The 56,808-nt window shown below is 60.0% G+C and carries 53 protein-coding genes (1 of these 53 cut by a window edge); 31 read left to right on the top strand and 22 right to left on the bottom strand.

Translation table 11 applies throughout. The features are described from left to right. The first annotated feature begins 99 nt into the window (after nt 1-99). From rph to hemW, 3 genes are read left to right on the top strand one after another with little or no spacing between them, the layout of a single operon-like run. The gene (gene rph / locus ACMA5I_RS09350; protein WP_525885995.1) at nt 100-813 is read left to right on the top strand and encodes a ribonuclease PH; all 714 of its coding nucleotides are present in this window, start codon (nt 100-102) and stop codon (nt 811-813) included. After that, nucleotides 810-1,421 carry an RdgB/HAM1 family non-canonical purine NTP pyrophosphatase gene (gene rdgB / locus ACMA5I_RS09345; protein WP_525885994.1) on the top strand — a complete coding sequence of 204 codons (612 nt, stop codon included), beginning with the start codon at nt 810-812 and terminating at the stop codon, nt 1,419-1,421. Before rph ends, rdgB begins: the two co-directional genes overlap by 4 nt. After that, nucleotides 1,414-2,541 carry a radical SAM family heme chaperone HemW gene (hemW, locus tag ACMA5I_RS09340; RefSeq protein ID WP_525885993.1) on the top strand — a complete coding sequence of 376 codons (1,128 nt, stop codon included), beginning with the start codon at nt 1,414-1,416 and terminating at the stop codon, nt 2,539-2,541. Before rdgB ends, hemW begins: the two co-directional genes overlap by 8 nt. On the opposite strand, the gene ACMA5I_RS09335 is transcribed toward hemW, so the two are convergent. The 7 genes from ACMA5I_RS09335 to hemJ form a co-directional block, all read right to left on the bottom strand. Then, nucleotides 2,538-3,410: a ParB/RepB/Spo0J family partition protein gene (locus ACMA5I_RS09335; protein WP_525885992.1), complete on the bottom strand. Its 873-nt coding sequence runs from the start codon at nt 3,408-3,410 to the stop codon at nt 2,538-2,540. The genes hemW and ACMA5I_RS09335 overlap by 4 nt on opposite strands. Next, on the bottom strand, nt 3,407-4,216 hold the full coding sequence (locus ACMA5I_RS09330; RefSeq protein ID WP_525885991.1) for a ParA family protein: 810 nt from the start codon (nt 4,214-4,216) through the stop codon (nt 3,407-3,409). The genes ACMA5I_RS09335 and ACMA5I_RS09330 overlap by 4 nt, the downstream gene beginning before the upstream one ends. Then, on the bottom strand, nt 4,206-4,823 hold the full coding sequence (rsmG, locus tag ACMA5I_RS09325; protein ID WP_525885990.1) for a 16S rRNA (guanine(527)-N(7))-methyltransferase RsmG: 618 nt from the start codon (nt 4,821-4,823) through the stop codon (nt 4,206-4,208). Before rsmG ends, ACMA5I_RS09330 begins: the two co-directional genes overlap by 11 nt. Beyond that, a complete protein-coding gene (gene mnmG / locus ACMA5I_RS09320; protein ID WP_525885989.1) occupies nt 4,820-6,694 on the bottom strand; it encodes a tRNA uridine-5-carboxymethylaminomethyl(34) synthesis enzyme MnmG in 1,875 nt (624 codons plus the stop codon). Before mnmG ends, rsmG begins: the two co-directional genes overlap by 4 nt. Then, the gene (mnmE, locus tag ACMA5I_RS09315; protein WP_525885988.1) at nt 6,695-7,984 is read right to left on the bottom strand and encodes a tRNA uridine-5-carboxymethylaminomethyl(34) synthesis GTPase MnmE; all 1,290 of its coding nucleotides are present in this window, start codon (nt 7,982-7,984) and stop codon (nt 6,695-6,697) included. A gap of 64 nt (nt 7,985-8,048) precedes the next feature. Beyond that, the gene (gene rho, locus ACMA5I_RS09310; RefSeq protein WP_525885987.1) at nt 8,049-9,320 is read right to left on the bottom strand and encodes a transcription termination factor Rho; all 1,272 of its coding nucleotides are present in this window, start codon (nt 9,318-9,320) and stop codon (nt 8,049-8,051) included. Nucleotides 9,321-9,414: 94 nt separating this feature from the next. Further along, nucleotides 9,415-9,837 (bottom strand): protoporphyrinogen oxidase HemJ, encoded by a 423-nt coding sequence (gene hemJ / locus ACMA5I_RS09305; protein ID WP_525885986.1) that lies wholly within the window; start codon nt 9,835-9,837, stop codon nt 9,415-9,417. Between the two features lie 475 nt (nt 9,838-10,312). Between hemJ and ACMA5I_RS09300 the strand changes: the two genes are divergently transcribed. From ACMA5I_RS09300 to dnaQ, 4 genes are read left to right on the top strand one after another with little or no spacing between them, the layout of a single operon-like run. Then, nucleotides 10,313-10,906 (top strand): Maf family protein, encoded by a 594-nt coding sequence (locus ACMA5I_RS09300; RefSeq protein WP_525885985.1) that lies wholly within the window; start codon nt 10,313-10,315, stop codon nt 10,904-10,906. Further along, the gene (locus tag ACMA5I_RS09295) at nt 10,903-11,715 is read left to right on the top strand and encodes a shikimate dehydrogenase (RefSeq protein WP_525885984.1); all 813 of its coding nucleotides are present in this window, start codon (nt 10,903-10,905) and stop codon (nt 11,713-11,715) included. Before ACMA5I_RS09300 ends, ACMA5I_RS09295 begins: the two co-directional genes overlap by 4 nt. Then, entirely contained in the window at nt 11,712-12,308 is a 597-nt protein-coding gene (gene coaE / locus ACMA5I_RS09290; RefSeq protein ID WP_525885983.1) for a dephospho-CoA kinase, read from the top strand. The genes ACMA5I_RS09295 and coaE overlap by 4 nt, the downstream gene beginning before the upstream one ends. Next, nucleotides 12,301-12,984, top strand: coding sequence for a DNA polymerase III subunit epsilon (gene dnaQ, locus ACMA5I_RS09285; protein ID WP_525885982.1), 684 nt, complete (start codon nt 12,301-12,303; stop codon nt 12,982-12,984). Before coaE ends, dnaQ begins: the two co-directional genes overlap by 8 nt. Here dnaQ and secB read toward each other — a convergent pair. Next, nucleotides 12,981-13,478: a protein-export chaperone SecB gene (secB, locus tag ACMA5I_RS09280; protein WP_525885981.1), complete on the bottom strand. Its 498-nt coding sequence runs from the start codon at nt 13,476-13,478 to the stop codon at nt 12,981-12,983. The two genes, dnaQ and secB, sit on opposite strands and share 4 nt — an antisense overlap. A gap of 54 nt (nt 13,479-13,532) precedes the next feature. Next, nucleotides 13,533-15,569, bottom strand: coding sequence for a putative bifunctional diguanylate cyclase/phosphodiesterase (locus ACMA5I_RS09275; RefSeq protein WP_525885980.1), 2,037 nt, complete (start codon nt 15,567-15,569; stop codon nt 13,533-13,535). A gap of 274 nt (nt 15,570-15,843) precedes the next feature. On the opposite strand from ACMA5I_RS09275, the gene rimP reads away from it, so the two are divergent. The 8 genes from rimP to ACMA5I_RS09235 all read left to right on the top strand — a co-directional run bounded on the left by rimP (nt 15,844) and on the right by ACMA5I_RS09235 (nt 25,709). Beyond that, nucleotides 15,844-16,410: a ribosome maturation factor RimP gene (gene rimP / locus ACMA5I_RS09270; protein WP_525885979.1), complete on the top strand. Its 567-nt coding sequence runs from the start codon at nt 15,844-15,846 to the stop codon at nt 16,408-16,410. Continuing rightward, nucleotides 16,407-18,041, top strand: coding sequence for a transcription termination factor NusA (gene nusA / locus ACMA5I_RS09265; protein ID WP_525885978.1), 1,635 nt, complete (start codon nt 16,407-16,409; stop codon nt 18,039-18,041). The genes rimP and nusA overlap by 4 nt, the downstream gene beginning before the upstream one ends. Further along, the gene (locus tag ACMA5I_RS09260; RefSeq protein ID WP_525885977.1) at nt 18,038-18,655 is read left to right on the top strand and encodes an RNA-binding protein; all 618 of its coding nucleotides are present in this window, start codon (nt 18,038-18,040) and stop codon (nt 18,653-18,655) included. Before nusA ends, ACMA5I_RS09260 begins: the two co-directional genes overlap by 4 nt. Continuing rightward, nucleotides 18,652-21,171, top strand: a complete 2,520-nt coding sequence (infB, locus tag ACMA5I_RS09255) for a translation initiation factor IF-2 (protein WP_525885976.1) — start codon at nt 18,652-18,654, stop codon at nt 21,169-21,171. Before ACMA5I_RS09260 ends, infB begins: the two co-directional genes overlap by 4 nt. Before the next feature lie 129 nt (nt 21,172-21,300). Beyond that, on the top strand, nt 21,301-22,482 hold the full coding sequence (locus ACMA5I_RS09250) for a PQQ-dependent sugar dehydrogenase (protein ID WP_525885975.1): 1,182 nt from the start codon (nt 21,301-21,303) through the stop codon (nt 22,480-22,482). An 82-nt stretch (nt 22,483-22,564) separates the two neighbouring features. After that, nucleotides 22,565-23,956: an adenosylhomocysteinase gene (ahcY, locus tag ACMA5I_RS09245; protein WP_525885974.1), complete on the top strand. Its 1,392-nt coding sequence runs from the start codon at nt 22,565-22,567 to the stop codon at nt 23,954-23,956. Between the two features lie 7 nt (nt 23,957-23,963). Further along, on the top strand, nt 23,964-25,148 hold the full coding sequence (metK, locus tag ACMA5I_RS09240; protein WP_525885973.1) for a methionine adenosyltransferase: 1,185 nt from the start codon (nt 23,964-23,966) through the stop codon (nt 25,146-25,148). 15 nt (nt 25,149-25,163) lie between these two features. Then, nucleotides 25,164-25,709, top strand: coding sequence for an AAA family ATPase (locus tag ACMA5I_RS09235; RefSeq protein WP_525885972.1), 546 nt, complete (start codon nt 25,164-25,166; stop codon nt 25,707-25,709). Between the two features lie 136 nt (nt 25,710-25,845). Here the strand turns inward: ACMA5I_RS09235 and ACMA5I_RS09230 are convergent, their stop codons facing one another. Further along, nucleotides 25,846-27,477 carry an alpha-D-glucose phosphate-specific phosphoglucomutase gene (locus tag ACMA5I_RS09230; RefSeq protein WP_525885971.1) on the bottom strand — a complete coding sequence of 544 codons (1,632 nt, stop codon included), beginning with the start codon at nt 27,475-27,477 and terminating at the stop codon, nt 25,846-25,848. Between the two features lie 186 nt (nt 27,478-27,663). Between ACMA5I_RS09230 and ACMA5I_RS09225 the strand changes: the two genes are divergently transcribed. The 3 genes from ACMA5I_RS09225 (at nt 27,664) to ACMA5I_RS09215 (ending at nt 31,624) form a co-directional block, all read left to right on the top strand. Further along, nucleotides 27,664-28,959, top strand: a complete 1,296-nt coding sequence (locus ACMA5I_RS09225; protein ID WP_525885970.1) for a DUF3422 family protein — start codon at nt 27,664-27,666, stop codon at nt 28,957-28,959. Nucleotides 28,960-29,024: 65 nt separating this feature from the next. After that, on the top strand, nt 29,025-30,329 hold the full coding sequence (locus tag ACMA5I_RS09220; RefSeq protein WP_525885969.1) for a glutamine synthetase family protein: 1,305 nt from the start codon (nt 29,025-29,027) through the stop codon (nt 30,327-30,329). After that, nucleotides 30,329-31,624 carry an NAD(P)/FAD-dependent oxidoreductase gene (locus ACMA5I_RS09215; protein ID WP_525885968.1) on the top strand — a complete coding sequence of 432 codons (1,296 nt, stop codon included), beginning with the start codon at nt 30,329-30,331 and terminating at the stop codon, nt 31,622-31,624. Before ACMA5I_RS09220 ends, ACMA5I_RS09215 begins: the two co-directional genes overlap by 1 nt. A 57-nt stretch (nt 31,625-31,681) precedes the next feature. Here ACMA5I_RS09215 and ACMA5I_RS09210 read toward each other — a convergent pair whose 3' ends face one another. From ACMA5I_RS09210 to ACMA5I_RS09195, 4 genes are all read right to left on the bottom strand, one after another. Beyond that, nucleotides 31,682-32,755 carry an FAD-binding oxidoreductase gene (locus ACMA5I_RS09210; RefSeq protein WP_525885967.1) on the bottom strand — a complete coding sequence of 358 codons (1,074 nt, stop codon included), beginning with the start codon at nt 32,753-32,755 and terminating at the stop codon, nt 31,682-31,684. 4 nt (nt 32,756-32,759) lie between these two features. Further along, the gene (locus tag ACMA5I_RS09205; RefSeq protein WP_525885966.1) at nt 32,760-33,998 is read right to left on the bottom strand and encodes an aromatic ring-hydroxylating oxygenase subunit alpha; all 1,239 of its coding nucleotides are present in this window, start codon (nt 33,996-33,998) and stop codon (nt 32,760-32,762) included. 48 nt (nt 33,999-34,046) lie between these two features. Beyond that, nucleotides 34,047-36,077, bottom strand: a complete 2,031-nt coding sequence (locus ACMA5I_RS09200; RefSeq protein ID WP_525885965.1) for an FAD-dependent oxidoreductase — start codon at nt 36,075-36,077, stop codon at nt 34,047-34,049. Nucleotides 36,078-36,206: 129 nt separating this feature from the next. Next, the gene (locus ACMA5I_RS09195) at nt 36,207-37,181 is read right to left on the bottom strand and encodes a GlxA family transcriptional regulator (protein WP_525885964.1); all 975 of its coding nucleotides are present in this window, start codon (nt 37,179-37,181) and stop codon (nt 36,207-36,209) included. A gap of 184 nt (nt 37,182-37,365) precedes the next feature. On the opposite strand from ACMA5I_RS09195, the gene ACMA5I_RS09190 reads away from it, so the two are divergent. The 8 genes from ACMA5I_RS09190 to ACMA5I_RS09155 are packed head-to-tail and all read left to right on the top strand — an operon-like array spanning nt 37,366 to nt 46,835. After that, nucleotides 37,366-38,631: a sarcosine oxidase subunit beta family protein gene (locus ACMA5I_RS09190; protein WP_525885963.1), complete on the top strand. Its 1,266-nt coding sequence runs from the start codon at nt 37,366-37,368 to the stop codon at nt 38,629-38,631. 9 nt (nt 38,632-38,640) lie between these two features. Beyond that, the gene (locus tag ACMA5I_RS09185; RefSeq protein WP_525885962.1) at nt 38,641-38,922 is read left to right on the top strand and encodes a sarcosine oxidase subunit delta; all 282 of its coding nucleotides are present in this window, start codon (nt 38,641-38,643) and stop codon (nt 38,920-38,922) included. After that, on the top strand, nt 38,922-41,954 hold the full coding sequence (locus tag ACMA5I_RS09180; protein WP_525885961.1) for a sarcosine oxidase subunit alpha family protein: 3,033 nt from the start codon (nt 38,922-38,924) through the stop codon (nt 41,952-41,954). The genes ACMA5I_RS09185 and ACMA5I_RS09180 overlap by 1 nt, the downstream gene beginning before the upstream one ends. Beyond that, complete coding sequence (locus ACMA5I_RS09175) at nt 41,951-42,433, top strand: sarcosine oxidase subunit gamma (protein WP_525885960.1); 483 nt, start codon at nt 41,951-41,953, stop codon at nt 42,431-42,433. The genes ACMA5I_RS09180 and ACMA5I_RS09175 overlap by 4 nt, the downstream gene beginning before the upstream one ends. Before the next feature lie 58 nt (nt 42,434-42,491). Then, nucleotides 42,492-44,165, top strand: coding sequence for a D-lactate dehydrogenase (gene dld / locus ACMA5I_RS09170; protein ID WP_525885959.1), 1,674 nt, complete (start codon nt 42,492-42,494; stop codon nt 44,163-44,165). A 55-nt stretch (nt 44,166-44,220) separates the two neighbouring features. Next, nucleotides 44,221-44,886 (top strand): potassium channel family protein, encoded by a 666-nt coding sequence (locus tag ACMA5I_RS09165; protein WP_525885958.1) that lies wholly within the window; start codon nt 44,221-44,223, stop codon nt 44,884-44,886. Then, complete coding sequence (locus tag ACMA5I_RS09160) at nt 44,887-46,233, top strand: TrkH family potassium uptake protein (protein WP_525885957.1); 1,347 nt, start codon at nt 44,887-44,889, stop codon at nt 46,231-46,233. Continuing rightward, nucleotides 46,230-46,835: a hypothetical protein gene (locus ACMA5I_RS09155; protein ID WP_525885956.1), complete on the top strand. Its 606-nt coding sequence runs from the start codon at nt 46,230-46,232 to the stop codon at nt 46,833-46,835. The genes ACMA5I_RS09160 and ACMA5I_RS09155 overlap by 4 nt, the downstream gene beginning before the upstream one ends. A gap of 15 nt (nt 46,836-46,850) precedes the next feature. Here the strand turns inward: ACMA5I_RS09155 and ACMA5I_RS09150 are convergent, their stop codons facing one another. Continuing rightward, entirely contained in the window at nt 46,851-48,302 is a 1,452-nt protein-coding gene (locus ACMA5I_RS09150) for an alanine/glycine:cation symporter family protein (RefSeq protein ID WP_525885955.1), read from the bottom strand. A gap of 144 nt (nt 48,303-48,446) precedes the next feature. Between ACMA5I_RS09150 and trxA the strand changes: the two genes are divergently transcribed. The 5 genes from trxA (at nt 48,447) to ACMA5I_RS09125 (ending at nt 51,253) form a co-directional block, all read left to right on the top strand. Further along, nucleotides 48,447-49,358, top strand: a complete 912-nt coding sequence (trxA, locus tag ACMA5I_RS09145) for a thioredoxin (protein ID WP_525885954.1) — start codon at nt 48,447-48,449, stop codon at nt 49,356-49,358. A 2-nt stretch (nt 49,359-49,360) separates the two neighbouring features. Next, a complete protein-coding gene (locus ACMA5I_RS09140) occupies nt 49,361-49,993 on the top strand; it encodes an LON peptidase substrate-binding domain-containing protein (RefSeq protein WP_525885953.1) in 633 nt (210 codons plus the stop codon). Further along, a complete protein-coding gene (locus ACMA5I_RS09135; protein ID WP_525885952.1) occupies nt 49,990-50,175 on the top strand; it encodes a Trm112 family protein in 186 nt (61 codons plus the stop codon). The genes ACMA5I_RS09140 and ACMA5I_RS09135 overlap by 4 nt, the downstream gene beginning before the upstream one ends. A gap of 395 nt (nt 50,176-50,570) precedes the next feature. Beyond that, nucleotides 50,571-50,795, top strand: a complete 225-nt coding sequence (locus tag ACMA5I_RS09130) for a hypothetical protein (RefSeq protein ID WP_525885951.1) — start codon at nt 50,571-50,573, stop codon at nt 50,793-50,795. A 206-nt stretch (nt 50,796-51,001) separates the two neighbouring features. Next, nucleotides 51,002-51,253 (top strand): hypothetical protein, encoded by a 252-nt coding sequence (locus tag ACMA5I_RS09125; RefSeq protein WP_525885950.1) that lies wholly within the window; start codon nt 51,002-51,004, stop codon nt 51,251-51,253. A 51-nt stretch (nt 51,254-51,304) separates the two neighbouring features. Here the strand turns inward: ACMA5I_RS09125 and ACMA5I_RS09120 are convergent, their stop codons facing one another. The 7 genes from ACMA5I_RS09120 to ACMA5I_RS09090 form a co-directional block, all read right to left on the bottom strand. Continuing rightward, nucleotides 51,305-52,147, bottom strand: coding sequence for an NAD-dependent epimerase/dehydratase family protein (locus ACMA5I_RS09120; protein ID WP_525885949.1), 843 nt, complete (start codon nt 52,145-52,147; stop codon nt 51,305-51,307). Then, complete coding sequence (locus tag ACMA5I_RS09115) at nt 52,144-52,932, bottom strand: glycosyltransferase (RefSeq protein WP_525885948.1); 789 nt, start codon at nt 52,930-52,932, stop codon at nt 52,144-52,146. The genes ACMA5I_RS09120 and ACMA5I_RS09115 overlap by 4 nt, the downstream gene beginning before the upstream one ends. A gap of 3 nt (nt 52,933-52,935) precedes the next feature. Further along, a complete protein-coding gene (locus ACMA5I_RS09110; protein WP_525885947.1) occupies nt 52,936-54,156 on the bottom strand; it encodes an NAD-dependent epimerase/dehydratase family protein in 1,221 nt (406 codons plus the stop codon). A gap of 98 nt (nt 54,157-54,254) precedes the next feature. Further along, nucleotides 54,255-54,989 carry an amino acid ABC transporter ATP-binding protein gene (locus tag ACMA5I_RS09105; RefSeq protein WP_525885946.1) on the bottom strand — a complete coding sequence of 245 codons (735 nt, stop codon included), beginning with the start codon at nt 54,987-54,989 and terminating at the stop codon, nt 54,255-54,257. Beyond that, nucleotides 54,986-55,657, bottom strand: coding sequence for an amino acid ABC transporter permease (locus ACMA5I_RS09100; RefSeq protein ID WP_525885945.1), 672 nt, complete (start codon nt 55,655-55,657; stop codon nt 54,986-54,988). Before ACMA5I_RS09100 ends, ACMA5I_RS09105 begins: the two co-directional genes overlap by 4 nt. A gap of 3 nt (nt 55,658-55,660) precedes the next feature. After that, nucleotides 55,661-56,470 carry an amino acid ABC transporter substrate-binding protein gene (locus ACMA5I_RS09095; RefSeq protein WP_525885944.1) on the bottom strand — a complete coding sequence of 270 codons (810 nt, stop codon included), beginning with the start codon at nt 56,468-56,470 and terminating at the stop codon, nt 55,661-55,663. Nucleotides 56,471-56,716: 246 nt separating this feature from the next. Continuing rightward, nucleotides 56,717-56,808, bottom strand: the final stretch of a protein-coding gene (locus tag ACMA5I_RS09090; protein ID WP_525885943.1) for an ABC transporter substrate-binding protein. 1,633 nt of this gene lie beyond the right edge of the window; the window shows 92 of its 1,725 coding nt (coding positions 1,634-1,725); its start codon lies off the right edge, out of view — the gene reads right to left on this strand; its stop codon occupies nt 56,717-56,719.

Genomic DNA, 56,808 nt, shown 5'->3' with positions numbered 1-56,808 from the left:
TCGAAATGTAAGCCTGCACCCTCGCAGCGTCAATCAAGCCCGGTGGACCTGTGGATAATCTCGCTCTATGGAGGGGCAGATGTGAAAAGGAGCTAGCTCATGCGCCCATCCGGACGGACCCCCGACCAAATGCGAAATGTCGTCATCGAGACGAATGTGACAAAACATGCCGAAGGCTCCTGCCTCATTAAGATGGGCGACACGCATGTCCTCTGCACGGCGTCGGTCGAAGAGAATGTGCCGCCCTGGATGCGCAAATCCGGCCTTGGCTGGGTGACGGCGGAATACGGGATGCTGCCCCGCTCCACCGGCTCGCGGATGCGCCGCGAAGCGACAGCGGGCAAGCAGTCGGGCCGCACGCAGGAAATTCAGCGCCTCATAGGCCGAAGCCTGCGCGCAGGAGTGGACCGCCTGTCCCTCGGCGAGCGCCAGATCACCGTCGATTGCGACGTCATTCAGGCCGATGGCGGCACACGCTGCGCGTCGATCACCGGCGGTTGGGTCGCCCTGCGCCTCGCGGTTAACAAACTGATCGAGAGCGGCGCGCTGAAGGAAGACCCGATCAAATCCCATGTCGCGGCGATTTCCTGCGGCGTCTATGGCGGCCTGCCCGTCCTCGATCTCGACTATCTGGAGGACAGCGAAGCCGGGACCGACGCCAATATCGTCATGACCGATGGCGGCGGAATTATCGAATTGCAAGGCTCCGCCGAGGGCGCAACCTTCACTCGCGCCGAGTTCAACCAGATGATGGATCTCGCCGAAAAAGGCATGGCCGAGTTGATCGCCGCCCAGAAAGCCGCCACCGCATGAGCCGTAAATTCGAAGAGACCAAGCTGGTCATCGCGACCCATAATAGCGGCAAACTCGAAGAGTTTCGCGCCCTCTTCAGCCCGCGCGGCGTCGAGGTGGTCTCCGCGGGCGAGTTGGGCCTGCCCGAGCCAGACGAGACCGAAACCACCTTCCTCGGCAACGCCCGGATCAAGGCGCGCGCAGCGATGGAGGCCACCGGCCTTCCCGCGCTCGCCGACGACAGCGGCCTTTGCGTGGACGGGCTAAACGGCGCACCCGGCGTCTACACCGCTGACTGGGCCGAAACCCCTGAGGGCCGCGACTTCCCCATGGCCATGGAAAAGGTCAACGCCGCGCTGGAAGAGGCGGAGATCCCGGCCCCCTGGACCGCGCATTTCAACTGCACCCTCGTGATGATCTGGCCCGACGGCGAAGAGGTCCGCGCGGTCGGTGAAGTCAACGGCACCCTCGCCTGGCCCTATCGCGGCCAGACTGGCCACGGCTTCGACCCGATGTTTCAGCCCGACGGCGAGACCCGCACTTTCGCCGAAATGGCGCCGGAGGAGAAAAACCGCATCAGCCACCGCGCCCGCGCGATCCACAAACTGATGGAGCAGATCTTTGGCTGACGGCCTCGGCGTCTACATCCACTGGCCCTTCTGCGCCGCTAAATGCCCCTATTGCGACTTCAACAGCCATGTGGTGTCGCAAGTGGACCAAACCCGCTGGCTCCGCGCGTTTCAGTCGGAAATCCAGCGCATGGGGCGTGAACTGCGCGAAAAACGCGTCGAAACCGTGTTTTTTGGCGGCGGAACGCCGAGCCTGATGGCCCCAGAGACAGTTCACGGTATCCTCGACGAAATCCGCAAAACCTGGGCAACCGCACCAAATATAGAGATCACACTCGAAGCAAACCCCACATCTGTAGAAGCCAACCGCTTCCGTGGGTACGCAGACGCAGGGGTCAACCGCATCTCCATGGGCATCCAAGCGATGAACGACGCGGATCTAAAACGTCTCGGCCGACTCCACAGCGTCGCCGAAGCCCGCACCGCCTTCGATACGGCCCGCAAGATTTTCGACCGTGTCAGCTTCGATCTAATCTACGCGCGCCAAGATCAAACGCTGGACGACTGGCGAAAAGAACTCCGCGAAGCCACCGCCATGGCCGTCGATCACTTCTCCCTCTACCAACTCACCATCGAGCCCGGCACCCGCTTCGGCGATCTCTACAAACGCGGCAAGCTGCGCGGCCTGCCCTCGCCCGACCTCGGCGCCGATTTTTACGAGTTAACCCAAGAAGAGACCGAGCGCGCTGGACTGCCAGCCTATGAAATTTCCAACCATGCCAGACCGGGCGCAGAAAGCCGCCACAACCTGATTTATTGGAATTATGGCGACTACATTGGGCTTGGTCCGGGCGCGCATGGCCGGTTTGTTTCACGTGAAACGAAATGGGCGACAGAGACACAGCTTGCGCCGGCAGTTTGGTTAAAGGACGCCGAGCGCGACAATGGAGAATCTCTCCGTCAGGCTGTGACCGCAGAAGAACAATTTGAGGAAACCGTCATGATGGGCCTCCGCCTCACCGATGGCCTCCCCCTCGAAAAGCTCGACGATGGCCTGAACCAATCCAATCTTCGCGACCTCATCGACAGCGGCTATCTCGCCCGCACCAACACAAAATTAAAGGCGACCTCGAAGGGCCGCCCTGTCCTCAATCGCTTGATTGAAATGCTGCTCACTTAACGGCTCAGCAACTGGCAAAGCGCTTCCAGTTCCTCCAAATTCTTGTAGCTGATCCGAAGTTCGCCCGTCTCCTTCGCCTGATTATGGCGGATATCGACCTTCATCCGCAGATGCGCCGCCAAATCCCCCTCAAGCGCCTTGGTGTCGCTGTCTTTGCCGGTGAGCTTCTCTTTGCTATCCGCCTTCGGCTCTTTCTCGGCGCGAACAAGCTTCTCCGTCTCACGGACCGACAGATCACCCTTCACAACCTTCTGCGCCAACTCAGCCGCATTCTCCGACGTAATCAACGCACGAGCATGACCCGCGCTCAACCCCCCGGACACAACGAGCGCCTGCACCGGCTCCGGCAACGTCAACAGCCGCAAACTATTGGCAATATGACTACGGCTCTTCCCGATCACCTCAGCGAGTCGCTCCTGCGTATGACTGAACTTTTCTAGCAGTTGCCGATAGCCAAGCGCCTCCTCAATGGGGTTCAAATCCGAACGCTGCACATTCTCGATAATCGCAATCTCGAGAACTTCGGCCTCGCTCAGATTGCGAATGACAACCGGCACCTCATGAAGCCGCGCCATCTGCGCCGCTCGCCAGCGCCGCTCCCCTGCGACGATCTGGTAAACACGTGGACTCTCCGGATCCTTCCGCACGATCAGCGGCTGAATAACCCCTTTACGTCGGATAGAAGAGGCAAGGTTTTCAAGATCTTCCTGCCGAAACGACTTCCGCGGCTGGTCTGGATTCGGACGGATCAAATCAATCGCAATATGGCTGTCCGCAGAGGTCGTCGGTTCGCTTTCTTCATACTCCGCATCCGCAAGAAGTGCGCTCAATCCGCGCCCAAGACCCCGTTTTTCGTTCGATCCGCTCATGATCCTGTCCTTTCCTCAAGCTCCTCAGCATCGCCTACACGGTTCAAAAGTTCCGCCGCAAGCTTCTGATACGCAATACTCCCCGTGCTTTTATGGTCGTAAATGAGCGCCGGAAGCGCATGCGACGGCGCTTCACTCAACCGCACGTTCCGCGGAATGATCGTCTCAAAAACCAAACGGCCAAGATTGCTCCGCACATCTTTCTCGACCATCTCCGACAGATTGTTCCGGCGGTCATACATCGTCAGCACAATCCCCTGAATCCGCAAACCGGGGTTCAATCCGTCGCGAATTTCCTTGATCGTCTGCATAAGTTGAGACAACCCTTCGAGCGCGAAGAATTCGCACTGGAGCGGCACAATCACATCGCTCGCCGCTACAAGTGAGTTCAAAGTCAACAGGTTAAGCGACGGCGGACAATCGATCAGCACATAGTCGAATTTCTCGCCATCATAGAGGTCGAGCGCTGTCTTTAGCCGAAACAGCCGCCCCTTCTCCGAAACGAGCGCCATATCGGCCGAGCTCAAATCCGAGTTCGACGGCGCAATCGAGAGGCCAGGAACACTCGACTCGCGGATAATCTCTTTCAGCGGCACGCTATCCACGATCAAATCGTAACTCGTCGCGGTCCGATCATCATAAGACACCCCGAGACCCGTAGACGCATTCCCCTGCGGATCCAAGTCGATCAGCAACACGCGTCGCCCGAAGACCGCAAGCGCCGTGCCGAGGTTAATCGCTGTCGTCGTCTTGCCAACGCCGCCCTTCTGGTTGGCAATCGCGAAAATCTTGGTTTCATGCCCCATGATAAACGTCTCCAATCTCCAAAAGCGCGGCTCCTCGCTCCGTTATACTGGGATGCACGGTGTAGCTAAAGCGGTGATCTTGCGCCGCCTGATCAATTTCAGCGCGATATTGCTTCCCCTTGAGAAAAAAGCAGCGTGTTTCGAGGGTTGCGTGGATCGCGGCATAATCCAAAAGCTGTGACAGAGGCGCGAGCGCGCGGGCCGTTATGATATCCGCACCTTGATTTGGCACATTCTCGACCCGATCAGCGATGACATGAGCGTTGGTTAAGCCCAACTCCAAGGCAACCGTACGCAAAAAGGCCGATTTACGTTTATCGGACTCGATCATGGTTGTTTTGAGAGCCCTGCTCTCGCCATCGGCCAAAATCGCCAAGACCAGTGCCGGCAGGCCCCCACCCGACCCAAAATCCACCAAATGCTGTGCATCTTCAGGCAAAACCTCGAAAACCTGCGCGCTGTCCCGAAGATGGCGATCTTCAATTTGATCCAAGGTTTTTGGAGAAACCAAGTTAATCGCAGGATTCCACTTCCGCAGAAGTGCCGCATAGGCGGTGAGCCCGGCCTGACTTTTCGCGCTATATTTTTCCGTCCAGAGAGACGTCACGCCGACAAACGCTTCTCATGCAAACGGATCCGCGCGATCAGCAACGTCAAAGCTGCGGGGGTCATCCCCTCGATGCGCGATGCCTGCCCAATCGTTTCCGGACGAATTTTCTTCAACTTGCCACGAAGTTCGTTCGAAAGACCGGAGATCTCCGCGAAGGCTAGGTCCGCGGGAATAGCCAACGCCTCATCGCGGCGCATCGCATCAATATCGCTCGTCTGACGCTTCAAATACTGCGCATAAAGCGCATCCCGTTCGATTTGGGCCGCAATCTCCGGCTCCGCATCTTCAAGCTCCGGCCAGATATTCTGAAGATCAGCAAAATGGATATCCGCGTAAGAAAGCAGTGTCACAGCGTCGCGGCGCACGCCGTCCTGATTCAGCTTCAGCCCATGTATCGCAGCCTCCTGCGGTGTAAGCTCCAAGCCCTCCAAAGTAGACGTCAAAGCCTCAATCTTCTCCGCTTTCTCCGAATAATGCTGCCAATGTTCATCATCAATGAGCCCGTATTCGCGTGCAATCGGCGTCAGACGCTGATCCGCATTGTCAACCCGAAGGCTCAGACGGTATTCGGCGCGCGAGGTGAACATTCGATACGGCTCGGAAACACCGCGCGTAACCAAATCGTCGATCATCACGCCGATATAGGCGGTTGCCCGGTCGAAAACCAAAGGCGCTTTGTCGAGCACACGAAGGGCCGCGTTGGCTCCTGCGAGCAGGCCTTGAGCGCCCGCCTCCTCATACCCCGTGGTCCCGTTGATCTGCCCGGCGAGCCAAAGGTTTTCGAGCGATTGGAGCTCCAACTCACGCGACAAAGCACGCGGATCGACGTAGTCATACTCGATCGCATAACCCGGCTGCAAAATCTCGACCTGCTCCAACCCCTTCATTGAGCGGACATAATCCTGTTGCACATCAACGGGGAGCGACGTCGAAATGCCATTCGGATAGACAACATCCCAGTCCAAACCCTCAGGCTCGAGGAAAACCTGATGGGAGTCCTTATCCGCGAAACGCGTAATTTTGTCCTCAATCGACGGACAATAGCGCGGGCCCACGCCTTCTATCGTCCCGCCATACATGGCCGACTTATCGAGATTGGCGCGAATAATGTCGTGCGTTTGGCTGTTCGTATGCGTGATAGCGCATGAAATCTGCGGGAGATGCGTTTCCTTCGTGCGGAAGGATAGATAGGTCGGCGAATCATCGCCGGGTTGCTCCTCCAGGCTTTCCCAGTCAATCGACGATGCACGCAGACGCGGCGGTGTCCCTGTTTTCAACCGCCCGAGCGGTAATTCCAAACCACGAAGACGCTGCCCGAGCGCTGTCGCCGCAGGATCGCCCATGCGACCAGCAGGAATTTGCTCCGTGCCCATATGGATGACGCCACTCAAAAACGTCCCGGTCGTTAGAACGACTGCCCGTGCATGGATTTCACTTCCATCTTCCAGAACAACGCCAGTCACTCGGCTGCCGACGGTCAGCAGATCATCTACGCCTGCGGAAATAACTCGGATGCTGGTGTCCGCGACCGCCCGTTGGATCGCCTCGCGATATTTCACACGATCCATTTGAGCACGCGGGCCCTGAACGGCGGGACCTTTCCGGCGGTTCAGAAGACGATACTGGATAGCGCCCTGATCTGCGCAAACGCCCATCAACCCGCCAAGCGCGTCAATTTCACGGACAAGATGGCCCTTTCCGAGGCCACCAATCGCCGGATTGCAGGACATCTCGCCAATACGATCCGCGCGATGCGTTACTAGTGCCACGCGGACACCAAGGCGCGCGGCCGCAGCGGCAGCTTCGGTGCCAGCATGGCCGCCGCCGATCACAACAACATCAAAATTCGCCTGTTTCACGTGAAACACCTATTTTCCGATGCAGAAACTCGAAAATATCTCGCCAAGGATATCTTCAACACCCACACGTCCTATCAAATTGTCGAGCGCATATAAAGCGTCTCTGATCTCTAGCGCGATCAACTCCGAGTTCTCGTCATTGTCTAACGCGACAGATGCTCGATCAATAGACGCCAGTGCTTGTTCAACCGCCCTCCGCTGGCGCTCACGAATGGCGGTGGCACCGATCTGAAGTTTGGGCTCAAGTCGCGACTTAATCTCGTCAAGAAGCTCGCTAAGGCCCTCACCCGACTTTCCCGAAACACCAGTGCTGCGGCCCGGGATATCCGCCTTTCCAAAGCGGACAATATCCTGCGGCTTCACGGTGACAGCCATGTCTTCTATTTCGCTGACATCTTCCTCAAGAAGAATGACGCGAAGATCCGCCTCCGCCGCGCGCTTCCGTGCCCAATCCACACCGACCGATTCGACAACATCCTCGGTTTCACGCAACCCTGCAGTATCGAGGAACGTCACCGGCAATCCACCCAGATCGGTTCGGACTTCGATCACATCCCGTGTTGTTCCAGCAATCTCCGACGTGATCGCCACATCACGCCCCGCGATACGGTTCAGGAGCGTCGACTTTCCGACATTCGGGCGACCCAAAATCGCGACCTCGAAACCATCGCGAATACGCTCCGCGACATGCGCCGCCGCAATTTCTCCTTTGAGACTTTCCTTTAGTCGTTCTAATAGCTCACTAACCTCAGGAGAAACATCTACCGGAACCTCTTCATCCGCAAAATCGATCGTCGCCTCAATCAAAGCCGCCGCTCGAAGCAAATCGTGCCGCCAAGACTCAACCTTTTCGGTTAACCCGCCCCGCATGACCACAAGCGCCTGGCGTCGCTGAGCCTCCGTTTCCGCGTCGATCAGATCAGCGAGACCCTCGACTTCCGCCAAATCGAGGCGGCCGTTTTCCATAGCGCGCCGCGTAAATTCGCCAGCCTCCGCAGCACGGACATCGTCAATCTCAGAAAGGATTGACGAAACGCGCGAGACGACTGCCGGACTCCCATGAAGATGCAACTCCAAAACCTCTTCACCGGTGAAGCTCTCACCCATAGGAAAATAGAGGACCAGCGCCTCGTCTATCGCGTCATCCCCATCGGAAATCACCCGAACTGCGGCGCGGCGCGGCGCCGGCATCGAGGACATAAGCCTGTTTGCCACACGAGCAACAGCTGGCCCGGACACCCGCATCACGGCAACACCGGCGCGCCCTGGAGCTGTCGATAGCGCAAAAATCGTGTCCATAGCCTCTCCAAATGCAAACACCCGCGTCTTTGACGCGGGTGCTTAACCTATTGAATAATATAGGTTAACTGTTCATTGAGTCGAAAAACTCGCCATTGGTTTTCGTCTGCTTCAACTTCCCAAGCAGGAACTCTACGGCATCCGTCGTCCCCATCGGGTTGAGAATGCGGCGAAGCACGAACATTTTTGTCAGTTCAGCCTTATCGACCAGCAAGTCCTCTTTCCGCGTACCAGACTTCATGATGTCGATGGCAGGGAAGACGCGCTTGTCCGCGATTTTGCGATCCAGAACCAGCTCGGAGTTCCCCGTCCCTTTAAATTCCTCGAAAATGACTTCGTCCATCCGGCTACCTGTATCAATCAGCGCCGTCGCGATGATGGTTAACGAGCCACCCTCCTCAACATTCCGCGCAGCCCCGAAGAGACGCTTGGGACGCTGCAGAGCATTGGAGTCGACACCGCCGGTCAGGACCTTACCCGAAGACGGAATCACCGTGTTGTAGGCCCGCCCAAGGCGCGTGATGGAGTCGAGGAGGATGACAACGTCTCGTTTACTCTCAACAAGCCGCTTCGCCTTCTCGATAACCATTTCCGAAACAGCCACGTGGCGCGACGCCGGCTCGTCAAATGTCGAGGACACGACCTCGCCGTCGACCGAGCGCTTCATGTCCGTCACCTCTTCGGGGCGCTCATCAATCAGCAGCACGATAAGAAAGCATTCGGGGTGATTTTTCTTAATTGAATGAGCAATATTCTGCAAAATCACAGTTTTACCCGTTCGCGGCGGCGCCACGATCAGGCTTCGCTGACCCTTACCGATTGGCGCGACCAGATCGATCACGCGCGCTGAGAAGTCCTTAATTGTCGGATCCTCAATCTCCAGACGCAGGCGCTCATCGGGGAAAAGCGGGGTCAAATCGTCGAAATGCACCTTGTGACGCGCAGCCTCAGGATCGGAAAAGTTAATTTGCTTTGCTTTCACCAGAGAAAAATAGCGCTCACCGTCATTGGGCGCAGAAATCACACCCTCAATTGTGTCGCCCGTGCGCAGCGCAAATTTCTTAATCTGGCTTTGGCTGACATAGATATCGTCGGGGCCCGGCAAATAGTTCGCTTCCGGCGAACGCAGAAAACCAAATCCGTCCTGCAAAACCTCAAGTACGCCATCACCGGTAATCTCGGCCCCGTCTTCAGCCATCTCCTTGAGAATGCTGAACATCATTTCGCCCTTGCGCATAGATGCCGCGTTTTCGACACCAACTTCTTCCGCCATCGTCAGAAGATCCGCAGGGCTTTTTGCTTTCAGTTCCGAAAGCGATAAGGAACGCTGTTCCATCAAAAGATCCTGTTTAAGATACTATATTTGGGAAAACATCACGCCGGACGGCGCATTTCGCGATTAGATGCCCATTTGGGACGCAAGAGTCAAGTCAGAAGGGTTTCACCACAATCATCGCGACGATGATAATCAACAGGATCGTCGGTATCTCGTTGATTAAGCGATAAAATTTCCCGTCTCGTCGATTTTTCCCATTTCTTAAATCAATAATGATGCTCTTCAACCAAAGATGAAATCCGGTGAGCGCAATGACGGCAACGAGCTTTACCCACATGTAAACCATGCTGAAATCGACGGCACCAATCGTTATGAGCGCTAAGCCAAACACCCAAGTCGCCATCATGGCCGGGTTCATGATGAGCCTGTAAAGCTTGTCTTCCATGATTTGGAAGGTTTCGACCGCCTGAGGGCGCTCGACATGGTAAACGAAGAGCCTGGGCAGATAGAACAATCCGGCCATCCAAGCGACCATGCTCACGATATGGGCAAATTTTAGCCAGAGATAAAGATTCATCACTCTTTCTCTCGTTTGTCTCAGGCTCTCGGTCAAGCCCCGGTTTTTCCCTCTTTAATATAAAGATATTTAGAAAAAGAATGTGATTGATGTAGTGCTGTGGACTGTGTGGATAAAATTCTATCTTTTATTTCCCCACAGAGTTATCCACAGATCGCTGGCAACACTTTGGGTTACGAAAATCTTAAAAATAACGGTTATATGGGAGAAAAAGCGTTTCTAGCTATGCAGTTAAACCGAGTCGTTCACAGCGCGGACCGCTCTGAGTCAGAACTTTCGTATCGTCACAAGACTGGTTGTCCCCAATGGCTAGAAAAATTTCGAGAGGCCGCGAACAACAGGCGGTCGGGGAGAGGGATGACTCTCGAATAACTTTCGCCGGACCGAGATCATTGTGGCTATCCGCGAGTTATCCACAGATTCTTCCCAAAATATGGAGGTTGCCGACCTCATTGGTATGAGGCAACGTCTCGATATGACCGATTTGACCCTCGCATCCGCGTCGAAAGCACGCGCGGCCATGCTTACTGAAGCAGGATTAACCATTGATATCCTGCCAGCGCGCATTGACGAGACCGCGATCAAGGCTGCGCTTCTCGCTGATGGCACTGCGCCGCGTGATATTGCTGATCATCTTGCGGAAATGAAGGCTGCGAAGGCGTCGTCAAAAGTCGCTGGTCTCGTTCTCGGGGCGGACCAGATCCTCGTTTGTGATCACAAAACCTATAATAAGCCCGAAACCAGAGATCAGGCGGCTTCACAGCTCAAAGAGCTGCGCGGCAAAACACACGAACTTCTTTCCGCAGCAGTCATCTTCGAAGATGGAAAACCGATTTGGCGGCATATTGGTCGAGCTAAACTCATGATGCGCCCCATCGGTGATGCGTTTCTGGACGATTATCTTGACAGTGAGGGTGATCAAATCCTCTCATCGGTGGGTGCTTACCGTCTAGAGGGCCGCGGCGCCCAGCTCTTCACGCGAGTCGAAGGCGACTATTTCACAGTTCTCGGGCTGCCCCTCCTCGAAATTTTGAATTATATGCGCGTTCGTGGAGTGTTGCTGACATGATCCTTGCTGGCGTTGTCGGATATCCGATTTCTCAAAGCCTTTCGCCAAAATTGCATGGCTATTGGCTTGATAAATATGCGTTAAATGGAGCTTATGTACCGCTACCCGTCGCGGTTGACGACTTCGAAAATGTGATCACGACGCTGCCTAAAATGGGTTTTCACGGCGTCAATGTGACGATCCCTCATAAGCAAACAGCGCTTCGTCTTGCCGACGAAGTGACAGAAACAGCGCGGGAGATCGGGGCATCGAATACGCTCTTTTTCGATGATGGTCGAATTCTCGCCGACAACACAGACGCTTATGGCTTCATGGCAAATATTGAGGCGAATGTCCCGGACTGGAATCCGAAATCAAAAGCGTTGGTTATTGGCGCAGGCGGGGCTGCGCGTGCCGTCATCTATGGACTGTTGTCGCGAGGATGCTCAAAAATTTATCTTTCTAACAGGTCTTTGGATAAGGCCGAAACGTTGGCAGAGCACTTCGGCGAGAAAGTCAATGTGATCACAAATGTTGAAATTGAGAAACACATCCCTGACGTCGATCTTCTGGTAAACACGACGTCGCTTGGGATGACGGGCTATCCACCGCTGGAAATAGACCTCGCCGGTTCGAAGAAGAGCTGTGTGATCACAGATATCGTCTATAATCCGTTAATCACACCCTTGATACGCTCAGCAGAGCAACAAGGATTATCCACGGTCACAGGGATTGGCATGTTGCTGCACCAAGCCGTGCCAGGTTTCGAGGGATGGTTTGGAAAGCGGCCGGTGGTTGACGACGAATTGGAACGGTTGATTTTAGGATGATGCCATTTCGTCTTGGGCTCACAGGGTCGATCGGGATGGGAAAATCTACGACGGCCAAGATGTTTGCAGATGCTGGCGTACCCGTTTGGGATGCAGATGCAACGGTTCACAAGCTTTATAGTAAAGGCGGAGCCGCTGTGGAGCCAATGAAGAAAATTGCGCCGGATGCGGTCATCGAAGGCGCTATTGATCGTAATGTGTTAAAAACCGAAATCGCGCGTGATTCGACGGTTCTCAAGAGAATTGAGAACTTCGTTCATCCTCTTGTCGTTGCAGATCGCCGCGAATTTATGGCATCAGCCGACGCTGACATGGTGTTGTTCGATATTCCGTTGCTTTATGAGACCGGTGCGGAGGTCGATTGCGACGCGGTTGTCGTCGTGACGGCTCCTGAAAATGTCCAACGAGAGCGCGTTTTGGCGCGGGGGCAAATGAGCGAAGACACATTTGAAAAGATATTGTGGCGTCAGTTGCCGGATGCGGAAAAGCGTGAGCGGGCGGATTTCGTTATTGATACATCGAAAGGGTTTGACGATGCGCGAGCGCAGGTCCTCGATGTGATCACAAAAATCAGGGCAGAAATGAATGCGTGAGATTGTTCTTGATACGGAGACGACGGGTTTTGAGCCGAGCGAGGGTCACCGCATCGTTGAGATCGGCGCGATTGAGCTGATTAACCACGTCGCAACGAAAAATACCTTTCACGAATATCTCGATCCGGAGCGGGATATGCCGCAAGAGGCGTTCGAAGTGCATGGATTGTCGAATGACTTTCTTCGTGGGAAGCCGAAATTCGCAGATGTTGCGCAGAGGTTTTTGGATTTCATTGGCGACTCGAAACTGATCATTCACAACGCTACTTTCGATATGAAATTTTTGAATGCCGAGTTGGAGCGAGCCGGCTATCCGAAATTAGGCGATATCGCGATTGATACGCTTTACATGGCGCGACGGCGATTTGCTGGAGCGTCGAATAGTTTGGATGCGCTTTGCCGGCGTTTTGGGGTGGATAATTCGGGTCGGGAGCTGCATGGGGCGCTTTTGGATAGCGAACTGCTTGCAGAAGTTTATCTAGAGTTGATCGGTGGACGGCAGCCGGAAATTGCGCTTGAAGCGGTGTCGTCTAAAGATGAAACCGTGAAAGGGGTCGGCGCAGATTGGGTTGCACCGCAACGGAAGCAAGCGCTTGAGAGTCTGTTGAGTGCAGACGAAAAAGCCGCCCACGATTTGTTCGTGGACGGCCTAAAAAATCCGATCTGGCGCGCTTAATTCGGCGCTTCGGTCTGCTGCGATGCCTGCTGACGGCGCGCGATTTCCTGACGATAAAGGCTGACGAAGTCGATTGGGTCGACATTGACCGCCTGGAAGCCGCCATCGCGAGTCGCGTCAGAGACGATGCGACGGGCGAATGGGAAGAGCATCCGCGGACATTCAATCATCAGGAACGGATGCAGCTGATCTTCCGGAACGTTTTCGATTTTGAAGCGGCCAGCATAGTCCAGCTCGCAAAGGAAGATCTTGCTCTCGGCGGCGCTGGAATCGACGGTGAGTTTCAACGAAACTTCGTAAATGCCTTCATCGTTCAGCTTGTTCGCGTCGAGATTGACCTGAACAGCGACTTGCGGCTTGGCGTCCTGCGGCGCGCCTTTGCGGGCGACGATGTTCTCGAAAGACAGGTCGCGGACGAATTGGGTCAAAATTTGAATTTTCGGGGCCGGTTGATTTGCCTGATCGGCACCGTTCGGCGTGCTTTGGTCTGCCATGATATCCTCGTTTCAGTCGAATTCGCGCCGTTTTAGCATCGGGTTGCCAAGGTCTCAATGGTGCGTGACCGAAGTCTCGCGTTCCAGATGCAGTTTGAAGGAGCCGCGCTGTAGAAATTCGAGCGGAGCGGGCTTGCCGAAAAGGAAGCCTTGCGCGTGGCTGGCACCGCGATTGATGAGGGCGCGACATTCTCTGTCCGTCTCAATCCCTTCGAGAAGCAGCTCGGAGTCGAGCCCGCGTGCCATAGAGAAGAGCGCATGGATGATTTCCATGCTGCGCGGTTCTTGCTCGATATTTCGGATCATGGAGCGGTCAAGTTTGATACGATCAAAACGGATGTCGCGGAGGACGCCGAAGGAGGAATAACCTGTGCCGAAATCGTCGAGCGCGACGCGGACGCCCATCTTTTGAAGGGCTTGTATCGTTTCGAACGCTTGAGTTGGGTTCGTGATAAGCGAGCTTTCGGTCAGTTCAAGCTCCAAGCGCTCGGGCGGAAGGCCGGTTTCGATAAGAAGGTCGCTGACTTCTTCGATCAGGCCCTCATCATGCAATTGCAGCGGGGACAGATTGACACCGATTTTCTGATCCTTGTCGAAGGACAGCGCGTCGAAACAGGCTTGCCGCAGAACGAAGCTTCCGATGGGCATTATGAGCCCGGTGGTTTCGGCAATCGGGATGAAGTCCGCCGGGGAGATTGGTCCCAACTTCGTATGCGTCCAACGGAGGAGCGCTTCATAGCCTGTGATCCGCCCTGTTGGCAGTTCAATCTGCGGTTGGTAAAAGATCGTAAATTCACCGCGTTGTAGGGCGGACGCGAGATCCATGCTGAGCGTCGTGTGACGCCGCATCATTTTGGCGAGATCCGGATGATAGGCATGAAAATCTTCGTTCCGGTTCTGGCGCGCTGCGGCCAAGGCGAGCTCGGCATTGGCGATCAAGCGGTCGGGATCGGTAGCGTCTTCCGGGAAGGTTGAGACGCCGAAATCGGCTTTGATCTGATGTTCGGTGTCGTCGCAGGTGAAGGGCTCTTTGAACACATTTCGGATGGCCTCAATCACCGGTCCTTTTTGCGCATCGGAGGTCAGTGCTTTGGCGACAAAGAAATCATCGCTGCCCGCGCGGGCGACGAGGGAGGTGCCGATATTCGTTTCCGTCAGGCGGTCCGCCAGTTCGCGCAGAACCATGTCGCCCTTTTCTCGGCCATTGCGGTCGTTGAAATAGCGAAATCCTTGCAGATCAACGGCGATGACCATGACTTTGTTCTCTTCATCATCTTTGTTCGACATCCACAGATCGAGCTGCTCGGTGAAATAGGGACGGTTCATTAGACCGGTGAGCAGATCGGAGCGGTTCATGTTCTCGATGGCGTCGCGGTTGCGCAGCTCGATGGAGAGGGCCGCGGCGCCGCCGCCGACGATGAGAGCAGTTAGAAGGGCGACGCCGACGGAGATCGGCAGGGCGTTGGCGGCGATGATCCCCGCATCGCCGGTTTGCGACGGGACGACCGTGAGGGCGGCCATGCCGGTGAAGTGCAGAAGGATTACGCCAACGACAAAAGCGCTGGTGGCCATGTAGCGGCGGCGGTCGTCCCGATCCATCAGGCCGAGAGCGAGCGCGCCAAAGATGACGGAGAGGGCGACCGACGCGGCGAGCATCGTGCGATCCCAGAGCATCAGAGCGTCAAGGCGATAGCCCGCCATGCCCGTGTAGTGCATGGTAGCGATGGCGAGACCGAGAACCCCGCCGCCGATGGCGCGGCCTTGATAGGTTTTCGCGCGCCGCGCCACATCCAGCGCGGCCAAGGCCCCGATTATCGCGATCAGAAGCGATAGCGCGGTGATCCCCAGATCAAACTGTGCCCCATAGGCATGGCGGTAGCCAAGCATGGCGATAAAATGCGTGGACCAGATGGACGCACCCGCTGTCAGCGCGCCAAAAAACATCCAGAGACCGGCGGATAAACCTACGACTCGGCGCGACATTTTAAACAGAAGCAGCGTCAGATAGGCCCCACCCGACATCACCAGCGCCGCCAGAAGGACCGACCATAGGTCATGGTCCTGATAAATACAGGTCACAACTTGCCACATAGCTCACCCCTTATGTTGCAAGCTGTAGGTATAGCCAAACGACTCAGGAAAAAGTTTTAACAGAAAATTATTTCCTCTTAGATTTTAGCTAAATCTTCTCGTTAAAGCGCTGCGAATACGATAAAAATGCCTCTCTTCTTATCCGCTTGCAATCGGTGGGAACCGGGCGTATATACAGGCTCAACAGCGGCGAGGCTTCGGCCTCCCACCGGAAAATGTAGCGGGCCGCGGGCCCGTTTTTTTGTATCCGGGGACGCAGGTTCCAAGGAGTGATATGTCCGATTTGATTGCAAAAGCGGCGATTGACCGGCGGCTGGCGGATATGGTTCGTCCGCTCATCGAAGGGATGGGCTATGAGCTGGTGCGCCTGCGTCTGATGAGCGGGAAGAAAACGACGCTTCAGATCATGGCGGAGAAGCCGGACGGGACGATTGAAGTCGATGATTGCGCCGAAATTTCGACGGCGGTGTCGGCGCTGCTCGATGTGGAGGACCCGGTGGCGGGGGAATATGCGCTGGAGGTCTCCTCTCCGGGGATCGACCGGCCGTTAACCCGGTTTAAGGATTTTGAGCGCTGGGAAGGCTATCACGCCAAGCTGACCACCAATGATCTGATTGATGGGCGCAAGAATTTTAAGGGCGTTTTGCAAGGCGTCGAGGACGGCGAAGTTCTGATCGAGATCGAGGAAGGCACCGTGGGGCTGACCTTTGATCTTCTGGCGGAGGCGAAGCTGGTTCTTACCGACGAGTTGATCGCCGAGAGCCTCAAGGCACAGAAAAACAAGGAGCTGGACGAGGGCCAGTTCGACGAGATCGAGACCGAAAAGGATGACGAAGAATGAGCATTACATCGGCTAACCGTTTGGAATTGCTTGAAATCGCAAATGCGGTGGCGCGGGAGAAGATGATTGACCCGGCGCTGGTGCGTGAGGCGATGGAAGAGAGCTATGCCAAGGCGGCGCGTTCGCGTTACGGGGCGGAATATGACATCCGCGCCGAGATCCACCCGAAAACCGGCGAGCTGCGGATGACCCGTTGCCGCACGGTTGTTGAAGAGGTGGAGAACCAGTGGACGGAGATCACCGTTGAAGATGCGCGCGAGGAACAAGCCGACGCGCAGATTGGCGATGTTCTGGAAGATGAACTGCCGCCGCCCGAAATGGGCCGGATCGCCGCGCAGAGCGCCAAGCAGGTCATCATGCAGAAAGTCCGCGAGGCCGAGCGCGCCAAGCAGTATGATGAATTCAAGGACCGGATCGGCACCATTCTCAATGGCGTTGTGAAGCGGACCGAATATGGCAATGTGGTTGTCGATGTGGGCCAGGGCGAGGCGGTGATCCGCCGTGACCAGCTTATCAATCGCGAGACCTATGCCAATGGCGACCGGATCCGCGCCTATATCCGCGATGTGCGTCCGGAGACGCGCGGCCCGCAAATTTTCCTCTCGCGCACCGCGCCGGAATTCATGGCCGAGCTGTTCAAGATGGAAGTGCCGGAAATCTATGATGGCGTGATCGACATCAAGGCCGTGGCACGGGATCCGGGCAGCCGGGCGAAGATTGCCGTGATCAGCCATGACAGCGGGATCGACCCGGTCGGGGCCTGTGTGGGTATGCGCGGGAGCCGCGTTCAGGCGGTTGTCGGCGAGCTTCAGGGCGAGAAAATCGACATTATCCCCTGGACGGAAGATGCGCCGACCTTCCTTGTGAACGCGCTGCAGCCCGCCGAGGTCAGCAAGGTGCTGATCGACGAAGATGCAGACCGGATCGAAGTGGTGGTGCCAGATGATCAACTGTCGCTAGCGATTGGTCGCCGGGGTCAGAACGTCCGTCTGGCGAGCCAGCTCACCGGGTTTGATATCGACATCATGACCGAATCCGAAGAGTCTGAGCGTCGCCAGAAGGAATTTGCCGAGCGCAGCCAACTCTTCATGGACACGATGAATGTCGATGAAACCGTGGCCCAGCTTCTCGTGTCGGAAGGCTTCGCGACCCTTGAGGAAGTCGCCTATATCGACGTCGAAGAGATTGCCTCGATTGATGGTTTCGACGATGAGACGGCGGAAGAGCTTCAGGCCCGCGCCCGCGAAAGCCTCGATGAGATCAACGAGAAGGCTCTCGCTCATGCGCGCGAGCTTGGTGCAGAGGACAGTCTGGTTGAATTTGAGGGCCTCAGCCCCCAAATGATCGAAGCGCTCACAGAGGATGGCATCAAAACCCTCGACGAGTTCGCAACCTGCGCAGATTGGGAGCTGGCTGGCGGTCACACTGTGGTCGATGGCAAGCGCGTGAAGGATGAGGGCCTGCTCGAAAAATTCGACGTGGACCTGACCGAAGCGCAAACGCTCATTATGAATGCGCGTCTGGCTCTCGGCATTATCTCGGAAGAGGAATATCACGCGGCTTTCGCTTCGGATGAAGAGGAAGAGGGTGACGAGACGACCGAAACCGAAGAAGGTGACGCTGAAGAGTGAGCAGAGGCGGAGCGAGACGGGAACATGCAGCGCCCGAGCGGCGTTGCATAGCCACAAGGGAAAGCGGCGATAAGGCGGAGATGATCCGTTTCGTCGTCGGACCGGAAGGGCAAGTGGTCCCGGATCTTGCCGGAAAATTGCCGGGGCGCGGGCTTTGGGTGTCCGCGCGCCGCGACGCTTTGGCGCAGGCGATCAAGAAAAACGCATTCGCCCGCGCGGCCAAACAGGGGGTGACCATCCCCGAAGGTTTGGCCGAGACGGTGGATCGCCTGCTCGCCGAGCGTCTGATTTCGCTCATTGCCATGGCCCGGAAGGCCGGGCTCGCAGTGGCCGGATTCGAAAAGACAAAAGCCGCACTGATGGATGGTGCGGCGCTGCTGGTCCAGGCCTCCGACGGCTCGGACAGCGGGAAATCCAAGCTGAGGCCTCCCAAGGGCCAAAATAGCTACATTACAACGCTGGATGCGGACGAATTGGGTTTGGCATTTGGCCGCGATCATGTGATACATGCGGCGCTCCTGCCGGATGCACTTACGGATCGTGTCAGGCAGGAAGGGCTGCGGCTCGCGGGGATGCGCCCCGATGCAGCAGCCGGAAAGGGACGAACGGAATGAGCGATACGACGGGCAAAGACGACAAGAAAACACTGGGGCTGAAAGCTGGAAAGAGCCAGGTGCGCCAGAGCTTCTCCCATGGCCGGTCGAAATCGGTCGAGGTTCAGGTGAAGCGTAAGAAAGTGGTTGTGCCGAAAACGGGCGCGAGCAAGGCGGATGCGCCGAAGGCGGCCGTGCGCAATCAGATGGGCGGCAAGAACCTCTCGGATGCCGAGTTCGAGCGTCGCCGCAAGGCATTGGAAGCCGCTCAGGCGTCCGCCGATGCGGACCGCAAGAAACTCGCCGACGAGGAAAAGCGCCGCGTCGAAGAGATGGAGCGCCTGCGCAAGGAAAAGGCTGACAAGGAGCGCGAAGAGGAGGCCCGCAAGGCCGCCGAGGAAGAAGCGCGTCAGGCTGAAGAGGCCAAGAAAAAGGCCGAAGCCGAGGCCAAGAAAGCCGCGAAGCCCAAGACCGACAAGCCCGCTGCCGCGCCCGATCCGGCAGCGGCACAGGCGGCAGAAGCGCGTTCGGCCAAGGGTGCAGAGCGTGGGGGCCGCCCCGAGAAAGAGCCGCGCCGCGATGATCGCGGAGCACCGCAGGATGATCGCAGCGGGAAAGGCCGCGGGGATGATCGCCGCCGCTCCGGCAAGCTAACCATCAATCAGGCGCTCGGCGGTGAAGGTGGCGGGCGTCAGCGCTCGGTTGCTGCGATGCGTCGCCGCGCCGAGAAGGACAAGCGCCGCCAGCAAGGCGGGAACGAGAACCGCGAGAAGGTCGCCCGCGACGTGCAGGTGCCGGACGCGATCACCGTTCAGGAGCTTGCCAACCGCATGGCCGAGAAATCCGCCGCAGTGGTCAAGATGCTCATGCAAAACGGCATTATGGCAACGCAGAATCAGACCATCGACGCCGACACCGCGACCCTTGTGGTTGAGGAATTCGGTCACAAAGTGGTCCGCGTGTCCGATGCTGATGTTGAGCAAGCGATTGATACCGTTGAGGATAAAGAGGCGGATCTCGAAAACCGTGCGCCTGTTATTACGATCATGGGCCACGTTGACCACGGGAAAACCTCGCTGCTCGATGCGATCCGCAAGACCAACATCGTCTCTGGCGAGGCTGGCGGGATCACCCAGCATATCGGGGCCTATCAGATCACGACCGACAATGGCTCGGTGCTGTCCTTTCTCGACACGCCCGGCCACGCGGCCTTCACCTCGATGCGGGCGCGCGGTGCGGATGTGACGGATATCGTCATTCTCGTGGTCGCCGCCGATGACGCGGTGATGCCGCAGACGATCGAAGCGATCAGCCACGCGAAAGCCGCTGGCGTACCGATGATCGTGGCGATCAACAAGATCGACCGTGAAGGCGCGGACCCGGACAAGGTGCGCACGCAGCTTCTCCAGCATGAGGTGATCGTCGAGAAAATGTCCGGCGATGTGCTTGATGTGGAGGTCTCCGCGCATACCGGCCAAGGTCTTGATGAGCTTCTGGAAAACATCGCGCTTCAGGCTGAATTGCTTGAACTCAAAGCCAACCCGAACCGTGCCGCTGAAGGCGCGGTCATCGAGGCGAAACTCGATGTGGGCCGCGGCCCGGTCGCGACGGTTCTCGTGCAGAACGGCACCCTGAAACGCGGCGATATTTTCGTTGTCGGTGAGCAGTGGGGTAAGGTCCGCGCGCTCATTAACGATCAGGGCGACCGTGTGGAAGAAGCGGGTCCGTCCGTGCCCGTCGAGGTGCTGGGTCTCAACGGCACGCCGGAAGCGGGTGACGTGCTCAACGTGGTCGAAAACGAGGGCAAGGCCCGCGAGATCGCCGAGTATCGTCAGCAGGTTGCCAAGGACAAGCGCGCCGCAGCCGGTGCCGCCGTGACGCTGGATCAGATGATGGCGAAAGCGAAGGCGGATGAAAACGTCGCTGAGCTGCCGGTTCTGGTGAAGGCCGATGTGCAGGGCTCTGCCGAGGCCATTGTTCAGGCGATGGAGAAGCTCGGGAATGACGAGGTTCGCGTGCGGGTGCTGCATTCCGGCGTCGGCGCGATCACCGAGAGCGATGTGGGTCTGGCGGAAGCGTCTTCCGCGCCGATCATCGGCTTCAACGTCCGTGCAAACGCCCCTGCCCGCGAAGCCGCCAACCAGAAGGGCGTGGAGATCCGTTACTACTCGATCATCTACGATCTGGTGGACGACATTAAACAGGCCGCCGAAGGTCTGCTGTCGCCCGAGCTGCGCGAAGAGTTCATCGGTTACGCGAAGATCAAAGAGGTCTTCAAAGTCACCGGCGTCGGCAAGGTCGCAGGTTGCGAAGTCACCGAAGGTCTCGCCCGCCGCTCCGCAGGGGTCCGCCTCCTGCGCGACGATGTGGTGATCCACGAAGGTACGCTGAAAACGCTCAAGCGCTTCAAGGATGAGGTCAAGGAAGTCCGCGCCGGTCAGGAATGCGGGATGGCCTTTGAAAATTACGACGATATCCGCGAGGGCGATGTCATCGAAATCTTCGAAACTTCGGAGCACAAGCGCAGCCTCGACTAAGGCTAAGCACAAGAGAAACCAGCAAAAGGGCGCCCATCCGAGGCGCCCTTTTCAGTTATCTATGAACTTTTTCAAATTTTACGCGTTATACTGTTACGCTCATAAAATGGCGCAACAGGAGGAGTTGTCATGCCCAAAATTCGCGTTTCCACTTTTTTGATTGCAGGCAGCCTGGCATTTCCAGCCGTTGCACAAGATCCGGTCCCCACACCTGCGGCCAATGCGCCCTATGAACCGGCTTTCCCTGAACAGACCCGCGCGCCGCAGATCGACGCGGATGTGACGCTCAATGCGGAGCAGATTGTGTCTGGCCTCGATCATCCATGGGCCGTACAGCCTCTGCCCGAGGGCGGGTTCATCATCACGGAGCGGCCCGGCAACATGCGCGTGCTGACGGCGGATGGCACTCTGTCTGACCCGCTCCAAGGTCTGCCGGAGGTGGATGCGCGCGGTCAGGGCGGTTTGCTTGATGTGACGCTCTCGCCGGATTTCGCGGACACCCGCATGATCTACTGGAGCTATGCCGAGCCGCGCGGTGAGAACACCAATGCGACTGCGGTCGCGCGTGGCGTTCTCTCCGAGGACAACACCCGCGTCGACTCGGTTGAGGTGATTTTCCAGCAGCAGCCCGCTTGGCAATCGGACAAGCATTTCGGCTCGCGCCTCGTGTTTGCGCCCGATGGCACGCTCTTCATCACACTTGGCGAGCGGTCGGATCCCGAGCCGCGCGTGCTCGCGCAGGATCCGCAGACCAATATCGGCAAGCTGGTGCGGGTGAATGCCGACGGTTCGATCCCCGAGGACAACCCCGATCTCGGCCTGCCGAGCAACTATGCCATGGGCCTGCGCAACATTCAGGCGGCGGCGCTCGACAGCTCTGGTCAGCTCTGGACCGTGGAGCATGGCCCGCAAGGCGGCGATGAGCTGAACATGCCCGAAGCCGGCAAAAATTACGGCTGGCCAACCATCACCTATGGCATTGAATATGCGGGCCAACCTATCGGCGACGGGATCACTGAAGCCGAGGGCATGGAGCAGCCGGTTTATTACTGGGACCCGGTGATCGCCCCCTCGGGCGCGCTCTTCTATCAGGGCGATCTCTTTGACGGCTGGAAAGACACGCTCGTCATCGGCGCGCTCAACCCGGCGGGCCTCGTCCGGCTCACCATGTCGGGTGGCCAAGTGACCGGCGAGGCGCGGTATCTGCCCGATATCGGCCGCATCCGCGACGTCGCCGAAACGGCCGACGGCGCGATCTGGGTCGTCACCGATGAGGATGATGGCGGCCTTTATAAAGTGACGCCGCAGTAAGGGCTGAAGCGCCGCCAAGGCGCTTCACAACAGATGCCATTTATGCCATGTGGGGCCAATCCGATTGGAGAGGCCTCACAACATGACCGATTACATCGTCAAAGACATTGCCCTTGCTGATTTTGGCCGCAAGGAACTGGATATCGCCGAAACCGAAATGCCTGGCCTGATGGCGCTGCGGCGCGATTATGGCGACAGCAAACCGCTCAAAGGCGCGCGGATTGCGGGCTCTCTCCACATGACCATTCAGACGGCGGTTCTGATCGAAACGCTGGTCGCGCTCGGCGCCGAAGTGCGTTGGGCGTCTTGCAATATCTTCTCAACGCAGGACCACGCGGCGGCGGCGATTGCGGCATCGGGCGTTCCGGTCTTTGCGATCAAGGGCGAGACGCTGCCGGAATATTGGGACTATGCCGACAAGATCTTCGATTTCGGGGATGAACCGGCCAACATGATCCTCGACGATGGCGGCGATGCGACGCTTTATATCCTGCTCGGGGCGCGGGTTGAGGCCGGTGAGGAGGACCTCATCGCCGATCCGAAATCCGAGGAAGAAGAGGCGCTGTTTGCACAGATCCGCAAACGTCTGGCCTCCTCGCCGGGCTGGTTTGCCCGCCAGCGTGACGCCATTCAGGGCGTGACCGAGGAAACCACCACTGGCGTGAACCGTCTTTACCAGCTGATGCGCGAGGGCCGTCTGCCCTTCCCGGCGATCAATGTGAACGACAGCGTCACCAAGTCGAAATTCGACAATAAATATGGCTGCCGTGAGAGCCTTGTGGACGGCATCCGCCGCGCGACGGACACCATGATCGCGGGCAAGCTCGCCGTCGTCTGCGGCTATGGCGATGTGGGCAAAGGCTCGGCGGCCAGCCTCAGCGGCGCGGGCGCGCGCGTTGTGATCACAGAGGCGGACCCGATTTGCGCCCTTCAGGCGGTGATGGACGGGTTCGAGGTCGTCCTTCTCGAAGATGTCGTTGAAAAAGCCGATATTTTCGTCACCACCACGGGCAACAAAGACATCATCCGTCTCGACCATATGCGGGCGATGAAGGACATGGCGATCGTCGGCAATATCGGTCATTTCGACAATGAAATTCAGGTCGCCGCCCTCAAGAACCACAAATGGACCAATATCAAGGACCAAGTGGACATGATCGAAATGCCGTCGGGCAATCGGATCATCCTTCTGTCCGAAGGCCGTCTCTTGAACCTTGGCAATGCGACCGGGCACCCGTCCTTCGTCATGTCCGCCAGCTTCACCAATCAGGTGCTGGCGCAGATGGAGCTGTGGGAGAAGGGCGACCAGTATGAAAACAAGGTCTATATCCTCCCGAAACATCTCGACGAAAAGGTGGCCGCGCTCCATCTGGAGCGTGTCGGCGCGAAGCTGACCAAGCTCTCGCCTGATCAAGCCGCCTATATCGGCGTCACCCCGGACGGCCCCTTCAAGCCCGATCATTACCGTTACTGAGCATAGCATGACTGAATACAGCACCTTCACCTCGGAGAGCGTCTCCGAGGGGCATCCCGACAAGATCGCCGACCAGATTTCCGACGCCGTTCTCGACGCGATCATCGCCGAGGATTCGCGCGCCCGCGTGGCGTGCGAGACCATGGTGAAAACCGGCGTCGCCATCATTTCGGGCGAGATTTCCACGACCGCTTGGGTCGATCTGGAGCGGATCGTTCGCGATGTGATCAATGATGTGGGCTATCGCTCGTCGGAGTTTGGTTTTGACGGCGAAACCTGCTCGGTCATCAACATTATCGGCAAGCAGTCCCCCGAGATCAACCAAGGCGTGGACCGTTCCCACCCCGAAGAGCAGGGCGCGGGCGATCAGGGGCTGATGTTCGGCTATGCGAGCGATGAGACGGATGTGCTCATGCCCGCCCCGATCACCTATGCGCACCGTCTGGTGGAGCGTCAGAGCCAGGTGCGCCGTGACGGCACGCTCGACTGGCTGCGCCCGGATGCGAAGAGCCAGGTCACCTTCCGCTATGAAAACGGCAAGCCGGCGGCGGTCGATGCGGTGGTCCTTTCGACCCAGCACGGCCCCGACATTGCGCAAGCCGATCTGCGCGAGGCGGTGATGGAGGAGATCATCAAGCCGGTGTTGCCGCCCGAATGGCTTTCGACCCACACGAAATATTTCATCAACCCGACCGGCAAATTCGTCATTGGCGGCCCGGTTGGTGATTGCGGCCTGACCGGGCGCAAGATCATCGTCGACACCTATGGCGGCATGGCCCGACACGGCGGCGGCGCGTTCTCCGGCAAAGACCCGTCTAAGGTGGACCGCTCGGCTGCCTATGCGGGCCGCTGGGTGGCCAAGAATATCGTCGCCGCTGGCCTTGCCCGCCGCTGCGAAATTCAGGTGAGCTATGCGATTGGCGAGGCGGAGCCGACCTCGATCTCGCTCAACACCTTCGGCACCGAGACCGTGCCGCGCGAGAAGATCATCGCCGCCGTGCGCGAGGTGTTCGATCTGCGCCCCTATGCGATCCTGAAAGAACTAGATCTTTTGCACCCCATCTACCGCCCGACCAGCACTTATGGCCATTTCGGCCGCGACCCGATGGAGATCGCCTATAATGGCGGCACCTATCGCGGCTTCACATGGGAAGCGACGGACCGGGTGGAGGCGCTGAAAGCCGCCGTTTAACCAAAGGAGCGCGCCATGCAACGTGTCATGATCATCGGGCAACCGGGATCGGGCAAATCCACCCTGGCGCGCGCCCTTGGGGACATCACCATGTTGCCTGTCTACCATATGGACCACATCCACTGGATGCCCGGCTGGACGGAGCGCCCGCGCGAGGAAAAGACTTTGCTCTGCGCCGAGGTCCATGCACAGCCGCAATGGATCTTCGAGGGCGGGCATTCCGCGACATGGCGGGAGCGGGTGCGCCGGGCGGACACGTTGATCTGGCTCGACTTTCCGGTCACGATGCGCATGTGGCGGGTCTTTTGGCGAACGGTGCGAAGCTATGGCCGCTCACGCCCGGATCTGCCTGAAAATTGCCCCGAGCGGTTTGATCGCGAATTCTGGCATTGGATCTGGACGACACGCGAGAGGCAACGGGACCGGATGGCGCGGTTCTTCGCGTCGGCGCCCGAGGAGAAGGCGCGTCATCACCTGACCTCGCAGCGTAAGGTTGAGACTTATCTTTTCTCCGTCAAACACGCGATGAGCGTCGGGAGCCTTGGCCTGCCGCATCGCTGATCGCGCCGGGTCGGGCGCTGCGTTTAGATGCCCTTCCCCGCACCCGGCGCAAGGAAACGTCGCGATTAGATGCCGGGCGCGACCCGCGCTTTTGCGTGGCGGGCCGAAGCCCTCTTGATGGGGGAAAGGGACGCTGTCAGGTCACAACGTCCGGCGCGGATTTGCCTGTTACCTCTTTGATTGAAGCGATCTCTTCCGCCGCCGCGATCACATCCGCCAGCGCCTCTTGCGGGTCGCGGTTGTGCTTCGCCGGGTCCGCCTCATAGGCTTCGAGATAGAGCCGCAGGGTCGCCCCCACGGTCCCCGTGCCAGACAGGCGCATCATGATCCGGCTCCCTCCGTCGAATTCGACCATCATGCCCTGTTTCTTGCTTTCCGAACCATCGACCGGGTCTGTATAGGCGAAATCCTCGGCCTTGGTGACGGTCAGCCCGGCGAACGATTTCCCTACCAAGTCTGCTGCGCCGCTGCGCAGGCGCGCCATCATCGCTTCCGCGCCGTCCTTGTCGATGCCCTCATAGTCATGGCGCGAGTAATAGTTGCGGCCATACTCCGCCCAATGGGCGGCGAGAATATCGGCGACGCTCTCCTTGCGGGCGGCCAGAATATTGAGCCAGAGCAGCACGGCCCAAAGCCCGTCCTTCTCGCGCACATGGTTCGATCCGGTGCCGAAGCTTTCCTCGCCGCAGATGGTGACTTTCCCTGCATCCAGCAGATTGCCGAAGAACTTCCAGCCGGTCGGGGTCGCGAAATTCGCGATCCCGAGCTTTTCGGCCACCCGGTCGGCGGCGGCAGAAGTCGGCATGGACCGCGCGACCCCGGCAATCCCGCTCGCATAACCGGGCGCGTGCTGCGCATTGGCGGCCAGCACGGCGAGGCTATCCGACGGGCTGACATAGATATTCTTTCCGACAACCATATTCCGGTCGCCATCGCCATCCGAAGCCGCGCCGAAATCTGGGCCGTCCGCGCTGAACATCTCGTCCATCAACGCCTTGGCCCAAACCGGGTTCGGGTCCGGGTGATGCCCGCCGAAATCCTCCTCCGGCGTGCCATTGATAACGGTCCCCTTCGGCGCGCCGAGGCGGTTTTCCAAAATCTCCACCGCATAAGGCCCGGTAATCGCGTGCATCGCGTCGAACCGCATCGTGAAGCCGCCGTCGAACAGCGCCTTGATCGCGGCGAAATCGAACAGCTCCTCCATCAGCGCGGCATAGTCCGCCACCGGATCGACAATCTCGACGACCATCTCGCCAAGCGTCTGCTCCCCAAGCGTATCGAGCGCCACATCCTCCGCATCCGCGATCTTGTACTCGCTGAGCCCCTTGCTGGCTTCGAACATCTTCGAAGTCACGCCCTCCGGGGCCGGCCCGCCATTCGGCATATTGAATTTGATCCCGAAATCCTCCTCCTCGCCGCCGGGGTTGTGGCTGGCCGAGAGGATGATCCCGCCATCGGTCTCGCGCTTGCGAATGAGGTGGGAGGCCGCCGGCGTCGAGAGCAAGCCGCCCTGCCCGACGATCACCCGGCTTGCACCCTGCGCCGCGGCCATTTTCAGGATGGCCTGAACCGCCGTGCGGTTGTGGAAGCGCCCGTCGCCGCCAAGCACCAGCACCTTGCCGCTGACCCCGCCAATCGCCTCGAAAATCGCCTGCACGAAGCTTTCCAGATAATGCGGCTGCATGAAAACCTTGGTTTTCTTGCGCAGGCCCGAGGTGCCGGGGTTCTGGTCGTCAAAGGCGGAAAAGCTGCGAGTCTCGATGTCCATGGGGGTCCCTCCGATCTATCCCTCGCAGCTAAGCGCAAAATGCGGCGTGATACCAGCGACGAGATAGCGCGGGTTTTATCGAACCGGGGCGGTTTGGCCACAGCCGGGTTTTTGTCCCGCGCGCCGTATCCAAGGGCAAATCCCGTGCTATAGTCACTTGGTTTCCTTGGCGAAACGGAGCGAGACATGACCGATCACAGCGCCCGTCGGGCCCTTATTAACGAGTTACACGCACGGCCTTTCCCGACGCTGAAGGCCCCGGCGAGCGCCGCCTATCTCGCGCTGACCTCCGATGCCGACGCGCCGCGCGCCGCCGAGGAGGACCGGGCACATCTGATTGCGCTGCTCGACCGTTTCGGCGCGCCCCATCCCGCACCGGATGCCGAGCATTATTTTGCCGATCTCGGGCCATTTGCGCTGAAATGGGAGCGGCACACGGAATTTGTCACCTACACGCTGATGACCGAGGGCGTCTCGACCCCGCCCTTTCAGGGCGATCTTTTCGCACATTTTCCGAAATCATGGATCAATGAGGGCGGTGTGGTGATGGCCTCGGCGCTGCTGCGGATCGAGACAGCGCATCTGAATGAACCCGAAACGCTGTCCCAGATCGACGACAAGCTGCGGAATTGGTTTGTGGCTGAAAGCCTTGCCGCGTCGAAAATCGCGGATGGGAACGCCTTGATTGCGGGCGATTTCCGGCTCGACGCCGCCGGGCACAGCCGTTTCGCCGTGTTCACCGAACCGAGCATCGACCCGCGCCGTTTGGGCCGTATCGTCCAACGCCTGCTGGAGCTGGAAACCTACCGCGCCATGGCGATGCTGGCACTGCCCGTCGCGCAGCGGGTGTCGCGGGAGGTCGCGCGGCTCGACGCGGATCTCACGCAGATCATGGCCAGCATCACTCGCGAGGATGGGGCGGACGAGGCGAGCCTCGAAAACCTCCTGCGCCTCGCCGCTGAGGTGGAACTGCTGATTTCCGGGACCAGTTTCCGCTTCGGCGCGGCGGAAGCTTACCGCGCCATCGTGGACGAGCGGCTGACAACGCTGCGCGAACAGCGCGTTGGCGACCGGCAAGTCATGTCGGAATTCATGCTCCGCCGGTTTGATCCCGCCATGCGCACCTGTCGCTCGGTGATTGGACGGGTCACCGCGCTCTCGGAACGCGCCAACCGTGCGGCGAACCTGCTCCGCACCCGTGTCGATGTCCGCTCCGAAATCCAGAGCCGCGACCTGCTGGCTTCGATGAACCGCCGCGCCGATCTGCAACTGCGCTTGCAGGAAACAGTCGAGGGCCTCTCCGCCGTCGCGATCAGCTATTACGCGGTTGGTCTCGCGGGCTATCTCGGCGCGCCGTTGGCAAAACTGCTCGGGATCTCAAAAGACTGGCTGATGGCGCTGATCGCCCTGCCCGTCCTCGCCTTCGTCTGGTACAGCCTGCGCCGCTTGCGCCGCCACCTCACGGAGAAGCACGACAACTAGCCCCCTTGCCATGGGCGCAAATTGCAGGCTTTCATCGGACCTGAACAGATGTGAGGCGATGCGCGATGACGGAATACCGCAATCTTTATGCCGGGTTGGTGGATCTCAACGGGATCTGGCGCGGCAAACGTGTGCCGGGGCATCAGCGTGAGAAGCTGGAGAAAGACGGATTCCGGATGCCGCTCACCGCTTGCGAGCTGGATATTTGGGGGCATGATTACGCGGGCAACCCACTGATCGAGAAACATGGCGATGGCGACGGGATGTGCCACCCGACCGGACGTGGCCTTCTGCCGATCACATGGCAGAGCCAGACAGCGGCGCTTTTGCCGGTCTGGATGTTTCGGGAGGACGGGTCGATGTTCCCCGGCGACCCGCGCTGCGCGCTTGCTGCCGTGCTGGAGCGGTTTTCGGCCAAGGGGCTGACCCCGGTGGTCGCGCTCGAAGTGGAGTTCTACCTGCTCGACCCGACCGGCGATGCGATCACCCCGCCGGGCCATTTGCAGCGGACCATGGCGGGCAATGTCCTCTCGGTAGATGAGATCAGCGATTTCGAAGGGTTCTTCGCCGATGTCGAGGAAGCCGCCGAGGCGCAGGAGATCCCGGCGGACGCGACCATTTCCGAGCTTGGACCGGGGCAGTTTGAGATCAACCTGCTGCACCAGCCCGACGCGCTCCGCGCCGCCGATGATGCGATTTTCCTTAAGCAGATCATCAAGGGGGTCGCCCGCAAACATGGGCATGAAGCGAGTTTCATGGCCAAGCCGATGCAGGAGGCGAGCGGGTCCGGGCTGCATATCCATTTCTCGATTTTGGATGAGAGCGGCGCGAATATTTTTGACAATGGCGGGCCGGAGGGAACCGACGCGCTGCGCCATGCGGTCGGCGGGCTGACCACGACCATGGCGGATGCGACGCTGATTTTCGCGCCTCATCTTAACTCCTATCGCCGGTTCGAGCCGGGGCAACATGCGCCGAATTCGATCTGTTGGGGCTATGAAAATCGCACGGTCGCTGTGCGCATCCCCGGCGGGCCGAATGCCGCGCGGCGGATCGAGCATCGCGTCGCGGGCGCCGATGCCAACCCCTATCTGATGCTGGCGGCGGTGCTTGCCGGGGCGCTGGACGGGATGGAGAACGGCACGGATCCAGGCGAACCGCTGTCGGGCAATGCCGATTATATCGAGTTGGAACAAGGGCCGAGCCATTGGCGCGAAGCGATTGAGCGGTTTGAGCAGAGCGCCTTCATCGCCCGCGCCTTTGCGCCCGAACTCATTCACAGCATGGTCGGCATCAAACGGCAGGAAATGGAACGGTTCGAGGCGCGCATGTCGCTGTTTGAGACGGAAACCTACAGGAGCAGCGTCTGATGGCGGATTATACCGACGGCACCCATACCGGCAGTTATTACGCGGCCTCGGCCAATCCGTCGCCGGAGCGCCCGCCGCTTCGTGCTGACATTGAGGCGGAGATTTGCGTCATCGGTGGCGGGTTTACGGGCCTCTCCGCCGCGCTGCATCTGGCGGAGGCGGGCAAGCAGGTGGTGCTGCTCGAAGGCGCGAAAATCGGTTGGGGCGCGTCGGGCCGAAATGGTGGTCAGGTGGTGAACGGGCTCAACGCGGGTCTGCCGAAGATCGCCAAGCAATATGGGCAGGAGATGGCGGATTTCGTCGGCGGTCTCTATCAGGAAGGCGGCGACATTATCCGGGACCGGATCGCGCGTTATGACATTGCCTGCGACTACCGCGAAGGGAATATCTTCGTCGCCACCACGCCGCGCCATATGCGCGAGATCGAAGGGTTCGATCAGCTTTTGCGACGCTATGGGATGGACAGCCACGAGCTGCTCGACGAGGCCGCGCTGCGCCAGCATATCGGCTCGGATTTCTATGTCGGCGGGATGATCGACCGGAAGGGCGGGCATCTGCACCCGCTCAACCTCGCGCTGGGCGAGGCGGCGGCGCTGGAGAGCCTTGGCGTGGTGATTTATGAGGATAGTATCGTTCGCGAGGTGGAGTATTCCGGCGCGAAACCCGTTGTGATCACAAATGAAGGGCGCGTGACGGCGGGGCAGGTCGTGATTTGCGGGAACGCCTATCTCGGCCATGTCGTCCCGGCGCTGACGGCGCGGGTGATGCCGGTCTCGACTCAGGTGATGGCGACGGAACCGCTCCCGGAGGACGTGGCGAAGCGCCTGCTGCCGACCGGGCATTGCGCGGAGGATACGCGCTATATTCTCGACTATTACCGCCTCTCTGCGGACAATCGCCTGCTCTTTGGCGGTGGCACGGTGTATGGCGGCAAAGACCCGGCGGATGTGGAGGCGAAGCTGCGGCCCGCGATGGAGACGGTGTTTCCGGAGATTAAAGGGGTGAAGGTGGATTACGCGTGGTCCGGCAATTTCGCGCTGTCCTTCTCCCGCGTCCCGCAGATGGGACGGCTCGCCGATCACACATGGTTCGCGCATGGGTATTCCGGCCATGGCGTGACCGGCTCGCATCTTTTCGGGCGGATATTAAGCGAAGCGATCACGGGCGACACCACGCGGTTCGACCGGTTCGCGGCGCTAAAATGGTTCCCCTTTCCCGGCGGGCGGACGCTCGGGCCACTCTATTCCACGCTGGGAAGCTGGTGGTACGCCGCGCGGGACCGTTTCGGGATCTAGCGGAGAAGCCCCTCACGGGGCTTCAAGACTATTCCCAATGGGTGCATGGCAGGGCCGTCAAACCTCGACTTCCACCCGCCCAATCGGGTGCGAGCAGCAGGCGAGGATATAGCCCTCGGCTTCCTCCTCCTCGGTGATCCCGCCATTGTGGACCATATGTACATCGCCGGAAATTTTCTTCGTCTTGCACGTCCCGCAGAGGCCGAAGGTGCAGCCGGAGGGGATGTTGAGACCCGAGGCGCGGGCGGCGGCGAGGATCGTGTCCGTCTCGCGGCAGGTCGCGGTTTTGCCGGATTTGGCGAAAACCACCTCGGCCTCGGCGCTTTCCTCAAGCCGCAGATCGTCGAGGGGCGGGACATCTTCGGCGCTTTCGGCGGGCGCGGCAAAGCTTTCCTGATGATAGTGATCCATGTTGAAGCCAAGATCGATTAGGCTCTCGCGCACCGCGGCCATGAAGGGCTCCGGCCCGCAGCAATAGACTTCGCGTTCCAGATAGTCGGGACACATCAGGCCGAGCATGATCTGGGTGAGCCGCCCGCGATAGCCAGACCAGACCTCATAGGGGTTCGCCTGCTCCACGACGAAATGCAGCTTCAGGTCCGGCAGGCGGGAGGCGATATGCTCCAGACGGTGCCGGAAGATGAGATCGGCGGGGGAGCGGGCGGCGGCGACGAAGGTGATGTCTGGCTGCTCACCCCGGTCGAAGAGGAAGGCTGTCATCGACATCATGGGCGTGATGCCGGAGCCACCGGAGATGAAGAGATATTTCCCGTCCGGCTGCTGCGGGAGGCAGAAATGCCCCGCCGGACCGCTGGCCTTCATACGTGTTCCGGGGCGGACATTTTCGAACATCCACTTGACCCCGACAGAGTCGGGATTTTGCTTGATCGTCACCGCGACGGAGAGTGATTGCGACGGGCTGGTGGAGATGGTGAAGGTCCGCCAGATTGTCTCGCCCGGGGTCGGGATCTCAAGTGTGAGGAACTGCCCCGGACGATAGCGGAACCAGCGGCCCGAGGGCGCGCGGAACACGAAGGTGTTCACATCCGGCGCTTCGGGAATGACCATCACGCATTCCAGCGGTTCCTCATCGGTCCACGGTTTGCTCGTCTCATCGGGGATGGGGATCATGAAGTTACTCCGCAACCATCAGGCGGGGACGCCCGGTCAGGCGCTGCTGAAGCGTGTCCGTATACCAGTCGACAAACTGGATGACGCCGCTCTCCTGCTTCGCCGAATAGGGGCCAGGCTGATAGGCGGGGGAGAGGATGCCCTTCTGGTTTTCCTCCACGACCTCGCGATCCTCGGCATTGGTTTGAATCCAGACATGGGTGAGCCGGTCCACGTCGTAATCGACCCCCTCCTCCGCATCCGCATTGACGAGCCATGTGGTCATCACCTGCGTCTCTGTCGGGCTGATCGGGGTCATGCGGAAGAGCGTGACCGTGTCCGACAGCAGATGGTTCCAGGTGTTCGGATAATGGAAGAACAGCAGCGAGCCAGCATTGTCGAACGGGATCTTGCCAAGGCGTTTGCTGACAGCGGGGGTGCCTTCAAGCGTGTAGCTGACCGCGTCGCCCACGAAGGGAATGCGGACGAAACGCCACTGCCCGCCCGGTTCCATGTAAAATTTCGAGGGCAGACCATTGGCTTCGCAGCGCTCCACGTGCTCATTGGCCGCCGCAACGGAGGTGCCTTCGAAGCTACCGACCAGCTCGGGATCATCCGGGAAGACGCGGCAGAGCGCCGGGTGTGAGCCTGCGCAGTGATAGCATTCGCGGTTGTTCTCCATCACCAGCTTCCAGTTGCCGTTTTCGACAATGGAGCGGGTCGCGGCGACCTTGAGGTTGGGCATGTCATGCGGCCCGGCATATTTCTCCGCCATCTCCTGAAGCGGTTTGAAGTCGGGCGCGTCATCGGCGAGGCAGATGAAGACGATTCCGCTGGCTTCCTCGCAATGGATCGGTTTGAGGCCGTATTGCTTGGGGTCGAACCCTTCCTGCATCTCCCGCGCCCAGACGAGACTGCCATCGAGATCATAGGTCCATTGGTGATAGGGGCAGGTCAGCTTGGCGCTCGACCCGCGTTCCTGCTGGCAGACGCGGCTGCCCCGGTGGCGGCAAGAATTGTGGAAGGCGCGGATTTTCTTGTCCGCGCCGCGCACGATCACAACCGGCGCATTGCCGATCTGCATGGTGACATAGTTGCCGGTCTTGGGAACTTCCGCCGATGCGATCGCGAGCAGCCAATCCTTGTACCAGATATTGCGCAGATCGCAGTCGAAGAAATGCGGGTCCGTATAGAACGGCTGCGGCAGGGAATGGCCCGGTTTGCGGGCCAGCAATGCGGCGAGAACGTCTGAATCCGTTGTCATTGTTTTTACCTCCCTCCAAGGAGCGCCCCCAAGCGGGGGGCAGGGTTACTAAATGTCTTTTACAAGCCGCAACGCATCATAGATCGCGGCATGTATGGATCGGGCCGACACGGCATCGCCGATACGGTAAAGCTGGAAGCTGCCATCATGGGGGCCATCCGGCTGCGGGCGGCCCTCCAAAAGTGCGTCATGATCGACCGCGCCGCGATTGCGCGAGCGCGGTTTGAGATCGAAATAAAGCTCATCAAGCGGGAGCGTCGCGTAGTTTATCACAATCTGGTCGTAATGGCGCTCTTCGCGGTGGTCCGAGTAGTCGGTGCCGATGGTGGCTTTGAGCTTGTTGCCATCGCGCGCAACCCCGGTGAGGCGGCGGGTGACAGTGAAGGTTACATCCTTGTCCTGAAGCTGGCGCATGGCGGGCACGAGGGTCATGCCCATGACTTCGGAGGAGAGGGTGCGGTCGGGCGTCATCATCTCGACTTTCGCGCCGGCAAAGGCGGCAACCTCGGTGGCTTGCAGGGCCGCGTGATCGCCGGTGGCATCAAAGACAAGCACTTCGCCCGCCGGTTTCACATCCCCCGCAATCATGTCCCAGCTTGAGGCGACGAGATCTTCGCCCTCCTCGATAATCGCCGTGTTGGGCATCCCGCCGGTGGCGACGATGACCACATCGGGGTTCTCCGCCAGCACGTCGTCCGCCTCGGCGTAGGCGTTAAACCGGAACTCCACATCACGGGCGGCGCATTGCGCCATGCGCCATTCGACGATGGAGATCATTTCCTTGCGGCGTGGCGTCTGGCTGAGGAGCAGCACCTGCCCGCCCGGATCGTCCTGCGCCTCGAACACCACAACCTTATGTCCCCGCTCGGCGGCCACCCGCGCGGCTTCCAGCCCCGCCGGACCTGCGCCGATAATCACGACCTTTTTCGGCGTTTCCGCAGGCGCGATCTCATGCGGCATGAACAGCTCGCGGCCCGTCGCTGCGTTGTGGATGCAGAGCGCATCGCCGCCCTGATAAATCCGGTCAAGGCAATGATTGGCGCCGACGCAGGGGCGAATGTCGTCCTCCCGCTTCTCGACAATGCGCTGGACGATGAACGGATCCGCCATGTGCGCGCGAGTCATGCCGACCATATCGAGCAGGCCCGCTGCGACAGCATGCCGCGCCGTCGCCACGTCGGGGATGCGGGCGGCGTGGAAGGTTGGCATCCCGATTTCCGCCTTGATCTTGCCCGCGAAGTCGAGATGCGGCGCGGATTTCATGCCCTGCACGGGAATCACATCGGTCAGCCCCGGATCTGTGTCGAGCCGCCCGCGAATGACGTTGAGGAAATCAACCTGACCCGCCGCTTTGAGCCGCCGGGCGATCTCCAGCCCCTCGGTTTCATCAATCCCGCCGGGAACGGTCTCATCGGCGGTGAAGCGGATGCCGATGATGAACGTATCCCCCACCCGCTCCCGCATCCGGGTCAGCAGCTCGTCAGAGAACCGCATCCGGCCTTCCAGCGACCCGCCATATTCATCCTGCGTATTGCTCCGGGCCGACCAGAACTGGTCGATCAGATGGCCGTAAGCATTCAGCTCCACCCCATCGAGACCCGCCTGCTGCATCCGCTCCGCCGCATCGACATAATCGCCGATCACGCGGTCAATGTCCCACTCTTCCATGACTTTCGGGAAGGCTTTATGCGCCGTCTCCCGATCCGGCCCGGCGGAAAGCGCAGGCAACCAGTCGCCGTAATCCCAACGGGTTCGGCGACCGAGATGGGTGAGCTGGATCATCACCGCGCAGCCATGTTCATGGCAGGCATCCGCGAGCTTGCCCATCCACGGCACCACCTCGTCCTTATAGGCAAGGATATTGGAGAAGCTGGGTGGGCTGTCTTTCGAGACCACCGCCGACCCCGCCGTCATGGTCAGCGCCACGCCGGCCTTGGCGCGGACTTCATGGTAAGCGCGGTAACGATCCTTCGGCAGCCCGTCCTCGGGATAGGCGGGCTCGTGACTCGTGGTCATGATCCTGTTTTTCAACGTCAAATGCTTGAGCTGATAAGGCTGCAAAAGCGGATCGTTCGACATGGCACCTCGCGGCGGCTGGGCGGTTGCTCCTTGGGAAATTTAAACCCCTTTGAGTCGACGCTAATCTGATTGCGATTTTCGCGTCAAAAGGAAAATTTTGCTCCCCGTTCCGTGAGGTGCCGCGGAATCTTATTCCCCAGACGGGTGGCGGCGCCATTCCGCAGGGGTCATGCCAACGGCCTGATGGAAGGTTGTGGTGAGGTGTGAGGCGTCGCAGAACCCGGTCGCATCGGCGATTTTCGCGACCGAGGCGTCGGAGCTTTTCAGCATATAGCGCACATGGCTGAGGCGGATTTCCATGCCCGCTTGCGCCGGGCTGATCCCGAGCGTGGTCTTGAACCGCCGCTCCAGTGCCCGCCGGGAGACCTCCAGCCGCCGCGCCAATGCGGCCACGGTGAGCGGCGCGCCGAGATTGTCCTGCATCATCGCCAGCGCCCGGCGGAGCAGCGGATCGGTGGTTTCGAACAGGAGTGGCGGCCCCGGTTGCGGCGTGTCACCATCCGCGATCCCGTCCAAGATCATGATATTGAGGCTTTTTCTGGCCGCAGAGCGCCCGATATGGCGGTCCACCAGAAAGGCCGCGAGATGCGCCGCGCTGGCCCCGCCTGATGAGGTCAGTCTGTCGCGGTCCACTACAAAGATACGGTCGGAAACGGGTGTAAGATCCTCGAAACGTTCCAGAAAATCCTGATGATGGAACCAGCTGACGCAGCATTGGTAGCCCTTCATCAGCCCGGCGCGATGCAGGATAAACGCGCCCGTGCAGATGCCGACGAGCCGCACATTTTGCGCCACGCAGCTTTTGAGAAAGGCGATTTCGCTGCGCTCCAGGTTGGCGTTGTCGTCGATCAGACCGCCGACCACGACGATGTAATCATAGTCTTTCGGGTCCGCCTGCCGCAGATCGGGCGAGACGGACACGCCGCAACTCGACCGCACCGGCTTGCCGCTGTGCGAGATGACCTGCCAGCGGCAGTGGATGGGCCGCGAACGGTCGCCCTCATCGGCGGCGAGGCGCAGCACATCGACGAAATTGGCGAAGGCGGAGAGGGTGAAATTCGGCGCGAGGAGGAAGCCGATGCGCAGGCGCGGATGCGGTGTCATGTCGCGATTCTGCCAAAAATCATACGCAAATCTCCCATCTTTCCGGCGGTTTGGTGGCCAACCTAGCCATGGACCGCATCACCGCGACTCAATCTGTCGCAAATATACCCCGCGATCGTCGCAAAGACGAAAGACAGAAATCAAGCCTTCCGTTAACGTGGGGAAAAATCCGACGGAGTCGCCCATGGCTGCCACCCCCAAACGCTATTCTGGATTCGCTCTCGTGAAGCAGGCCCTGACCGGCCATCGCGACTGGCAGGCCCAATGGCCGAATGCGGAGCCGAATAAAGAGTATGACGTCATCATCGTCGGCGCTGGCGGGCATGGTTTGGGCGCGGCCTATTACCTCGCAACCAAGTTCGGCATTACCAATGTTGCGGTGATCGACAAGGGCTGGCTCGGCGGCGGGAACACCGGGCGGAACACAACGATCATTCGCTCCAATTATCTCTATGATGAGAGCGCGCGGCTCTATGACCACGCGCTGGATTTGTGGGATGGGCTGAGCCAGGAGCTGAACTACAACGTCATGTATTCGCAGCGCGGCGTGCTGATGCTTGCGCATAACGTGCATGACGTGCAGAGCGCGCAGCGGCATATCAACGCGAACCGGCTGAACGGCGTGGACAACCGCTGGGTCGGGCCGGAAGAGGCGCAGAAGATCTGCCCGCCGCTGAATACGAATCCGAACGCTCGCCACCCGGTTCTCGGCGCGGCCTATCAGGCGCGGGCGGGCACGGCGCGGCACGATGCGGTGGCGTGGGGCTATGCCCGCGGCGCGGCGGCGCGCGGCGTGGATATCATCCAGAATTGCCCCGTAACGGCGATCAAACGCGGCCCGGATGGGCGCGTGACCGGTGTGGAGACCGCGAAGGGCTTTATCGGCGCGAAACAGGTCGCCGTGTCGGCTGCCGGGCATACGTCGGTGCTGATGGACAGCGCGGGCGTGAAGATGCCGCTCGAATCCTACCCGCTTCAGGCGCTGGTCAGCGAGCCGGTAAAGCCTTGTTTTCCGTGCGTGGTCATGTCGAATACCGTTCACGCCTATATGAGCCAGTCGGACAAAGGCGAGCTGGTGATCGGCTCTGGTACCGATCAATACACCAGCTATTCGCAGCGGGGTGGCTTGCCGCTGATCGAGCATACGCTGGCGGCGATTTGCGAGATTTTCCCGATCTTTGCGCGGATGCGGATGCTTCGCAAATGGGGCGGCATCGTGGATGTGACGCCCGACCGCTCGGCGATCCTCGGCAAAACCCCGGTGCCGGGGCTTTACGTCAACTGCGGCTGGGGGACGGGCGGCTTCAAGGCCACACCCGGCGCGGCGCATTTGCTCGCCCACACCGTCGCTAAGGACGCGCCGCATGATCTGAACGCGCCGTTTACGCTGGAGCGGTTCACCACGGGTCGGCTGATCGACGAAGCGGCTGCGGCTGCGGTCGCGCATTAGGGAGGTTCTATGCTGTTAATCCATTGCCCGTATTGCGAAAAAGACCTTCCCGAGTTGGAATTTACCTATGCGGGCGAGGCGCATCTCGTGCGGCCCGAGGACCCTATGGCGCTCAGCGACGAGGAGTGGCGGGATTATCTCTTCATCCGCAAGAACCCCAAGGGCGTTCACGCGGAGCGATGGCGGCATCAGCATGGCTGCGCGCGGTTTTTCAACGCGCTGCGCGACACTGTGAGCGACCGATTTGTGATCACATATAAGGCGGGCCAGCCGCGTCCGGAGGGCTATTGATGCGGATCGAAGGCAAAGGGCGCAGTCAGGGTGCGCCGGTCACGTTCACCTTTGACGGGCGCGAGATCACCGGGCGCGAAGGCGATACGGTGGCCTCGGCGCTGCTGGCGAATGGCATCCACCTCGTCGGGCGGAGTTTCAAATATCACCGTCCGCGCGGGATCGTGACGGCGGGGTCGGAAGAGCCGAACGCGCTGATCCAGACGAAACGCGGGCCGGGCCGGGCGGAGCCGAACACCCGTGCGACCGTGCAGGAGATCTATCCGGGGCTGGAAACCGAGAGCCAGAACCGCTGGCCGTCGCTGAATTTCGACGTGGGCGCGGTGAATGACGTGCTGTCGCCCTTCTTCCCGGCGGGCTTTTATTACAAGACCTTCATGTGGCCGAAGAGCTTTTGGGACAAGCTTTATGAGCCGGTGATCCGCGCGGCGGCGGGTCTCGGGAAAGCCCCGACCGAGCTTGACCCCGACCACTACGCCGCGCGCTATCTCCATTGCGACGTGCTGGTTGTTGGCGCCGGTCCTTCGGGTCTCGCGGCGGCGCGTGAAGCGGCGGAGCAAGGCGCGGATGTGGTGCTGGTCGATGAGCAAAGCGAGCCGGGTGGCTGGCTGCTGTCGGATCCGTCGGCGGAGATCGACGGCAAGCCCGCATGGGACTGGCTGGCTGAAGAAATCGCGGCGCTGGAAGCGCTTGGCGTGCGGGTTCTCACTCGGACGGCGGCGATTGGCTATTACCACCAGAACATGATCGCGCTGGCCGAGCGGCTGACGGATCATCTGGAAACCCCCGGCGATGCGCCGCGCGAGCGCATGTGGCGGGTCCGCGCAGGCGGCGTCGTGCTGGCGCAGGGCGCGCTCGAAAAGCCGCTGGTGTTTGACGGCAATGATCGGCCCGGCGTGATGCTGTCGGGCGCGGCGCAGAGCTATCTGAACCGTTATGGGGTTGCGGTTGGGGAGCGGATTCTCGTCGCAACGTCCCATGATAGCGCCTATCACGCGGCTTTCGACCTCGCTGATGTCGGGATCGCGGTGAAGGCAATCTGCGATGTGCGTCGCGATGCGGACGAGGCGCTGATCGCGGAGGCCGAAGCGCGCGGGATCGATGTGAAGCTGGCGACGGTTGTGACCGGGACGGATGGGCGGAAACGCATCCAGTCTGCGCGGATCAGCAAGATGGCTGGCAATGGGTTTGAGGCGCCGGAGGATATCGCCTGCGACGCGCTCCTGATGTGTGGCGGCTGGACCCCGGCGTTGCATTTGTTCTCTCACACCCAAGGCAAGCTGAAATGGGAGGAGGGCGACAGTTCGTTTCTGCCCAACACCACCCATGAAGCGCTGGTGACGGTTGGTGCGGGCGCGGGTCTCTGGGGGATCGCGGCGGCGCTGGAAAGCGGTGTGCAAGGCGGTGCGGAAGCGGCGGCGATGGGGAAGCGCGGTATCACCGGAACAGGCGGCCCGGAGAAGGGTGATGTTGAGGTGCAAGCGCCGCAGCGCCGCCATGGGGTCGCGAAGGACCGGGTTGGCACCGGCGCGGCGCAGGCCGCATTGCCGACCGATAAGGACGCCGCCAAGATCAAAGCTTTCGTGGATTTTCAGAATGATGTGACCGCGAAGGACATCAAGTTGGCGCTCCGCGAAGGGATGCGCTCCATCGAGCATGTGAAGCGCTATACGACGACCGGGATGGCTACGGATCAGGGCAAGCTGTCCAACATGAACGCGCTGATGATTGCCGCCGAGGCGTCGGGCCGGGAGCCGCCGCAGATTGGCCTCACGACCTTCCGCCCGCCCTATGTTCCGACGACGTTCGGCACCTTCGCCAACCACCACAAGGGCGATTTCGAGGTGGTTCGCAAGACTCCGATGGATGGCTGGGCGCAGGCGCAGGGCGCGGTGTTCGAGAACGTTTCGCAATGGCGCCGGGCGCGGTATTTCCCCAAGGCGGGCGAGGATATGGCGGCCGCACTGGCGCGCGAATGTCGCGTGACGCGGGAGAGCGTGGGCATGTTCGACGCGTCCACCTTGGGTAAAATCGAGGTGGTCGGCCCGGACGCGGCCGAGTTCATGAACCGCATGTATACCAACCCTTGGACCAAGCTTGGCGTCGGGCGCTGTCGCTACGGGCTGCTGCTTGGGGAGGACGGATTTATCCGCGACGATGGCGTGATCGGGCGCATGGCGGAGGATCGGTTCCACGTCACCACCACCACCGGCGGGGCCGCGCGAGTGCTGGGGATGATGGAAGATTATCTGCAGACCGAATGGCCGGATCTGAAGGTCTGGCTGACTTCGACCACGGAGCAATGGGCGGTGATTGCGGTGAACGGGCCGAAAGCCGCCGAGATCGTTGCGCCCTTTATCGAGGGCGTGGAGATCAGCGACGAGAGCTTCCCCCATATGTCGGTGACAGAGTGCCGCTTTGACGGTCTGCCCTGCCGCCTGTTCCGCCTGAGTTTCACCGGCGAAGTTGGCTTTGAGGTCAACGTGCCAGCACGCTATGGGCGGCAGGTTTGGGAGACGCTTTGGGGCAAGGTCGAGGCTGCGGGCGGCTGTGCTTATGGCACCGAGGGGATGCATTTCCTGCGTGCCGATAAGGGCTTCATTATCGTTGGTCAGGACACGGATGGCACGGTCACGCCGTTTGATGCCGGGATGGGCTGGGCCGTCGGCGCGAAGAAGAAGGATTTCGTCGGCAAGCGCTCGCTGGAGCGGCCTGATATGAAAGACCCAATGCGCAAGCAACTCGTTGGTTTGCTGACGAAAGATCCGAGTGTCGTGTTGGAGGAGGGCGCGCAGATCATCGACCTGCCGAGCGGCAAGCCCGCGCCGGGCCGTGCGGGGCATGTGACCTCGTCCTATCGCAGCGCGGCTGTGGGGCGGTCCATTGCCTTGGCGCTCGTTTCCGGCGGGCATGACCGGATGGGCGAAGAGGTGTTTATCCCCACGCCGGAGGGTGAAATTGCCGCTGTGATCACAAACACGGTTTTCTATGATCCGGAGAATGCCCGCGTGAAGCTGGAGGCGGCACCATGAGCGATGTGATCACAAATTTGCCGCCCAAGGTGCGGTTTTCGCTTCGCGGCCCGACGGCGCTTGATGGGACAGGTGATTTCAGCCTGCCGACGCGGATTGGCGAGATCGCCGTGACGGGCGCGAGCGTGGCACTGTGTCTTGGGCCGGATGAGTGGATTTTGGAGGCGGATGACGGCGCAGAGGCGATTGCCGAAGCCTTTGCAGGGAGTAACACACCGCATTCCCTCGTTGAGATTTCTGACCGGGCGCTGTCGCTCAAGCTAACGGGCCCGGAGGCGCTGGCCCTGCTTGAAATGGGCTGCCCGCGCGATCTGCGGACGATCCCGGAAGGCGAAGCGGCGCGGACGGTGTGCCACGGGATTGAGGTCATCCTTTGGCATGAAACGGATGGCTGGCGCGTCGATGCGTGGCGCAGTTTCATGCCCTATCTGCGCGGCCAGTTGGAGCATGGCGTAAAGGAACTCGCGACCGGCGTTTGATGGTTTCCCTCAAAGGCTGAAATGGGGCAACATTGGGCGCGAGACCAAGGGAGGCCCCATGTCCGAAGCTCTGCTCACCCGCCTGCGCGAGATCGTTGGCTCGCGTCATTTGCTGACCGGGGAAAAGGCCACCGCGCCTTATCGCAAAGGGTTTCGCTCGGGCGAAGGCGAGGCGCTCGCCGTGGTGCGGCCCGGCACGCTTGTCGAGATGTGGCGCGTGCTGGAGACTTGCGTTGCGGCGGACAAGATCGTGATCCTGCAAGCGGCCAATACGGGGCTGACCGAGGGGTCTACGCCGAAGGGCCGCTATGACCGCGAGGTCGTGCTGATCAACACGCGGCGGATGGATGCAATCCTGCCGCTTCAGGGCGGGAAACAGGTGGTGAGCCTGCCCGGCACGACCCTTTTTGCGCTCGAAAAACTGCTGGACCCGCTTGGGCGGCAACCCCATTCGGTGATCGGCTCGTCCTGTATCGGCGCGTCGATCATGGGTGGGGTGTGCAATAATTCCGGCGGCTCGCTAGTCGAGCGTGGGCCGTCTTATACGGAACTTGCCCTTTATGCGCAGATCACGGCGGACGGGCGCTTGGAACTGGTCAATCATCTTGGACTGGATCTCGGGGAGACGCCCGATGAGATTTTGACTCGGCTGGATCAGGGCGAGATCGGGACGCCCGCGCCGGAGACCAACCGGAAAGCGTCCGACACCGATTACCACAAGCGGGTTCGCGAGGTGGATGCGGACACCCCTGCCCGGTTCAACGCGGACAAGCGGCGGCTTTATGAGGCGTCGGGCTGTGCGGGCAAACTGGCGGTCTTCGCGGTGCGGCTCGATACCTATCCGAAAAATCAGGCGGAGCAGGTGTTTTACATCGGCACGGATGATCCGATGGAGTTGACGGACTTGCGGAGGGAGATCCTCGCCGACTGGCCCACCCTACCCGTCAGCGCGGAATATATGCACCGGGATTGCTTTGATATTTCAGATCGCTACGGCAAAGACACAGTTGTCATGATCGACAAGCTCGGGACAGACCGCCTGCCGATGTTCTTTGCCATGAAAGGCTGGGTCGATGCGCGGCTTGGCAAGGTTGGGCTTGGCGCGCTGTCGGATCGGGTGATGCAAGGTCTGGCGCGGGTCTGGCCCGATATTCTGCCAAAGCGGATGCGGGACTATCGGGCGCGCTTTGCGCATCATCTCATTCTCAAGACCAGAGACGATGGGATCGGCGAGGCCCGCGCGGCGCTCACCCGGTTTTTTGAAACGCGCTCGGGGGCGTTTTTCGAATGCGACGCGCGTGAGGCGAAGATCGCGGGGCTGCACCGCTTTGCCGCCGCGGGTGCGGCGGTGCGCTATATGAAAGTGCATCGCGATGAGGCGGAGGACATTATCGCCCTCGACATCGCCCTGCCCCGCAACACGCGCGATTGGGAAGAGCGCCTGCCTCCCGAGATCGACAGCCAGCTTCTTCACAAGCTCTATTACGGCCATTTCCTCTGCCATGTGCTGCATCAGGATTACGTGGTAAAGAAAGGCGCGGACCCGAAGGCGGTGAAAGCGGCGATGCTGAAGATCCTCGATCAACGCGGCGCGGAATATCCAGCGGAGCATAATGTCGGCCATCTCTATGCGGCCAAACCGGATCTGGCGGCCTTTTATCGCGAGATTGATCCGACCAATACGCTCAACCCCGGTATCGGGAAAATGTCGCGTGCCAAAAATTATACGTAATTGAAGCCTTCAACCCATAGGAGTAGTTTGCGCGGCGACTTGTGGAGGACCGCAAATGGCTAAGGCGAAGAAAAGCAGCTCTGTCATCGTGGCCGGGCTGGGCAGCTTCGGCACGACGATTGCGACGGAAATGGCCCGTTTCGGCCATATCGTGCTGGCGATCGACAAGGAGGAGCGTCCTGTCTCCGCCATCGCCGAGACCGTGCATGAGGCGGTCATCGCCGATGTGGGCGACGAGCAGGCGCTGCGCGCGGTTGGCGCGGGCAATTACGATATGGCGGTGATTGCGGTTGGCGAGGAATTGGAAAGCTCGATCCTCGCGCTGATCAATTTGCGGGTGCTCGGGGTGCAAAAAATCTGGGCGCGGGCGAAGAACAAGACGCATCACCGGATCCTGTCGAAACTCGGCGTTGAGCGGGTGATTCAGCCCGAGGTCGATAGTGGCCACCATGTCGCGCAGCGGCTCAACAACCCGATGGTGCGGGATTATTTCTCGGTCGGGAACGGGTTCCACGTGGTGGATTTCCTCGTCACGCCGGACATTGCCGGGCGCAAATTGCAGTCGCTGCGGATTGCGGAGGCTGGCGATCTGCGGCTGGCGGGTGGGATGCGGGGCACCGAGTCGCTCAACCCTGCGCCTGATCTGGTGCTGGAGGAGGGCGATCACCTCTTTATCGTCGGCCAGCGCGCGGATCTTATGAATTTCGCGGAGAATCTCTAAGTGCCACGTCCCCGCCTGTCCGGGCCGCTCTCGCTGGTGGCCCTGCCGCCGCCCGCATTTCTTGCGCTGCTCTATCTCGCGCTGATCTGCGTCGGTGCGCTTTTGCTGATGATGCCAGCCTTTCAGGTCGCGCCGGTGGCGCCTTGGGATGCGTTTTTCACGGCGGTTTCTGCGGTCACGGTGACGGGGCTGGTCACGGTAGATCCGGTGAGCCATTTCAACACGGGCGGGCAGATGATCCTCGCCGCGCTGATCCAGCTTGGTGGGTTGGGGCTGATGACCTTCGCCGTGCTGGTCCTCTCCGTGCTTGGGCTACAGATCGGGATTCCGCAAAAAATCTTCCTGCGTGAAGACCTTAACCAAACCTCGCTGGCGGATCTGATGGCGCTGGTTTGGATCATCCTGCGGGTGGTGCTGATCGCCGAACTGTTCGGGGCCGCGCTGCTCGCGCCCGCCTTTATCGAGGAGCAGGAAAGCGTCTGGCGCGGCGCGTGGTTTGCGCTTTTTCATTCGATCTCCGCCTTCAACAATGCGGGCTTCGCGCTCTACCCGGACGGGCTGATGCGCTTCGTCGCCGCGCCGTCGATCAATATCGTGATCCCGGCGCTTTTTATCTCCGGCGGGCTTGGTTACGCGGTGGTGTCGGACCTGTGGCGCGTGCGCGGGTGGAACGGGCTGCATGTCCACAGCAAGATGATGCTGGCAGGCACGGCGATGCTGCTCATCGGGCCAATGCTGCTTTTCATGATGCTGGAATGGCACAACCCCGGCAGTCTCGGCGCGCTTTACGGGACCGGCGAGAAGATTTTGGCGAGTTGGTTTCAGGTCGCCTCGCCGCGCACTGCGGGGTTCAACACGCTCGATTATGGCGCGGTGCATGACCCGACGGCGCTGATGATCATGACGCTGATGCTGATTGGCGGCGGGCCGACATCCACGGCGGGCGGGATAAAGGTGACGACTTTCATCGTGCTGCTCGTCGCGACCTTCAGCTTTTTCCGCCGCCATCAGGCGCTCAACGTGTTCCGCCGGAGCCTCGCGATTGAGGAGCTGTTCAAGGTGCTGGCGCTGGTTACGACGACCTTGTTGCTCGTGATGGGGTCGCTCTTCATGATCTCCGTTCACCATGACGGCGATTTTCTTGATCTGGCGTTTGAGGTTTGCTCCGCCATCGGCACCGTGGGGCTGACCCGCGGGGCGACGGGCGAGCTGACCGTGTTCGGGCAAAGCATCATCATGGTGCTGATGTTTCTGGGGCGCGTTGGGCCGCTTACACTCGGGTTTTTTCTAGCCGCGCGAAGTGCGCCGCGGCTGCGGTATGCGTCGGTAAAGGTGCCTTTGGGATGAGTAAAAAACGCGCTTGGCAGCGGATGCTTTCGGGGCGGCGGCTGGATCTCTTAGACCCGACGCCGGTAGATATCGAGATTTCCGACATTGCCCACGGCCTCGCCTTCGTCGCCCGATGGAATGGGCAGACGCATGGCGATTACGCTTACTCGGTGGCGCAACACGCGCTGCTGGTCGAGGCGCTTTACCGCGTGGCGCAGCCAAAGGCGCGTCCGGAGGAATGTCTGATGGCGCTTCTCCATGATGCGCCGGAATATGTCATCGGCGACATGATTTCGCCGGTGAAAAACGCGGTTGGTCCGGGCTATGAGGCGCTGGACGAGCGGTTGATGCAGGCGATCCATCTGCGCTTTGGTCTGCCCGCGAAAACGCCGGTGGCGATCAAGCGGAAGATCAAGAAGGCGGATAAGGTTTCGGCCTGGTTTGAGGCCGTGCATCTCGCCGGGTTCAGCGAGGCGGAGGCGGATAAATTCTTCACCCGCCCCAAGCTGGATCTGCCAGAGGGCCATGACATGACACCGCGCCCGCCTTCGGAGACGCGCGCGGCATTTATTCAACGCTTTGAAGAGTTGATGAAAGAGAAGGAGGGCGCGGCGAGCTGACCGCGCCCGCCCCTTTTAGCTTTTGATCTCGTCGAGATCCGGATTGCCGGGCAAATGCGCCCATGCGGATTCGTCGATATTGAGATCGGCATAGCGCTCCACATAAAGCACCGGACGATCCACCCCTTCGGCGATCTGCTGGCGGAAATCGCTCAGCATCCGCATCGCGACCGGGAAAAGCATCATGATCGCGAGCAGGTTGACCACCGCCAAAAGGCCCATCATTGGATCGGAGAAGAAGAAGACCGCCGTGGCCCCCGGCGCGATCGCCCCGAGGAAGACGAGGCAGATCACGACGACGCGCAGGATCATCCGGGAGGTCGGCGTTTCGGTCATGACCGAGAGCGCCGTTTCGCCTAAGTAGTAGTTGTAGATGATCGAGCTAAAGGCGAAGAGCAGGATCGCCGCGGTCAGGAAGTATTGCGCCCACCCGCCGAGATGCGAGGCGAGGCTCTGCTGGGTCAGCACGATACCGTCGGTTTCTGCGCCCGGCTGATAGACGTCGCCGAGAAGGATGACGAGCGCGGTGCAGGTGCAGATGATCATCGTGTCGATAAAGACCGACAGCGACTGCGTGACGCCCTGGCTGATCGGGTGCCGCACATCGGCGGTCGCCGCAACGTTCGGGGCGGAGCCGAGACCGGCCTCGTTGGAGAAGAGGCCGCGGCGCAGACCTTGTGCCACCGCTGCCCCCATCCCGCCGCCGACTGCTTCACGGATGCCAAAGGCGTTGGCGAAAATGTCCACGAGGACCCCCGGCACGGAGCCGATATTGAGGATGATCACCAGAAGGGCGAGGAACATGTAAGCCCCTGCCATGATCGGGACGATCACATCGGCGACCTTGGCGATCCGCTTGATGCCGCCAAAGACGATCAGCGCGGTCATGGCCGCAAGCGCAATGGCGCTATACATACGGTCGATGCCGAGGCTGTCTTCAGCTGCGCCTGCAACCGTGTTGCCCTGGAACGCGTTGAAGCCGACGGCGAAGGAGGCGATCAGGCAGACCGCATACAACACCGCAAGCCAGCGGAAGTTTTCACCAAGCCCGTGGATGATCGACTGCGCCGGCCCGCCCCGGAAGGATCCATCCGCCTCGCGGCGTTTGTAAAGCTGGGCGAGCGAACATTCGATGAGGCTGGTCGCCATGCCGACAAGGGCGATGGCCCACATCCAGAACACCGCGCCCGGCCCGCCGAGCGAGATCGCCACGGCCACACCGGCGATGTTGCCGCCGCCGACACGTCCGCCAACCGAGAGGAGCAGCGCCGCGCGGGTCGAGATCGCGTCAGGATCGCCCGTTTGATATTTGCCCGAAAGCGCGCGGAACATCCGTTTGAAGAAGCGGATCTGCACGAAATTCGTCGAAAGGGTGAAAAATCCACCGATCACAACGAGAAACGGAATAAGTGCAAAGCCCCATGTGGCATTGCCCATCCATCCAAAAAAGGTTTCTAAAAACTGCATATTGCCCCCCTTTTCATCCCTTTAGGACGAAACGCTAACAGCTTTGTGAGTCGCTGTCAGCCCGAAGTCTCGCGCCCGCCCCCTCTTTCGTCTCGGGCCGCTTATGCCTACATTGGTCCCAACGGGATACGAATAGGATGATCCATGCTGGAACTGGGACAAAATGACAGCGCGGCGGAAACCGCCGATCTGATCAAGGATGTAACCGAACAGAGCTTTATGCAGGACGTGATCGAAGCCTCGAAAGAGGTGCCGGTGATCGTCGATTTCTGGGCGGAGTGGTGCGGGCCGTGCAAGCAGCTTGGCCCGGTGCTGGAAGCGGAAGTCGAGGCCCAGAAGGGCAAGGTGAAGATGGCGAAGATCGACGTCGATCAGAACCAGATGATCGCCCAGCAATTGCAGATCCAGTCCATCCCCGCTGTCATTGCCTTTGTCGGCGGCCAGCCGGTGGACGGGTTCATGGGCGCGCAAGGGGCGGCGCAGGTGAAGGAGTTCGTCAAGCGTCTCGCCTCCATGGGCAGCAAGGCGGACCAGATTGCCTTGGCGCTCGAAGAGGCGGAGAAACTGCTCGCTGACGGGCAGACCGAGCAAGCGGGCGAGCTGTTCGGGGCTATTCTCGCGCAGGACCCTGAAGAGGTGAAGGCGTTGGCGGGGATTTTGCGGACCCATCTGGCCGCGGGTGAAGTCGCCGATGCCGAAGAGCTTTGGGCCGATCTCGATGATGAAACGCAAGCCAGCGACGCGATGGCGGGTGTGCGCGCGCAGTTTGAAATGCGTGAAGCGGCACAAGCAGCGGGCCCGCTCGATCAGCATGAGCAGGCCGTGAGCGCCGACCCTGACAACCATCAGGCGCGGCTCGATTATGCGCTGGCGCTTTCGGGCGCCGGCCGCAATGAAGAGGCGGTCCATCAGCTGCTGGAGCTGTTCCGGCGCGACCGGGAATGGAATGACGGCGCGGCAAAGGAGCAGCTTTTCAAGCTGTTCGAGAGCCTCGGGCCGAAAAGCGAGATCGCCCAGAAGGGCCGCCGCCGTCTCACTTCGATCCTTTACGCGTAACCATGGTCCGCGCGCATTCCATCGCCGATTTGCCGCGGGAGATCCCGCTCTTTCCGCTGGATGGGGCGCTGCTTCTCCCGCGCGCGCGGCTGCCGCTCAACATTTTCGAGCCGCGTTACCTTCAGATGATCGAGAATGTGCTGAAAACGCCCGACCGGCTGATCGGCATGATCCAGAAGGACGGGCGCGGCAATTTGCAGAAAATTGGCTGCGCGGGCCGCTTGACCAGCTTCACCGAGACCGATGATGGGCGCTATCTGATATCGCTCGGCGGGATTTCCCGCTTCCGCCTCTCCGATGTGAATGAGGGCTTCATGCCCTACCGTGTCGCGACTGTGCGCTGGGACGGGTTCGAACGCGACATCGGCGGGACCGAGCGCGACCCCGGTTTTGACCGCGCGCGTTTCCTCAAGCTGCTCGCCGATTATTTCGAGCAAAATGAGCTCTCCACCGATTGGGACGCGCTCGAAGAGGCTGATACGGAGATGCTGATCAATTCGCTCTCCATGCTTCTGCCCTTCACCAGCGAGGACAAGCAGGCGCTGCTCGAAGCGCCGTCGCTGACCACGCGGCGCGAAACCATGGTTACACTGATCGAATTTTCCCTCTGTGGCGGCGAAGGACCCGTGCAATGAGTGCAGACACCAAGATTGATCCGAAGATGCTCGAAACCCTCGTCTGTCCGGTGACGGGTGGGCAGCTCGACTATGACGATGCGGCGCAGGAGCTGATCTCGCCTAAGGCCGGTCTGGCCTTCCCGATCCGCTCGGGAATCCCGATCATGCTGCCCTCCGAAGCGCGCGAAACCGAGAAGTAAGCCACCGGATTCGGGCTCGATTCGCGGGAAATGGCGCGATGATTCCTAATGTCGCGTCCGATTTCGGCAGCGCTTATGAAACTTGACGTGGGGGAACGAGCCGTGTCCTACCCGGTCCCTAGGCCGAGAACGCGCGTCGGATCGCAGTGTTTGAAAAGCCGCAAAAACGCTTATTTTCTTGCATATCGCCGCTTAAACTCGCGGAAACGTGAGGAATTTCGCGATATATGAGTGTTGCAAAATGGCAATTGTAAGAGGAATTTCGCCGCACATGCTGGGGTTTGAATAAGGATTTCTGTTCCTCGTTGAAAATTCCCGGTAAGTATGACTTGCTTAACGCGTACGCCAAGGGGCTTGCTCCTGAAGGCGTGGAACCAAAATTTTGGAGACTGAACATGAAACTGATCGCTCTGACTTCGGCTATCGCTCTCGCAGCTTCGTCGGCTTTCGCTGGTAAACTCGCTGCTCCGGCTGCTGACCCGGTTGTGGTTGCTCCGATCGTTGAAGAGCCGGCACCGGCAACTGGCTCGAACCTCGCCTGGATCGTTCCGGCCGCTGCTGTTCTTCTGATCGGCGCTGCAATCGCTGCTTCGGACGACGATGACAGCTCGGACGACTAATACGTCCTTATCGAGTTGATCTCGATTAGGCCCCGAAGCTTCGGCTTCGGGGTTTTTTGTTGTAAATTTGGCCACATTTTTTGAGAAACTCTGCCTATTTTTTGTTCCTGATTGAAAATTTGCACCAAATATGACTTTGTTAATATGTGCTTTGGAAGGCGGGTGAAACCTCCAAAACGCGGACTCAACATTTTGGAGACTGAAACATGAAACTGATCGCTCTGACTTCTGCTATCGCTCTTGCTGCCTCGTCGGCTTTTGCTGGTAAACTTGCTGCTCCGGCGGCTGACCCGATCGTGGTGGCTCCGGTTGTTCCGGAAACGCCGGCTGCGACTGGCTCGAACCTCGCCTGGATCGTTCCGGCGGCTGCCCTTCTTCTGATCGGCGCAGCGATTGCGGCTTCCGACGATGACGACAGCGACGACGATAACGGCGGTTCGACCGAAATCACCGAGTAATCGGCTACTGCTCATGCGAAGGCCCCGAAGTGTGACGCTTCGGGGCTTTTTCTATGCGGTTTTCAGCAGTGCTGGGAGGTCGCGGTGCAGCCTTTCCTTCCCGCCGGGAATCCAACCAAGCGCCTTTAGGCGGGTGCAATCCATCGCGCTCACTTTGGTGGCATCCGCCCGCGCTGGCAACGGATGCGTCGCGCCGGTTGTTTCTTTCACCAGTCCCAGAAGATCATGCCGGTCGAGCGTGAGATCGGAGACGTTCAGCTCATGCGGCGGCGTTCCGGTCAGGCACAGCAACGCGGCTGCGGCGAGGTCGGTGCCGTGGACTTCGGTGGCGACACGCGGTGCGATCTCCCGGCCCGCGAGGTAGTCCGCGAAAAGACCTTCCCATTTATGGCCCTTCCCCGGCCCGTAAACGCCGGTCGCGCGGAGGGAGACCGGGGTGAATTCCGTGTCCGCCGTATCCCGCAGGGCCATCTCCACCACCCATTTCGCTTCGCCATAGACGGTGTCTGGCTTTGGCTCCATGGTCTCGGTGAGCGTCGTGCCGGGGGGATAGTCGCCATAGACGGCGCGGGAGGAGAGGAACACGGCGCGGCGCACCCCCGCGGCTTTGGCCTCCATGAACCAACGGATCGAGCCGCCCTCGTTGCGTTGGCGGAAGCCTTCGAGATCGTCGCCTTCCCCGCCCCTGTATTTACCGGGGACATGGTCGAAGGCGCAGTGGATGAACGCGTCTTGGCCGCTGAAATCGGCGGGCGCGCCAAGGCTGGCGTTTTGGAAGGACAGTCCCGGCTCGGGAGTTCGGCCCAGTAGCGTCACCTTGTGACCCGCCTCGACGGCAGCGCGGGTGATAAAGCGCCCGACGAGGCCGCGGCCACCGGAAATGACGATCTTCATGGGCTGGGGAGCGCCGTCAGATCCGGCGCGCGGCCATCATGATAGTCCTGCCAAAGCGCGATCAGCGGGGCGAGCGCCTCACGCTTCGGGTGATCCGCCTGCCACGGCTTTTCATACTGAAAATGAACCACGCGGGCCTGCTCCCAACTCCACAGCTCGGGCATGTTGAACCAGACATATTGCAGGAGGTTGTCGAAGATCGGCAGGCCCTGCCAGTCCGGGAAATAGTCTTGCAGAAAGGTCTGATCCGTCCGCCGCCAGAAGGTCTCGCCATCATCGAGACGGGCGAGCATGTCGCGATAGGTCTGCATCCGCGGCTTGGCGGTGAAGACGCCGGAATTGAGACGGTGGAAATCCCCGAGGCTCTCATAGACATTTGGCGCGGCGGAGAATTCGGGATAGTCGAACAGCCGGTCGATATTGCGCAGGACGATGGTGTCTGCATCGAGAAACACCACGGATTTATACTGCTCCAGCTCCCACAGCCGCAGCTTGACGAAATTGTCGAGCGGTGTGTGGAAGCTCGGTTTTTCGCCCTTGGTGAAAGGAGCCGCGCCATGCAGCGCCTTGCGGGCGTGGCGGGCGTTGAACCCCTCTGACATGGGTAGCAGGTCACATTCGATCAGCTTCACGCCGAGCGGCGCGAGGAGCGCTTCGTCCACGGCAGGCGTGTGCAGGATCACGATGCTTGCCGATGTGCCGGTCAGCTTCAGCGAATTGACCAGCGCACGGACGCCCGGCAGGTAATCCGCGTTGGTGACGAGGGTGACGTACGCCTGCGCCACGGTTTAACTGACCGATTTCAGTTTCGGATGCTCGGGATCGCGCTCGACCTTTTCGCCGATCTCCTTGGTCCAGGCGGAGACGGCGGGCACGCGGCTGCGATCCACGCGATAGGCGAATTTCTTGGCGACTTCCATCACCTCGTCGAGCAGCCCTTCCTCAAGCGTGATCGGGTCGAGACCAAGCGCCTTGAACCCGTCGTTTTTCACAATGAGATCGTTCTCGGCGGCTTCTTTGCGCGGGTTCGGCAGATAGGCGACATTCGCGTCGGTCATCTTGGCGATGAGCTCCGCGAGATCGCGGACGCGGTGCGTTTCCGTCATCTGGTTGAAAATCTTCACCCGGTCGCCCGCCTCTGGCGCGTCGTTCAAGGCCAGCTCGATACATCGCACCGTGTCCTGAATATGAATGAAGGCGCGGGTCTGCCCGCCCGTGCCGTGAACGGTGAGCGGGTAGCCGATAGCCGCCTGAATAAGAAAACGGTTCAGCACTGTGCCGTAATCGCCGTCATAGTCGAAACGGTTGATGAGCTGGTCATGGCGGCGCGTCTGCTCGGTATGGGTGCCCCAGACGATGCCCTGGTGAAGATCCGTGATCCGCAGCCCGTCATTCTGCGCGTAGAACTGAAACAGGATCTGATCGAGCGATTTGGTCATGTGGTAGACCGAGCCCGGGCGCGTCGGGTAGAGGATTTCGAGGCCCTTTTTCTCACCCTCAAGGTTCTCGATTTCAACGTCGAGATAGCCTTCCGGGATCGCCGCCCCAACCGACGAGTAGCCATAAACGCCCATGGTGCCGAGATGGACGAGATGCGCGTCGATCCCGGTTTCCACGAGCGCGGCCAGCACGTTATGGGTCGCGTTGACGTTGTTATCGACCGTGTAAACCTTGTGGCGGTCGGTTTTCATCGAGTAGGGCGCGGCGCGCTGTTCGGCGAAATGGATGATCGCGTCGGGCTTGTGCTCGCTCAGCCACTGCTTCAGGCGCTCGAATTCCTTCGCGAGGTCCAGCAGGTGGAAATGGATGCGCTTGCCGGTTTCCTGATGCCAGATCCGGGTGCGCTCCTGAATGGAGTCCATCGGCGTGAGCGACTGGACGCCCAGCTCGGTGTCGATCCACCGGCGCGAGAGGTTGTCGATGATGTGGACCTCATGCCCCTGATCGGACAGATGCAAGGATGTGGGCCATCCGCAGAACCCGTCGCCGCCCAGAACCGCAATTTTCATAGCTGCCTCCATAGTTGTGCGGAAGCTAACGCGGGTTGCAGCGTAATGCTATGGTAATGTTTTTGTCATAAAGGCGCCGGGAGTTGCCCCGGCAGTCTTTAGCTGACGCGCTGCAAAAAGGCTTGTGTGCGCGGGTCTTGCGGGGCGTCGAAGATCTGCTCCGGCGGGCCCTGTTCGACGATGCGGCCGCCATCCATGAAGATGATACGGTCCGCGATTTCGCGGGCAAAGCGCATTTCATGGGTGACGATGAGCATGGTTTGCTTTTGCTCGGCGACGCGGCGCATGAGGCCGAGAACTTCGCCGACCCATTCCGGGTCGAGCGCCGAGGTCGGCTCGTCAAAGAGCATCAGTTCCGCATCGAGCGCCATGGCGCGGCCAATGCCGACGCGTTGTTTCTGGCCGCCCGAAAGCGATGCCGGGTAAGCGTCCGCTTTTTCCGCAAGCCCGATCTCGGCAAGAATCTCACCCGCACGGGCCAGCGCTTTGTCGCGGCCCCATTTCCAGACGACGATCAGCGATTCCGCGATGTTCTCGCGGGCGGTCTTGTTGTCGAAGAGGGCATAGTTCTGAAACACGAAGGCGGTGCGCCGGCGGAGCGCGAGAATATCCGCCTTGCTCGCCTTCTCCGCATTCACGGAAACATCGCCGACCGTGATGATGCCCTCTTCAGGCCGGTCGAGATAATTAAAGCAGCGCAGCAGGGTCGATTTACCGGTGCCGGACGGTCCGATCACGACGACCCGCTCGCCCTTCTCGATCTCGATATCAATACCGTTCAGCACCACATTGTCGCCGAAACGCTTGGTCAGATTGGTCGCGGAAATGCTCATGCGTAGGCTCTCCCCAGATAGCGCTCCAGATGGCGTTGACCGAAGGAGAGCGCTTCCACGATCACCCAGTAGATGATGGCGACGACGAGGAAGGCTTCGAAATAGAGGAAGCTCCCGGCGGCTTCTTTCTGGGTCGCGCCCATCATCTCGGTCACGCCGAGGGTGAAGGCGAGCGAGGTGCTTTTGATCATGTCGATGAAATAATTGACGAGCGTTGGCGCGGCGATCCGTGCGGCTTGTGGCAGGATGATGCGGCGGAGCGTCTGCCCATCGGTCATGCCGACGGCCTGCGCGGCTTCCCATTGATCGCGGTCGATCCCGAGGATCGCGGCGCGGATGCTTTCCGCCATATAGGCCGCGAAATGAAGGGTCAGCCCCATGATCGCCGCCGTCACCCCGTTGATCTGGGTGAGGAAGGCCAGCACCTGCGGCAGGCCATAATAGAAGAGGAAAAGTTGCACCAAGAGCGGCGTGCCGCGGAAGAAGCTGATGAAAAGCGCGGTAAAGCTGTTCAGCACCGGCACTTGCTGCACGCGGATGATGGCGAGGATCGAGCCGAGGATCACCGCCATCACCATGGAAATGACCGCCATAAAGACGGTCAAAGGGACATAGCCGAGGATAACGGGCACCAGCCCGATCATGTAATCGAGATCAAGTGCCCGCATAAATTACTCGGTCGCTTCCGTTTCGGTCTCGTCGGCTTCGGTTGTGTCAGCCTCGGCCTCGCCGCTCGGGATCGCGGTGATGTCCGTGCCGAACCATTTGTCCGAAATCTCGGCCAAAGTGCCGTCTTCGCGCAGGGTGGTCAGCGCTTCATCCACGGTGTCGCGAAGGGCCTGACCGTCCTCGTCATTGCGGAAGGGCAGCGCGTTGTGGATCTCGCTGAACGGTTCACCCGCAAGAGCGAGCGGCAGCGGGCTTTCCTTGATCACCTGCGCGGAGGACACGCGGTCCATCACGAAGGCATCGACGCGGCCAAGGGCGGTGTCCTGCTCGATATTCGACTCATAGGTGCGAATGTCGATCTCGTCCGCATAGGGCAATTCGCGCAGGAGCTGTTCGAAATTGGAGCCAAGGTTCACGGCGACGGATTTGCCCTTCAGGCTTTCCGGCCCTGTGATCACATCCTCATTGCCCTCACGGGTCACGACCTGCGCGCCGTCATAGACATAAGGCGCGGTGAAGGCGAATTTGGCTTCGCGCTCCGGGGTGATGGTGATCTGGTTTGCGATCGTGTCGATCCGGTTCGATTCCAGCGCGCCGATCAGGCCGGAAAAGGACATGGTGACGAACTCGACATCCAGCCCGGTTTCCTCGCCGACGGCGTTCATCACATCGACTTCAAAGCCCTGCAACTCGTCCTGCTGGACGAAGGTGAAGGGGAAATAGCCGCCGGACATACCCACGCGCAGGGTCTGGGCGGAGGCAGCGGTGGCCAGCGACGCGGCAATGGCCGCAAGAGCAATCTTCTTAAACATGACAATCTCCTTGTCTTCTCTGTCGCCCATCTGGGGTATTTCCGCATGTCAATCAAGCGGAAGCGGGAAAATTTCACGTTATCGCGGCTATGCGCGGCTGTCATGCAGAATGTTATCCTGCCGCGTCGCGATTTCGGAAGAATGAAATTGCGTGTATGGCGGAAAGAGGCAACGCTTTTGAAGCGGCGGGCCCAAAAAAGAAACGGCCGGGACATGCCCGGCCGCGTCTTGCGTCAGATCAAAGGCTTACTGCCAGGACTGGATCAGCTCTTCATAAGAAACCGTCTGCGGCTCCTCATCTTCGTTTTCCAGCTTCGGCTTCGGTGCGCCTTCTTCGT

The sequence above is a fragment of the Jujubicoccus corallicola genome (assembly GCF_047345645.1).
Taxonomy (GTDB): Bacteria; Pseudomonadota; Alphaproteobacteria; order Rhodobacterales; family Rhodobacteraceae; genus JBLEFH01.
Note: the sequence above shows the minus strand (reverse complement) of the source record. Positions and strands in the feature narration are given on the sequence as shown.

Coding starts and splice junctions, on each gene's coding strand:
- rph (WP_525885995.1), top strand. CDS start 100: ATGCGCCCATCCGGACGGACCCCCGACCAAATGCGAAATGTCGTCATC.
- rdgB (WP_525885994.1), top strand. CDS start 810: ATGAGCCGTAAATTCGAAGAGACCAAGCTGGTCATCGCGACCCATAAT.
- ACMA5I_RS09335 (WP_525885992.1), bottom strand. CDS start 3,410: ATGAGCGGATCGAACGAAAAACGGGGTCTTGGGCGCGGATTGAGCGCA.
- ACMA5I_RS09330 (WP_525885991.1), bottom strand. CDS start 4,216: ATGGGGCATGAAACCAAGATTTTCGCGATTGCCAACCAGAAGGGCGGC.
- mnmE (WP_525885988.1), bottom strand. CDS start 7,984: ATGGACACGATTTTTGCGCTATCGACAGCTCCAGGGCGCGCCGGTGTT.
- rho (WP_525885987.1), bottom strand. CDS start 9,320: ATGGAACAGCGTTCCTTATCGCTTTCGGAACTGAAAGCAAAAAGCCCT.
- hemJ (WP_525885986.1), bottom strand. CDS start 9,837: ATGAATCTTTATCTCTGGCTAAAATTTGCCCATATCGTGAGCATGGTC.
- ACMA5I_RS09300 (WP_525885985.1), top strand. CDS start 10,313: ATGACCGATTTGACCCTCGCATCCGCGTCGAAAGCACGCGCGGCCATG.
- ACMA5I_RS09295 (WP_525885984.1), top strand. CDS start 10,903: ATGATCCTTGCTGGCGTTGTCGGATATCCGATTTCTCAAAGCCTTTCG.
- coaE (WP_525885983.1), top strand. CDS start 11,712: ATGATGCCATTTCGTCTTGGGCTCACAGGGTCGATCGGGATGGGAAAA.
- dnaQ (WP_525885982.1), top strand. CDS start 12,301: ATGCGTGAGATTGTTCTTGATACGGAGACGACGGGTTTTGAGCCGAGC.
- secB (WP_525885981.1), bottom strand. CDS start 13,478: ATGGCAGACCAAAGCACGCCGAACGGTGCCGATCAGGCAAATCAACCG.
- ACMA5I_RS09275 (WP_525885980.1), bottom strand. CDS start 15,569: ATGTGGCAAGTTGTGACCTGTATTTATCAGGACCATGACCTATGGTCG.
- rimP (WP_525885979.1), top strand. CDS start 15,844: ATGTCCGATTTGATTGCAAAAGCGGCGATTGACCGGCGGCTGGCGGAT.
- nusA (WP_525885978.1), top strand. CDS start 16,407: ATGAGCATTACATCGGCTAACCGTTTGGAATTGCTTGAAATCGCAAAT.
- infB (WP_525885976.1), top strand. CDS start 18,652: ATGAGCGATACGACGGGCAAAGACGACAAGAAAACACTGGGGCTGAAA.
- ACMA5I_RS09250 (WP_525885975.1), top strand. CDS start 21,301: ATGCCCAAAATTCGCGTTTCCACTTTTTTGATTGCAGGCAGCCTGGCA.
- ahcY (WP_525885974.1), top strand. CDS start 22,565: ATGACCGATTACATCGTCAAAGACATTGCCCTTGCTGATTTTGGCCGC.
- metK (WP_525885973.1), top strand. CDS start 23,964: ATGACTGAATACAGCACCTTCACCTCGGAGAGCGTCTCCGAGGGGCAT.
- ACMA5I_RS09235 (WP_525885972.1), top strand. CDS start 25,164: ATGCAACGTGTCATGATCATCGGGCAACCGGGATCGGGCAAATCCACC.
- ACMA5I_RS09230 (WP_525885971.1), bottom strand. CDS start 27,477: ATGGACATCGAGACTCGCAGCTTTTCCGCCTTTGACGACCAGAACCCC.
- ACMA5I_RS09225 (WP_525885970.1), top strand. CDS start 27,664: ATGACCGATCACAGCGCCCGTCGGGCCCTTATTAACGAGTTACACGCA.
- ACMA5I_RS09220 (WP_525885969.1), top strand. CDS start 29,025: ATGACGGAATACCGCAATCTTTATGCCGGGTTGGTGGATCTCAACGGG.
- ACMA5I_RS09215 (WP_525885968.1), top strand. CDS start 30,329: ATGGCGGATTATACCGACGGCACCCATACCGGCAGTTATTACGCGGCC.
- ACMA5I_RS09210 (WP_525885967.1), bottom strand. CDS start 32,755: ATGATCCCCATCCCCGATGAGACGAGCAAACCGTGGACCGATGAGGAA.
- ACMA5I_RS09205 (WP_525885966.1), bottom strand. CDS start 33,998: ATGACAACGGATTCAGACGTTCTCGCCGCATTGCTGGCCCGCAAACCG.
- ACMA5I_RS09200 (WP_525885965.1), bottom strand. CDS start 36,077: ATGTCGAACGATCCGCTTTTGCAGCCTTATCAGCTCAAGCATTTGACG.
- ACMA5I_RS09195 (WP_525885964.1), bottom strand. CDS start 37,181: ATGACACCGCATCCGCGCCTGCGCATCGGCTTCCTCCTCGCGCCGAAT.
- ACMA5I_RS09190 (WP_525885963.1), top strand. CDS start 37,366: ATGGCTGCCACCCCCAAACGCTATTCTGGATTCGCTCTCGTGAAGCAG.
- ACMA5I_RS09185 (WP_525885962.1), top strand. CDS start 38,641: ATGCTGTTAATCCATTGCCCGTATTGCGAAAAAGACCTTCCCGAGTTG.
- ACMA5I_RS09180 (WP_525885961.1), top strand. CDS start 38,922: ATGCGGATCGAAGGCAAAGGGCGCAGTCAGGGTGCGCCGGTCACGTTC.
- ACMA5I_RS09175 (WP_525885960.1), top strand. CDS start 41,951: ATGAGCGATGTGATCACAAATTTGCCGCCCAAGGTGCGGTTTTCGCTT.
- dld (WP_525885959.1), top strand. CDS start 42,492: ATGTCCGAAGCTCTGCTCACCCGCCTGCGCGAGATCGTTGGCTCGCGT.
- ACMA5I_RS09165 (WP_525885958.1), top strand. CDS start 44,221: ATGGCTAAGGCGAAGAAAAGCAGCTCTGTCATCGTGGCCGGGCTGGGC.
- ACMA5I_RS09155 (WP_525885956.1), top strand. CDS start 46,230: ATGAGTAAAAAACGCGCTTGGCAGCGGATGCTTTCGGGGCGGCGGCTG.
- ACMA5I_RS09150 (WP_525885955.1), bottom strand. CDS start 48,302: ATGCAGTTTTTAGAAACCTTTTTTGGATGGATGGGCAATGCCACATGG.
- trxA (WP_525885954.1), top strand. CDS start 48,447: ATGCTGGAACTGGGACAAAATGACAGCGCGGCGGAAACCGCCGATCTG.
- ACMA5I_RS09140 (WP_525885953.1), top strand. CDS start 49,361: ATGGTCCGCGCGCATTCCATCGCCGATTTGCCGCGGGAGATCCCGCTC.
- ACMA5I_RS09135 (WP_525885952.1), top strand. CDS start 49,990: ATGAGTGCAGACACCAAGATTGATCCGAAGATGCTCGAAACCCTCGTC.
- ACMA5I_RS09130 (WP_525885951.1), top strand. CDS start 50,571: ATGAAACTGATCGCTCTGACTTCGGCTATCGCTCTCGCAGCTTCGTCG.
- ACMA5I_RS09125 (WP_525885950.1), top strand. CDS start 51,002: ATGAAACTGATCGCTCTGACTTCTGCTATCGCTCTTGCTGCCTCGTCG.
- ACMA5I_RS09120 (WP_525885949.1), bottom strand. CDS start 52,147: ATGAAGATCGTCATTTCCGGTGGCCGCGGCCTCGTCGGGCGCTTTATC.
- ACMA5I_RS09110 (WP_525885947.1), bottom strand. CDS start 54,156: ATGAAAATTGCGGTTCTGGGCGGCGACGGGTTCTGCGGATGGCCCACA.
- ACMA5I_RS09105 (WP_525885946.1), bottom strand. CDS start 54,989: ATGAGCATTTCCGCGACCAATCTGACCAAGCGTTTCGGCGACAATGTG.
- ACMA5I_RS09100 (WP_525885945.1), bottom strand. CDS start 55,657: ATGCGGGCACTTGATCTCGATTACATGATCGGGCTGGTGCCCGTTATC.
- ACMA5I_RS09095 (WP_525885944.1), bottom strand. CDS start 56,470: ATGTTTAAGAAGATTGCTCTTGCGGCCATTGCCGCGTCGCTGGCCACC.